This window comes from Halobacillus naozhouensis (assembly GCF_029714185.1).
GTDB lineage: Bacteria > Bacillota > Bacilli > Bacillales > Halobacillaceae > Halobacillus_A > Halobacillus_A naozhouensis.
In genome coordinates, this window is the sequence record NZ_CP121671.1 from 1730147 (window position 1) to 1786581 (window position 56435).

The following is a 56435-nucleotide window of genomic DNA, read 5'->3' on the forward strand; positions in this document are numbered from 1 at the left end:
TTTAGCTACACCAGGAGGTTAATCATGTTTAATCAACAGCAAAACCTATTAAAAAAGGGCTGGTTTTTCTTTACAGTAGCCGCAGTTTTACTGTGGGCCAAAACCTATTCCGCCCTTCAAATAGCATTTACACTAAATATTGAAAATGGAATTCAACAATTTATTATAATCATTACACCGATCAGCTCAATACTATTTTTCTTAGGGCTGTCTCTGTTCTTCAAACCTAAGCGTCGAAATAAAGCGTTCATGACGATTTATTTCTTAATGTCCTTGGCTCTTTATTCAAACGTAGTATATTACAGATTCTTTAATGACTACATTACGCTGCCCGTTCTTATGCAATATAAGAATTTCGGTGACTTAGGTGGAAGCGCCAAAGCTCTGATTCACCCAATGGACTTGCTTTATTGGATTGATATTGTCATTTTAATTACATGGTTGGTCGCTAAAAAAGTTCGTCCAACTATGGAATTCCGTAGAAGAACAGTAGCTATGCTTTTTGCTGCATCTCTAGGATTTGCAGTCGTAAACTTAAGCTTAGCTGAAATGGAACGTCCACAATTGCTTGTAAGAACGTTTGACCGTGCAAAACTTGTTAAATTGCTAGGAATCTATAATTATCATGTCTATGATACGGTCATGACTGCAAAAACTTCCTCCCACCGTGTCATGGCAGATAGTAATGAACTGTCTGAAGTCTTAAACTATGTTAACTCACAGCAAGGTAAAATGGGCGCCAAAGGGAAATACTTTGGAAAAGCGGAAGGAAAAAATGTTGTGCTTGTTTCCCTTGAGTCCACACAGAATTTTGTGATCGATCGTAAATTAAATGGGCAAGAAATCACACCATTCTTAAATGACTTGAAAGAGGATAGCTTTTACTTTAGCAATTTTTATCACAATACAGGCCAAGGAAAAACATCCGACTCAGAGTTTATTATTGATAACTCTATGTACGGACTTTCTCGAGGAGCCGTATTTACAACAAACGCAAATAATGAGTTTAATGCAACTCCTGAGATTTTGAAAAGTGAAGGGTACACACCTGTAAGCTTCCACGGCAACCATGCAAGTTTCTGGAACCGTGATGTGATGTACCAAAGCCTTGGTTATGAGCATTACTTCTCAAAAAAAGAGTATAATGTAACCGAGGAGAACTCCGTAAACTATGGATTAAAGGATATTCCTTTCTTCGAGCAATCCATGCCGATGCTGAAAGGTTTAGACAAGCCCTATTACGCGAAGTTCATAACGATGACTAACCATTACCCGTATATAGTAAACAATGAAAATATGGAAATGATTGACCCTGCCAATACAGGTGATGGTTCTGTCGACCGCTATTTCCAAACCGTTCGCTATATGGATGAATCTATCAAGAAGTTCTTCCAGATGATGAAGGAACAAGGTGAATATGAAGATACCATTTTTGTCCTTTACGGTGATCACTATGGCATCTCTGAAAACCATAACCGTGCAATGAGCGAGATTCTTGGGAAAGAAATCCGTCCATTCGAACACGTGCAATTACAGAAAGTGCCTTTGATCATTCACGTTCCAGGAATGGAAGGAAAAGAAATGGAGACCGTTGGTGGACAAATAGACTTGAAACCGACAATCTTAAACCTTCTAGGTGTTGAACAGAAAAATGATGTCCAGTTCGGTACGGATCTATTGAATAAAAACCGTGAGAGTGAAACAATCCTTCGTGACGGAAGTGTTGTAACTGACAAGTATGTATATGCTGCAGAACAAAACATCTGTTATGATAAAGAAACGGGAGAAGAAATCGATTCTAAATCTTGTGCACCATTAAAAGAAGAAGCCGAAACGGAACTTGGCTTTTCTGACAAAGTCGTTTACGGTGATTTGTTGAGATTCATGGATAGTGAAAAAGAGGAAATTAAGAGGAAGATAAAAGATAATGGGAATGGGTCCTAACTAACACCATTGTATAAACAAAAACAAGGTCAGAGTTTAGCTCTGATCTTGTTTTTTTATTATCTGAAAAAGCTGATCATTGTACTGGAGTAACCTTTAATTATGTCCATCAAGTGTGTTGTCATCCATTATATATAAACAATCAATTGCTTTCCACACTCGAATCCGATTTAAAATTGTCGAAGGTGACAAAGAAGGTGACGGTACACAAGTACATTCAAATTATGGTGGAGAAGGTGACGATCGAGTGTTTTTGGACTGATACAAATTGCTTGTTAAAGGAAAGGGCGCGTTTATCGAATAACGCGTCCTTCTGTATAGGGCCAAATGGAAGATCAATAAAGTGGTTTGGGAAATATATTAGTACTAAATTGAAATAAATTACCTTCCTTGACAGTAGCTCTCAGTGAAATTGTTTTATAATGAATGGTACAAGTATATACCAGTTTATAGCAATTTAATATTGGAGGGAACACTATGATTAACGTTTATAATTACGTGCTGGACTCACTATCAGATTGGGAGATTGGATATGTGACAGCAGAACTTAATTCGGGTCAATACTTTAAAAAGCAAAGTGATCATGTTTCCGTAAAGACCGTTGGTTCTACAAAAGACCCCATAATAACAAAGGGTGGTATGACAGTCATACCTGACATAACCTTTGACGAAATAATTTCTGATTCCTCCACAGTTTTGTTGTTACCTGGAGCAGACACATGGACAGACACTAAACACATACCGATTATCGAAAAGGCAACCGAATTGTTAGACTGCGGAGCAATGGTCGCGGCAATTTGTGGTGCAACCACTGTACTTGCAGAGGCTGGGGTGTTTGACAAACGTATACATACTAGCAACAGTCTCGAGTATCTCAAGATGGTATGTCCAAGCTATAAGGGAGAATCATATTATAGAGATGTTAAGGCAGTTGCGGACAGTAATTTGATAACAGCCAGTTCGGCGGGGGGGTTGCTATTCGCTCAAACTATATTAAAGAAGTTAGATGTTTTTTCTGAAAATACTCTTGAAGCATGGTATAACTACTTTAATACTGGTGACGCAAAATACTTCTACGCTTTGCTACAGACTCTATAGAATTAGACATTAAGTGGTATGAATAACTGCTCAACAATCGGGGCGCGTTTATCGAATAACACGCCCTTTTTACATTTTAGGACCATATAATGGAATAACTGCTTGTAGGGATTATGGGGAGTTGGAAAAATTGGTATTAAGTCAAAGGGTAGGTTAGTTATATACAAAAACTCGTAAATAGGGTTTTGTTTAACCCATCATTTCGAAGAGTGGATTTGATCTAAAAGAAAGCTCAGTTTTAAATCTGAGCTTTTCTAAAGCAAGGTAAGAACATCTTGAATAACAATATTTGGATGGCTTTCATTCACATTGTGGTAAGATCCTTCCGCCAAAGTGTATTTGCTATTTGGTGATAATTTTAGTTGATCCCTTATTAACCTTTGCCAGACCTCCTCGATTTTTTCTGTTGTTTCCCTATGCATTCATTGTAGAAAATGCTTGGGCAGGATTGATAATGTGGTATATTTTCCCCTTTATCTTCATAATCGGACTCGTTATGTTAATGGTTGGTATTTTCAAGAAAGAAGAAACAAAAATAGTTTGAGATCTTCAACTAAAGAGTGCTTTAGTTGAAGATCAACTCGAGAGTATCTCGGATTCAAGTCTTCACAAAATGGGCGCAATTCCTGTACAAGGAATTGTGTCCTTTTTAGTTTTCATCGTGAACTTAATAATAATAAATCCTTTTGTTTAGTAGAGCTTATTTGACCCAAAAGGTGAATTAGGCGAGATTCAGCATCAATAATCCTTTTGTATGTTACATAGTACCAATTAAAGAAATGGATACTAATCAGGAAGCAAAAAGGAGTGATACTGATGGCTATGTGTCCTATATGTAACTCGTTTAAAGAATTAGAAATATATTGTTCAGAATGCAATTCTCGATTAGAAGACTCAGGTAGGGTATCCGATTTTTTAGACCCTTACGGCCATTATAATGATGAAGAAACTGTAAAAATGGGTGATGGCTATCCTGATACAGCGAAGGATCAGATTTGTCCTCATTTAATGTATTGTAAGAATTGTGAACATAATGAGGTGAAGTTCGTTCAAGAAGAATAGCTGATCAAATGACTGGCTCTAAAATTTCTAACAGTTAGTAAGCAATTTGAAAACAATATGCAGTAGATTCTCAATAAAAGGGGCATTCTTCTTGAATAATTAACCGAACATTTTCATAATTGTTAGCAGAAATTCGTGGGATTAAAATGATATATTAAAGTTACGGTAGGGAGGGGTTATGATGCGTTTTGTTCGATTGGGTGGAGTTATTCTATTCGCTTACCTGGCTTATTTGCTTTATGAAAAAGGGGTTGAGCTTAAAGCAATGGGAACGAATGCAGACGGAGATGGTATAGGGATTAGCTTCCTAGGATTGCAGGTTGCTGAACGTGTTCCTGAAGAAAATATCCCTCAACACGCCAAGGGTTTTTTTGTGACGAGCGTTATATTTGTGGTGATCGGATTGACACTTCTATTTCAACCACTCATTAAAAAAGCAATACCATCCAAGATATCCAATTGGTTTCAACGACAGTTAGAAATAGAATAATGAAGGAAGAAACCAAGATTTTTAGGTAAGCAAACGGGGCGCTTATTCGGAGTTGAAGTAAGGATTTGCATCCTTTCTCATGAAGAGGGCCATATTGTTTAACAACTGTACACTTGAGTTTTGGAGGGGCGAATTGCTATTAAAATTCACATCATAGGTAGCGCCCCGACTCTGTTAGCAGTTTCCTTTGTTTTTAAGGAGTAGTCAAATTAGAATTGGAAATCACCATCTTTCATTAGTATGACTTCAGTTCCGCCTTCTTTAATACCCACTACTTTCATATCTTCGGTACCAAAGGTCACATTGACTAACAAGAGGGAAGTATTAAGTCCTGCTTCCTTCAACTCTTTCACCGATAGGTTGCTGCCATTTTGAAGGTTGGAAGGGGAGGCGTTTCCGATTCCAATATGGCAGGCCGTATTTTCATCAAACAAGGTGTTGTAAAAGAGAGTATCCAACTGAGAAAGAGGAGAATTGTTAGAGACCAAGGCAATTTCACCAAGATAATGTGAACCTTCGTCTGTTTCGATGAGACTTTGTAACGCTTCTTGCCCAGTGGCGGCATAATAGGCAGTAATCCTTCCATCTTTAAAGGTTAGGTAAAAATCATCGATGACACTTCCCTCATAGATAAGCGGTTTAGTGGCTACTAGTTTGCCATGTACCTCATTTTTATTGGGGGCGGAAAATATTTCCTCCGTGGGAATGTTCGGAAAGAACGGTATTCCCTTTTTATCTATAACACCCCCGCCGATAAAAAAGTGATTTTTAGGCATGCCGACTAATAAATCAGTTCCTTTGCTATTTGTAAAATGCAGGGCTTCAAACTGGCTGTCGTTTAGAAACCTTTTCCGGGACTCGAAGGCTCTGTTATGATTTTCCCAGTCTTTTATAGGGTTTTTTCCATCTGCCCGGGCTCCACGTAAGATTAACTGCCATAACGATTGCAGGGCTTCTTCTTTACTTAAGTGAGGAAATACTTTAGTTGCCCATGCGAAGTACGGGACAGCTAGAAGACACCAGCGAACCTCGTGGGATCTGATCTTTGCGTAATGATCCTTCAACTTGGTGCGAGAGGCCTTTTGGAAGCGGCTCATCCGTTCTGTGGAAACATCCTTAAAGGCATCTAAGTTTTCAGAAATAATATGGATGTAAGCAGCACCCGCATCGTCCCACTCCTTAAAGCGAGCATCCTGCCAGTTGGGAAAGTGATCGATGGCATCATCTGCTGCATTTAAATAAAATTCTTTGGTAGACTGTTCATCTGTCCAATCCATAACCACATTTGAAGCCCCCGCCTCATAGGCTGCCGTTTGGATTAGACGTGCGAATGTTACATTTTTTATGTCACTATGAATAATCACTAATTGATTCTTTTGCACATTTACACCAGCTTGTACAGCAAGCTCTGCATACTTTTTTAACTGTTCTTCGCTTATAAGCTCATATATTCCTTTAATCATCACACACTCAGCTCCTAACTTTTTATTCCTTTATAAACAGAAGTTAATGGGAATTGATTGTAAGTGGAGTATACAGCAATACCAGCTAATAGAAGGTCAATGGCTAAAGGTAAAAAAGATTAATTTGACATGGTAAAATAAAAAAGAACATACTAAATAAACTTCAATATTAATGGATTTGAAGTATTTTCTATAAAAGTATTTTATTGGTTCCTTTTAAACCACATAGGCCTTTTTACTTTTTAAGATGGCATAAATCCAGTGAATGAGCTTGTTTGCACAAGCAATGATCGCCACTTTATGTGGTTTGCCTTCTTCTCGCTTTTTATCGTAATATGCTCTTAATTTTGGGTTGCGATTCTTGGTTATTCCACATTGGACCGCGTTATATAGACTTTGTCGCAGGCGAGCCGATCCTCTTTTTGTAATTCGGTTAATGGTTGCTTTAAACTGTCCAGATTCATGGACGCTCGGGTCCATTCCTGCGTAGGCGACGAGTTTCTTAGGGTGGTTAAACTGGTCAATCTCCCCAATCTCGGAAAGGATTGTTGCCGCAATCTTTCCACCAATACCGGGAAGTGATCGGATAATTTCATACTCATCAAATTCTTCAGCCAAGGCATCTATCTCTTTCAGTAGCTTCGATAGGTGCCTTTGGTATTGAAGAAGAAGTTGAATAAACATCGTTAAACTCACCACATGGCTCGTATATAAATTACGTCTGAAAGGGTCTCGCTCAGCTGCCTCTTTTAGCTGATGGGCTTTATCTAATGCCCATCCATAGGAGCGTTTAACCCCTTGTTGGAGAATCACTTCAGCGATTTTTTCCTTCGTTTCCTCCTTAACACCTTGAGGTGTTTGATAGTGGAGTAACGTTCGTAAGGAGGTGGGTGAATAGAGTGCTCCAAAGACAGTTTTATATTCCGGAAAGACTTGATCCAATACGGTTTGGAACTGAAGTTTAACTTGTACATAAGTTCCTGTTAACGCGTCATGTTGGCGCGTTAGATTCCTCAAATTCATGATTTTGACGGTTTTCTTTTTGAAAGGTTGGAGGTCATCATATAGATAATACATCTCCCCTAAACGAAAGGCATCAATGGCGTCGGTTTTTACTTTCCTTAAGCTCATCTTCTTAGCTTCATGGGAAAGAACCGGATTCACCAAATAATAGACAATTTGATGGTCCTCTAAGAACTGCAAAACTGGTTCATGGTAATGGCCAGTAGATTCAAAAACGACGACCGGAGGTCGCCCTGTGATTTCTTCCACCTCTAACCAAAACTGATAAAAATCATGTAAGCCTAAAACGTTATGCTCGAAAACAAAGCTTTTCTTATAAGGATCTTTTTTCTGTAAAAAGGCTTGTACTTGGCTTTTTCCCTTCGCAATATCCAGGCCAATGACTGGATCCATTCATTATCACGTCTCCTTTTGTTAGTTTCGCCGGCAGCCCCTATATCTAGCTTGTAGTGTCATAGCTTCGCTTGTTATGCGGGATCTAGGTCCCAACCAGCCTCAATCATGTTTCTACAAGTAGGGGGTGGACAGTATTGCGGACGGGATCAGAGTCCCACGGGCGCGAGCGTCCTACCCCGGCTACCTAAAGAATAACCTATAAGAAATAGGTCAACCAGATAAACTGGTTAACCTTATAATACGATCGGGCGCGATTCTGTAATAAGGATCAGCGCTCATTTTTTATTTAAGTAACATATTCTGGTCTTCTTGATTTAGAGGAGGATATGGAAGTGGTCGGAAAAGCAAGAAACGGGGAAGAAGCGATTGCTTTGGTGAAGCAGCACCATCCTAATATTTGTATCATGGACATTGAAATGCGGGTGAAGAACGGGATAGATACAGCAGAAGAACTAAAGGATAATCCCTGTAAAATTATTATTTTGACTACATTCGCCCGAGCAGGGTATTTTGAACAAGCCCGTAAAGCGGAAGTGTTTGGCTATCTTCTTAAAGACAGCCCCAGTCAGGATCTAGTCAATTCCATTCGTATTATCATGGCCGGCCGTCGAATTTATGCCCCGGAATTGGTGGATATGGCCTACAGCGACCAGAATCCGTTGACCGAACGCGAAGATCAGGTAATCAAACTGGTGGCCGATGGCAAAAACACGAAGGAAATCGCCGGACAACTTGATATCACGACGGGAACCGTTCGAAACTATATTTCTGTCATCCTTGATAAGCTTGAAGTGAGCAATCGGGTCGAAGCAGTCTCCCGGATTAAGGAGAAGGGCTGGTTAAAATGAATTCGAAAAAAAGCCCTTCCCATTTTTTGAGAAGAGCTTCTTTGTTTGATACTTACGCTTTTACAACATTAGCAGCCTGGGGGCCGCGGTTACCTTGTTCTGTATCGAAAGTAATAACCTGACCTTCTTCTAATGTTTTAAAACCCTCGCCTTGAATTGCTGAAAAGTGAACGAATACGTCGTCTTCGCCTTCAACTTCAATAAATCCGAAGCCTTTGTCCGCGTTAAACCATTTTACTGTACCTTCATTCATGTTCATTCCTCCATGTGCTTTTTGCACAAAATATTACTATTCTTGCTCCGCACAATCATTCAAGACGATAAGCACTTTTGCAAGTTCTTACTTCCCTCATTAATCATATCCGAACAATAATAATTATTTTAAGTATAACATATTTGGGGCCCGGACAGCAAACGCGGAAAATGTACGCTAAGAGTTGTGTTGCATTAGATTACGCATTCTTAATTAAATCGTGTAGCATAAGGTCGTGTTTTAACAACTATAACAATCATTTACAATACAAATTTGGTTATGTTGTATTAAATGAACCGTTTGTATAACAGAAAAGCCTATGTGCTGAGGGCTCTAATTCTTAATGTACGCTATCCGCGTTTTGCTGGCGATACCCCAAGTAATAGAAGCTTGGTGATCATTCTTAGATAATTTATCTTGAAATTGAGTCTTTCGCAATCGGGGCGCAAATCTGGAATAAGAATTGCACTCTTTCTTTGTGTAAAGGGCCTTTGAATAAAGGAAAGTTTTTCAAGAATCGAAAAAAGCAAATAAATTTTCTGGATAGGATTCATCAATCTAGTAGGTACAATATTTTTTATCAAATATGATTTAAAAGTCATATTATACTGATTGAAATGTATTACTTACAATATAGGGAAAGAGACCATTAAAGGAAATGTAATGTCTATTGGTGTAGAGGAGGAGTAAATTCTATTGAATTTTCGAAAAGCAAATGAAGAAGATTTACAAGCAATTGTTCGCTTACTTGCCGATGATGAATTAGGTTCCCAACGTGAACGTTATGAAGAGCCATTACCGGATGATTACTATGAAGCATTTACAGCAATTAAAGCCCAAGTCGGAAATCAAATTATTTTAGCATTTGAAGGTCAAACGTTGATTGGCTGCCTCCAGTTAACAATCATTCCTGGTTTAGCAAGACAGGGTATGAAACGGGCACAAATCGAAGGGGTACGTGTTGATCGGCGTTATCGCGGAAGAGGAGTAGGAGAAGCTTTGTTTAAAGAAGCTATTGCAATCGCGAAGTCTGAGGAATGTGGTCTTGTGCAATTGACCACTGACAAGCAACGTGATGACGCCCATCGTTTTTATAATCGACTAGGATTCTTGGCGAGTCATGAGGGTATGAAACTAATATTTTAATTAAAAACTTTTCTCCATAAACGGGGCGCAAGAATTGAATAAGACTTGCGCTACTTTTGCTTTAATGCGATGGTCCAGATAATTGAATAACTCATTGCAAAAACAAAGCCAATTTGAAAAAACGGTATAATATTTTCATCTTGATTATACCTTACTGAGGTGTTGTTTATATGAATGAAATAATCAAGAGAAGGAAGTGATTGTTTTGAATAAACAGCAAGTGGCAGAAACAGCAAGGAAGTACGGTTTGGAAGTAAAAGAGGATTCGATCTCATTTAACGAGTCAGGTTTAGATTTTCTGGTTGCTTATGGAGAAGACGATAAGGAAGAAGAATGGGTGCTGAGGCTTCCAAGACGTGACGATGTGATGGTGAGGACAGTTGTTGAGAAGAAAGCACTGGATTTAATCAGTAAATATGTCACTTTTCAAGTCCCGGTTTGGTCGATTTATGAAGATAACCTTATTGCTTATAGAAAATTAACCGGCGTACCAGCCGGCACGATTGATCCAGAGATTCATAACTATGTGTGGGAGATGAATCATGAAAATGTGCCTGAACAATTTCATCAGACATTAGCCAAAGCTTTGGTCTCGCTCCACACCCTTCCGAAAGCAGAGGCTCTTAAAGCCGGCCTATCTGTTCAGACAGCAGAAGAAGCAAGATTATCAATGATTGAGCGTATGGAAAAGGTTAAAGCGAAGTTTGGTGTAGGCGAATCCTTATGGAACCGCTGGAAGTCATGGGTAAACAATAAGGAATTGTGGCCTCTGAGAACAGGTCTGACTCATGGGGATGTTCATGCTGGCCACACGATGATTGATAAAAATGCGAACGTAACCGGCTTGATCGACTGGACCGAGGCAAAAGTAACAGATGTATCAAATGATTTTGTTTTCCAATACCAAGCATTCGGCGAAACAGCTTTAGAGAAACTAATTAGCTATTACCAGCAAGCAGGAGGGATTTACTGGCCTGCCATGAAAGAGCATATCATTGAGCTTAATGCGGCCTACCCTGTTGCGATTGCTGAGTTTGCGATCACCTCAGGCTTGGAAGAGTATGAGCAGATGGCGAGAGAAACACTGGGAGTGAATGCACGCTAGCATTAAGTAAAAAAATAAAGTTCTTCACAGGGAGTTAATAACTCTTAAGATTTTTTTGCTGGGTTTACTTCAGAAGTGTAAATAAAGAATAGGGGATGAAGAAGGGGTTTAGGGTTTACTTCGAAGCTACCTTAAAATATTAGGACTGTGCCAAGCTGCTAATCAAAGCAACATCGATTATTATACCATTTAACTTAATAGTCATTTTTCAAGTAAAGGGGCGCGTTTATCGAATAACGCGGCCTTTTTACATTTAAGGGCAATTTAATAGAATAAGGGAAGGACTTTTAGAAAGTAAATAGAAATTTCATTAAGGATATGAATTTTGTTCTTCTATGAACGGGAAGAAGAAAACCTATTTTGATGAAGGGGTGAAAAAATGAGTACAGAAACTCTTCCAAGTTGGTTTTGGGTTGTGTATTACTTGCTTTTATTTATCACATTAAGCTTTGCAGTATTTAGTCTTATTCGAAAAAGAATTAAAGGATTGTCTATTATTGCTGTAGTCTTTGCTGTTACTGTTCCGATAATAAGTATGTTAAGTAGCATTGGAAGGGAAGAAGGACTAAATGAATTAGAGCATTTAGTTCATCAATTACAAGATGGTGAACTCTGGTCTATTTACGTGGTTATAGGTTACTTATATCTACTGGTCTGGTGGGTTTTTATTCTTAAGCAAAATAAAAAGATAAATAGAACATCTTTTTAAATTAGATTAACAATAAGATTTCCATAAACGGATGACTGATTGTGGTGTGAGATCCTTTGGCCATTGGTCAAGGTGGGGAAAGGATGATTTATATTTATTTAATTCAGCTTGTCATATTTGTTCTACCAGTTGTCTCTCTTATATTAGGGGGGATTGGGTATTTTATTTTTAAAAATATTTATATAATGCCTGTGATAGTTGCTATAGCTGCAATCATTTCAACATTTATTGTGTTTAACTCTTCATTTTGGATTTGGGTTGTCATTTACACATTGTTATCACTTTTATCTGGATTTGTTGTTAAGTTATTATCATCAAAACAGCAAGCTAAGCATTCTTAGTTCTTCTGTTATCGGACGCGTTTATCAAATAACGGTCCTACTGATTAGGGCCAGATAAATGGAGTAACTTCTTGTGACACATATGAAAATTTGAAATAATCCCGTCGTTGTCCATGAAATCATCGATATGGCAAAACAATCTTTATCAAAGGAAGATTGCTTTCTACAGTAACAATGGACAGCTTAATACCCTATTCAATAAGCCCTTGCCAGTCAAGGCTTATTTGTTTGTTGCAAACTTATATCAATTCCATTAAAAAAATTACGAAAAATTCACAAAAATATGTTTAATTACCATTAATATCCGGAACACAATTAATGTAACTACTTTAAGGAGGTTTTAATTTGTTGAAAAGATTTTCTGTAGTAGTAGTAGTAATGTTTTTGGTGGCGCTTACAGGGCTACATAATCCTGTCTTTGCGGACAATCACGGGGAGCCACCTGTCAAAGAGTTGGAGCAGCAGTTCAATGATTTGATTGATTTAGAGACTACTGAGGATGGCGAAGTAAAGAAATATGATTCCAGGGACAGGTTAGAAGAAGAAATGAAGAGTATCATGGTTTGGCCGCTGGCAGACCATTACTTGGATACCTATTTCGAAGAACGAGATGGAAAGTTATACCTGAAAGAAATGGACGGCCCTGTTCAGTTGAAAACGGATCAAGATTATACATTGGAAAAGGTCAGCGCTGATAAGTACAAACTGACCCAGCATGGAGAAAATCAACTGCGAGACGAATACACATTGACAATCACTTACAGCTATGAAGCTGGCAAATGGGTTTTCGGTGACCGTATGAACCATGTAGCTTCTTCCGAAACCGGTGGGGAGTTACCTGATACGGCTACTTCTTTTCCAATCGTAATGGTTTCTGGTGGTGCTGTTATGGCACTCGGCGCTCTTCTCCTTATCTTCAGAAGAAAACCCACTGTTTAAATATGGGTGGATGCACATGAAGAAAATCGGTATTTTGTTATTGCTCACAGGAATAATGATGATAGCTTGGAGCGGCTATTCCTGGTGGGAACAGACCAAGGCAGTCACCAGCAATGCGGAGGAACTTCACATGGTGTACGAGAATTGGGATGATACCGCATATCAGCAACAGCTAAAATCCATCGATGACAAGCAAAGGTCCCATACCAAGTCTTATCAGCACGGAGAAAGTGTCGGAGAGTTGGAGATTCCTCGTATAGGCAGCCAATATGATGTTTACTGGGGAACAGGTGCTGATACGCTTAAACAAGGAGTGGGTATGTATGACAGTAAATGGACTGTCAAACCGGACACCCCTGGCCATGTGGTTCTCTCTGGTCATCGCGACACGGTGTTCAGACAACTCGATAAAGTGAAAGTAGGGGACCATCTTTATGTAATTTATGAAGAGAAAACGTACGACTATCAGATTCGTAAAACGTGGATAACGGACGAAAAAGATCGTTCTGTCATCGTTGATAAAAACAAGCCGACACTTACCTTGACTACGTGTTATCCCTTCGATTTTGTCGGTTATGCACCTGATCGTTATATTGTCCAGGCAGAATTAGTCTCTGTGGACAAAAATGGCTAAGCACCAACAAGGCGCTGCTGTTGCAGCGCCTTTTTTTATTCATACCGTGAATTTATTAAATTGCTCAATCAAAGTTTTCTTGTCTATTTTCCCTACGTCTGTTTTCGGCAGCTCATCGATGATACAAAATTACATCGGCACCTTATAACCAGCCAGATGCTCCCCGCAAAAGGTTTTCAAACCAGAGGTTGTAAGCGTGACTTTTCTGTTTCAATGAAACAAAAGCAACCACGCTCCCCCCCATTTATCATTCGGAACTCCTACCATGCCGCTTCATTAACTTGTGGGTTTTCTCCAAGACGATGTTCAATTTCCAATGGATAGACATCTCTCCTCCAGCAGGGATTAGTCGAAATAATCGAAGTAATCAACATCCACCGACCTTGCTCGTTCACAAAGATCTCCATTTAGTTAAATTGCTGAGTTAGTCTTCAAGAAAAGGGCAGTGCGCGACAAGTTCTGCTATAAACGCCTTTCGCCGTGAAAAAGCAGGAAGTTTAAACAATTAAATTTCAACTTTACAACGGAGGATGGGAATGACGGATCCATGTTTCCTGAAACCATCCCGTCAATACTCCTGCATGCGTTATAATTGATAGGTTATAGGGTATGAAGCACAGGTAGATTAGGTAGAACGAAGGCTGTAGCCATTCAATAAGAAAAGGTATGCCAACGGATATGCCTCACGGCTGAAAAACTAGATACGGTGAGAATCGTTCCTTGAGATAGGAACTGACGAACCTCCGAAAGTAAGGGTCTAAATTTTCAACGTAGGGAAACTTACGTGTCATCTTACGATGACGTGAGTGGTGTGGAGTAAAACTGCGCCCTCTGAAATACGCTATACCGAACCATGGCGGTATCCAGCTCACAGGCTTAAAGGAAGCACCTATGTTTAGTATGGAAAGCTACGTTGTAAGGTACTTGGAAAGCAAGGGACGTTGAAACAAGGGCTGTCACCCGAAACGGTTGCTATAAAGCTCCATGCTGAAAAGTATTTGTCCTTGTGAGGGTAGGGGAGTGACTGGAATCTCCTGTAATGGGAGTGGAGGAACAGCCCCAAGTCTAATGAATGAAACGATTATTTTCCGTAAGTGAATGGCACCGATCGGGTAGGAACGTGGGAACATCACTCCATAAGGAGGGATGCCACAGTGCCAACGTTGCGAAACTGGGATTATTATCATATGACGGAGACGTTTACAGACCTACATGAAAAAGCGAGTCAAGGATACAAGTTTTCTCATCTTTATGACACGATCATTTCGAGAGAAAACATCCTGCTCGCTTTTCGCATGATTAAAACCAACAAAGGGTCCAAAACGCCAGGTACCGATGGAAAAACCATCGATGACATGAAAGAGCTATCGGAAAACAATCTCGTAAACGAAGTAAGAACCAAACTAAGAAACTATCACCCGAAGAAAGTTCGAAGAGAATGGATTGAAAAAGAGAACGGTAAATGGAGACCTCTTGGGATTCCATGTATCTTGGATAGAATCATCCAACAGAGCTTCAAACAAGTTCTCGAACCGATTGTTGAGTCTCAATTCTTCAAACATAGTTACGGGTTCAGACCTCTCCGGTCTGCTCATCATGCTATGGCAAGGATACAATACTTAATTAACCAAGCGCAATTTCATTTTGTCGTCGATGTAGATATTAAAAGTTTCTTTGATAATGTGAATCACTCATTACTAAATAAACAGCTTTGGAATATGGGTATTCGAGACCGAAAGGTTCTCGCTTGTATAGCTAAAATGATCAAGTCCGAAATCGATGGAGAAGGTGTGCCTGTGAAAGGATCACCACAAGGTGGTATTCTATCACCTTTACTCTCTAATGTGGTTCTAAATGACTTAGATCAATGGGTTGCAGGACAATGGGAGGTCTTTCCTCTTACAAAAACCTACAGTTCAGATGATGCTAAAAGGCGAGCTAGAAAACAAACAAACTTGAAGCAAGGATACTTGATTAGGTACGCCGATGATTTTAAAATTCTATGCCGAGATGGAAAGACAGCTCAACGGTGGTACCATGCGGTACGTCTTTACCTCAAAGAGCGTTTAAAGTTGGACATCTCTCCAGAGAAATCTCAAATTGTAAACTTGAGAAAACGAGAATCAGAGTTCTTAGGTTTCACCATTCGTGCGAATAAAAAGGGGAAGAAACGAGTGGCCCATACAGGGGTCATTTCCTCAAAAAGAAGGAAAATCAAACAGGAAGCTAAGAAGCTCATTCGAACAATAAAAGCTTCCCCTTCTGCTGGAAATATTCAACGTTATAATAGTTTCGTTTTGGGTATTCATCATTACTTCAAACGAGCGACTCATGTAAGCCTTGCGTTCTCACGTCTTGCTTTCGATCTTAAACCATTTCTAGTGAACCGTCTTCGACCGGTTGGAAAACTAGAACATCCTTTTCAGCCACCACCTTTTTATAAGAAGAACTTTAGCTTAGGAACGAAGACTATCAACATTAGAGGGATGTACCTTTTTCCTATTGGTAATGTTAAAACATTCCATAAGATGAACTTCAGTCCAAAGCTTTCGCTTTACACAAAGAGAGGTAGAGAACAAATTTATAAAAAGTTACGACCGGATATACAACAAGAAGTCGGTTATTTAATGAAAGCTTCTCTACCGAATCGGAGTATAGAATATCTTGATAATCGAATAAGTCGGTACAGTATGAAGATGGGTAAATGTGAAATTACAGGCGAGTATTTACATGCTTCAGATGTTCATTGTCATCATTATGTACCCAAGAGTTTTGGAGGAACGGATAAGTTTCAAAACCTCCGCATTCTCCATAAAGATGTCCACCGGCTCATACACATTAGAGATATCGAGCGAATCAATTTTTATCTTGAAAAGATTCCACAAAACCAACGAATTCTAGATAAAATTAACCAATACCGAAAGGTATGTGGGATGGAAGGGATCAAGCGATCCAGTCTCGAAGAGTAACAAGGAACTTATAATTTAGTACATATCATTAGATGGAACGCCGAATGCTGGGAAACTAGCACGTTCGGTGCGGAGCAGGGGAAAAGCCGGAGATAACTTCAAACGCTTACCTATTGCTAACTCTGTTGAATATAATTTGAGATAATAGAGTTTTATGGAACTATAAAATCACTGTTTCGTATATGTAGTATAAGATTTTTATTAGTTTCGGGGGATTTACATTAAGAGCTAGTTCTTGATATCAAATATTCTAAATAAGGGGACGATTACCTAGAAAGGTAGTCGTCCTTACTTAAAGGAGGAAGGTATGAGTAAGTCAAAATACATTAAATGGATAGGTTTAATTCTGATGATCGCGGGGGGATTGACTTATTGGTTATCGAAATTTAATGATTTAGGTCCTTTATGGACCAATGCATCTTTAATCTCTATAGCCTTGGGTGCTGTTATTATGGCTACGGGTGTTATTTTAGATAAACAAGTTAATAAAAGTAAATAAAGTTACTCAACAAAAATATAGGAAATAAATTAATAAATTCAGACTAGAGGCTTATCTGGAACGGAACATCGGAGAAGGCTGCACACCCTAAGACAGTCTTAAGCAAAAACGCTCCGTTTGATCATCCAGAGCTATTTTATAAGAGAGGACTTTAATATTTATGGGCGAGTTTGTTAAACAAGGCGTCTTTCTCAATTGGCGATTGATAAAAGGAAGGGATTTAAAAGAAACAAGTAGAAATACTGATGTATGTATACAACGAAATGAAAGTTTCAACATAAACTCAGGCTGATAGTTTGAGTTGTTTGAAATAAAAGGTATTTAAGGGGGATTACGATTTGGCTATTCTTGACGAGAAGCAAATTTATAACTTATGGGTAAAAGCTTGGAATGATGATGTTTCTGTACTTGATAATATAACAGATCCACATTGCCTGGTTCATCAAGTGAGAACTGACGGAAGGACTTCGGATGAACGGAAGGGTGCCCACGCCTTAAAGGGAATCATTACGGATGGTTGTGCATTTTTTAATAACGTTAAAATGACAATAGAAGTTGGTCCTATCGTAGACAGGCCGTACGTTTCAGCGCGTTGGAAGTTTACAGGAGTCTACAATGGAGGTATGCCAGGTGCTAAGGCAGAGATGGGGAAAAAGATAAGCTTTAACGGTACAGATATTTTTCTTGTACAAGAAGGTAAAATAAAAGACTATTGGGTATCCTCCGACGGCATATACCTTATGGAGCAACTAGGAGTGTTTTAAGAGAAACCAAGGAATTCTAAAAAAACTTTAATTTATAGAGGGAGGGAACTACAAAACTATGGATTTTGAAACAGTTATGCGGGAGCTTGAAGCCTTGGGCAAGGAAAGAACAAAAAAATGAACCTATCCAATGGAGCACACGACCCGCTTTTTGGCGTGGCTACAGGTGCTATGAAACCAATCGCAAAGAGAATAAATCAACGTTTAGCAGAAGAGCTTTATGCTATAGGTAACTATGATGCAATGTACTTTGCAGGGATTGTTGCAGACCCAAAAGCCATTACAGAGTCAGATTTTGATCGCTGGATGGATGCAGCATATTTTTATATGCTGTCCGATTATGTGGTCGCAGTAACATTATCTGAGTCAAGTATTGCACAAGACGTTGCCGATAAATGGCTAGGATTCAAACGCAAATATGTAAGATGTTAAAATTAGCTTCACATCGGAGTGTTGGTCCAAGGAGGATTGACGCTCTTTTTGTTGGAGTTACTGAACGAACGAAGCAGGTAAAAGTGATTAGGCTGTAACCCCATTTATACTTTGTTTGGATTAGTTCTAATAGGGATATATTTGATTTTACCAAACTGGATATTGTTATTGTGCATATTTGCCAGGGTTTTGGCTTTTTAATCGTCAGCTCCAACTGGAAGAAACATCCTTGAAAAAGAGATACGGTTTGTAGAAAAGAGACTGTCTTTCTCGTAATAAAAACTAAATGATTGAAATAGACGGATTCTGTTAGGAGTAGTATTGTTTCATAAGTGAAACCGATTTGAATTTCAACCGTATGTAAGTGGTAATAAGGGGGGCATTTTTATGGAAGATAAGAACTTTTTTTACATACTAGGTGGCGTTTCATACGTTTCTTGGCCGCTCTATTTCCTTCTTTACTCATCGGAATATACTACTCAAAAGATTATTGAAGGTATTACGTTTATCTCCGTGGTAATGATTATTTACTTTGCAATTACAGTATTCTACTTTCGCCAAAAAGACGAGGACTAATAGTTTTTCTGGTTTTAGTTCTTAATAAGAATAGGGCAGACTTTAATAATCAAAGTTATTGTGTTAAAGGGTGTGTTTATCGAATAACGTGTCCTTCTGTATAGGGCTATATTCTAGAATTGGTATTGTAGAAAAAGGTGTAATTTTGAAATGGTTGGTATTCAGCAATCGGGCGGAATTGCTAAAACAGCATGAAGAAAAATAAAATGGGGGGTTAAAAAATGATTGGTTTTGGTTGGCTTAATTCCGGCAGTCTCGTGCTTGGAATAATTGCTTGGATACTTCCTGTTGTTAGTCTAATAGGAGATAAAAAGCATATCCAAAAGAATTGGTTTACTCTTTCCATTATGAGCATCAGTGCTTGTGCTATTTCGCTATGTTTCCAGATTTTCTATATCTATCATAAAGTAAGTATTGAGGATTGGTCTGCTCTAATGGATACAATGGGTGCTGTGGCGTTCGTCTCAGCAGTCCTTCTCATCATTACCATCCTATTAAATGCAATTACTCTGATTGTATATCGTGACAGAACAGCAAAGTAGGATGTTAAGTTGCCGTTTCACATTATCATGTATGGAAAATTGTGAAGGGGTGTAAAATTAATAAAAAGCTAATACGCTCTGGAGGACATATATGGTTTGTAGTTGGAAAACTTGCTCTTCTGATATCAAAAATTTTGTTTTTCATCTATTGGATGAAATTAAGGGAGTTATAGATGACGATTTTATTGGATTTTATATTCATGGTTCCTTGGCAATGGGAGGATTTAATCCGAAAAGCAGTGATATAGATGTTTTGGTAGTTACGAATGAAACAATGATTATTGAAACCAAGGAAAGGCTAGTAAAGTTATTTTTAAATTGCTCCAATGATCCATTTCCGGTTGAGATAAGTTTTGTGAATAAAGAACAACTAAAAAATTGGGAGCATCCCTTCCCATTCGATTTTCACTTTAGTGAATTTTGGAGAAGACGGTATGAAAGGGATTTGTCACAGGAGAAATATCAATACATAAACGCCGGGAAGGGAAAAGATCCAGACCTAGCTGCTCACATCACTATAACAACACACCGAGGAATCTGTTTAGAGGGCCCGCCTATTCATACTATATTTCCGACAGTCCCACGTTCCCACTATATATCCTCCATTATAGGAGATTACCGAAGTTGTATTGAGGAAATTCAGAAGGACCCAATATATTGTGTATTAAATATAGTTAGGGTTTATTGGTATCTAAAAGATGGAAAAATATCATCAAAGCAAGAGGCAGGGAATTGGGGCAAAACGTCACTGTCTGAACAGGTTAACTTAACCGTTCACAAAGCAGTTCATAGTTATGTGGATGGCAAGGGAACTTACGAATTTGATAAGGATGAACTTTTGATTTTTAGAAATGTTATGAGCAGGAAAATACAAGAGCAAATCAATTTCACATGATAATATAGCTTTCTAGTTATTCAATACAAGGGTTCATTCCGGAATAAAGGGTCTGTGCCTCTCTTGCATAAAACGGAAAAAAGCTGAAAATTGATGAAATCGATTTTCAGCTTTTCCTTTATAAAAGAACAGAAAGATATACAAATGGTAATTGATCCGAAGGGGGCTAAAAAGAATATTATGAAGGATATAGAAAAAATACTGTTTGACATCACGCTATATATCAAAGAGAAATATGACTGCCATACGGTACTCTTATACGGTTCTTATGTAACAGGAGACTACACAAGTGAGAGTGACATTGATCTAATCGGTTTTACCAATTCAACGGAACAGTATAACGAAGTCGATCTTTTTAATGGAAAGCAGTTAGACGTTTGGATTCATCCGACCAATGATATGTAAAATCACGAGCAATTTTTGAAACTACATCAAGCAGAAATTTTGCTTGATGAAGAAGATAAGGCTAGTCCCTTTATGGAAAAATTCAGTATTTATTTGGAGAAGGACCTGAGGAACTATCCTCTAATGAGAAGGAATTTCTAAGGACCTGGCTTCAGAAGATGGAAAAGAGGTCTAGAAAAGGAGATCTTGAGGGGAATTACCGTTTCCACTGGATGTTAAAAGATAGCCTGGAAATTTATTTTGAACTTAAGGGTCATTGGTATTTAGGTCCTAAGAAGTCATTTCGTTGGCTCAAACAGAATGATCCTGAGGGTTATCACCTTATTCGAATGGTGTTGAATGAACCGAATGTAGGTGATCATGTAGCGAAATGGATCAACTACATAACAAGAAAGTAGCGTTATCAAATACTATATTTTTATCTTGATATGAATTTTGCCGGAAAAAGTGCGCGTTTATCGAATAACGTGCCCTTTTTATATTTAAGGGCACTATTCCTGAATAAGGGGTTGGAATAAATAGGAATGATTTAATATTATTGGACATCTTCTTATAAGGAGGTGGGTTTAAATGAAGAAAATTTTAGGAAGGTGGACTGTTGAATTAGCAAAAATTTATTATGAGGGTTTAAGGGAAAAGGATACAACTGTAAGACTCCATAGTAACGAATATGATGTACAAAATTTCCCAAAGTTACTGATTCACATAGATGTGATTTCGGATAGCCAAGAAGACAGTGAAGATATAGAGAAAACGGTTAAAGAAATTGGACAGTTAGCAAAAGTAAAATCACTGTTACAGAAGGATGAGTCTTGATGTTTGTAAGAGAATTTGGGGAGTGAGAGTAATTAGAACGATTATAGTAAAACCAAAAAAGGCATTTTTTGCAATTTTAGGATTAATATATATGATCTTTCTGGCAATATCATTCTTTTCCGAGGTAGGCAATTTTTCAAGGTTAAGGACCCCCTTTTTTTTAGGGGATGGGCCCAATAACAATTACATCCCCTTTAGCACCATATCAACCTATATCCTTAATTTTAATCATTATAATTTGAGTACGTGGCTTTTTAATATGTTTGGAAATGTATTGATATTTCTGCCTCTAGGAATTATAGCTCCAGTCCTTTTTAATAGTATGTATCGCTACAAACATATCATATATATTGCTGTATCAATAAGAGTTGTGATTGAGATATTACAATATCAAACTTCATTAGGTGTATTTGATATAGATGATCTAATTTTAAGTTTAACAGGGGGGATAATGGGGTTTTGTTTATATATGAAATTTCTTAAATAATTGAGCTTTGTTTATAAGGGTGAGAACTTGCAACGGTTTCACTGAATTCGCAGATTATTGTTTTAGAACTACAAATGATTTCTTTACCCAACAGGACCGACTAAACGGTCCTGTTAATTTTTTTAAAAAGATTGCAACTTTTTTAAATTATAATCGTCACTTTAATGCCGGAGATATTGTGGGGAGTTTAAAAATGCATAAGATCAATCCATTAGAACTCATTGAAGAAATTTATAAAAAGCATTATGTTTATTTAAGAAATTTCTTAATTGGATTAACGAAAAATGATGAGGTTGCGGATGACATTATTCAGGGCGGCAGGAAAGGGGAGAGTGAACATGAAAACCGTAAAAGTACCTGTTTTTTTTCATGAATTGTTTGGTAAGCGAATTGCTCTGTTGGATCTGTGGCTCACGATTTTGTTTTGTATAGGGATGACAGTTTTGCTATTAACTCTTACCTACTCCGATTGGCAGGATCTTGCCATTTGGCGAGTCGTTATACTTATCGTTTTCATTGTAGATATTACGGGCGGTGTGATTGCCAACTTTTCATTTTCGACCAATTTCCACTATAAAACAAATGCTCGAGGGCGGCTGGTTTTCATTGCGATTCATGTACAGCCCATTATTTTTGCCTGGTTGTTTGGTGGTTACTACGGGGCCAGCCTCATTGTATGGGGCTACACAATCATATCGGCACTTATTGTTAACGCCCTCATTCAATACCCAGGCCAACGTATGATTGGCGTGTTTTTAGCCGTTTCAGGTGTGAGTTTGCTTTTGTTGTTCGCGGATATCCCACAAATGTTAATGGCTATTTTTTCTTTATATATGTTTAAGGTCATTTTCGGTTTTGCTGTTGACCATGATCTCAATAGGGAAGGAGTAGTGAGACATCTCCGTTCTTAAACTATTGAAATTGAAACTATATTGGTGATATTTACGTAACCATAATGTGGGGATGAAAATTTTCTATCTATTAATTGAAGAGGTGAGTGAGTTGAATCGAAATTGTCCAAAGTGTGAGGGCCATATGGTTGAATGTTATGTAGATCAAGGGGCGAAGGGAATTTTAGTTAAGAACTCTATTGGGGATAAGATATTTGGAAACAAGAAAAATACTCGAGTGAACCCCAATATCTGTAGCAATTGTGGTTTTGTTGAATGGTATGCAGAGGAACCCCAAAAGTTAAGATAAAGCAAGTGATTGTAAGGGAGGTTGATTTCTTGAGTTCTGGAAACAGTCCAGGTATATATAGTTGCGGAGAATAAGCTTATCTGTAGATTTAGAGCAAAAGGAGAATTGGATGTTTTTAATCTTACTCATTATATTAGCTACTGTTCTAGGTTGCCTGATCATGATGGCTGGTCCCTATTTTGGAGGGATTATTGCATTTGGAATAATTGCTGGATGTCTAGTTAGGGCGTTGTATTATTTAAACGAGATCGCTACCAAATTAGGTAGCAATGAATGAAATACATACTGGAATATTGAGAGTCTAACTAACATTGAAACAAAGGAAAATTGTGATTGCGTGGTGATTTGATTGAGAAATTGGATGAATGGCTTGTATGCTGTTCTTTTAGGATTAGTGTCGATATTCACAGGGGAAATCGTTACATTTATTATGCTGGGGTTTATTTTGATAGCACTTCAAAACATCCATTCGACGTTAAAAGAACTGCTTCAAGTTAATAAACATAAAAGGAACAACGATACTATTGATAAATAAGGAACAAGGGGAGAGGTATGGTGGGTAAAAAAGGTTAAGTGACAATGATTTAGCTTGCCCTTTTATCTTTGCCATTCGGGTTTTTTGTCGCATTTTCTCTTGTGAATTTTTTTTGGACTTTGATCTCCCTGTATGGGTTCTTCTGTGGATTATTCCCATTGCATTAATTGCAGGTGTGGTTTTTAGACTTATAGAAGAAACCTTTAGAAAGTTGTTAGGCGAAAATAATAAAGACGTAAAGTTTAGCTATATATTTGTACTTGGGGTTGTTGTGGGGGGCGCAGTCTCATTCATTAGTATAGCTTAGTTTGTAGAGGGGTGAAAAAAAAGGAGAGTTTTTCATTGATTGTATTATGGCTGCTTTACTCTAATAAATACATTTAGACCTATGTTCATTTAAAGGGACACGGTTGCTGTTTGAGTGATCGGGTGCTTTCCTTGAATCAAAGTAAGCGTCAATTCTAATTAAATAGTCCAGATTGAAAAGAAGCAGCGGACCTTTTTACGGAAAAGGCGAGTTAGTGTAACTAGAAAAAAATCACCAAAATATTTTAATACTGGAGGTTTGAAATATGAAACGGATGCCATTTGAACCACCAACAGAGTACTACGATGAACGAATTGAAACTATCGATGAAAAAATATGTGATTTAATAGAGCAAAGGAAGGATCTTTCTAATAATAATCCAGGCTTTCCAAATAAGAAGCTCATCAATGCTTGGGCTAAAAGATATAACTTATTTGAAGATTTTTTAAATAGGTTATTTGTACATTTTTTAAACGAAGAGAATTTTAGACCTGTTATAGAACCTAAGGGATTTCTTAAAAATATCCCTATATTAAAATCATTTGAAAAAGATGATAGGTTTTACTCGGTAACATTTGTACGTCAATTCGAAAATGCCAGTGTCGTTCATTTTACCATTGATAGAGATGCTTCCGATGAAATGCCTGGAGGGCTTAGGGAACATACTTTTTTTGAACTTTCCATAGCTGGAACAGGGGAAGATTATGATTGTCGAAACGAAGGAGGAGGAGGTTCTAACGGACATACATCATTCACATTTATTGTATCGCCGTCTTTACCCGACGACATTTCTGAGATTGTATTCGTGTTTAAAGAGTATAAAGCTTCATTCAAAGCAAAACCAACGGGGGTTGAATTTTTCATAAAAGTGGAAAACTAATTACTTCTGCAGCAATAATATATTGCGTTATCCTGAAATCGATTGTCCTGCATAAGGGCGCATATCCGAAATAAGGATCTGCGCTTTTTTGCATGAAAAAGCCATATTATGAGTGAAAGGAAAAGGGAGGTTGATTTTCTAATTTAATCAGTTAAACTGATAATATAATTAACTGATAAAGGGGTGGTGACTATTCTGTTCCTTAAAAAGTCATATGGTTTTTTGCTTGCGAAGGTGGAAGAGGAGATGGAATCACGATTTATAGAGAAACTCTCACCTTTGAAATTGACTGCCAGACAATTTGGAGTTCTTCAATACCTGGAGGAGCACCCTCATTCTTCACAAAAACAAGTGGGTGAAGCTCTACAAATCGACCGTACAACAATGGTTTCACATATTGATTACCTTGAAGAAATACAATATGCTCAGCGAGTTAAGAATCCAAAGGATAGGAGATCCTTTGTGTTAAAGATCTCAAAACTAGGTCAAGAAAAGTTGAGATTAGGACGAAGCCATCTCGAAAACACTGAGATGGATGTCCTTTCAGGTCTTACTGATAAAGAACAAAAAGAGTTAAAATCTATTTTATTAAGAGTTTGGTCAACCATACAAGGGGAGGAAAAATGATGGAGCGCATTGAGTACTTTAAAGCAAGATTGGAAGCAAACATCAGTCCAATGGAATATCGCAGGGCAAAGGAAGAAAATCCAGAGGGTTATTTGTTGGTAGATGTGAGAGTAGGGCCGGAAGAAATCAAGAAAGAGAAGTTAGAGGGAGCAATGGTCATCCCATTGACTGAATTACAAGAAAGAATGTCGGAGCTACCTAAGAAAAAAACCATTATACTATATTGTTGGGACACCTGGTGCACACTTGCATCAAAAGCAGCTGTTCTGTTGCTGGAGAATGATTATGATGCAAAAGAACTTTATGGAGGATTAGCAGCGTGGAGAACGCTTGATTTTCCGACACTACCATTACCAGAAATAACCTCGTCATCCACTGAAAGAAGTTTAGATTGCGAATGTTAACTGTTTGTCAGCAATCAAACCAATTGATTATCCAAACAAAAAGAAAAATCCTTACAATAACGATATTGCTTAATAAGCTAAAGTGGCGCAATTCTTGATTAAGAATTGCGCTTTTTATTTTATCTTAAGATAAAATTAGCAACTATATTTATAAAGAGGGTGTTTTCCAAAAATAGGGTAGTACACCGGTCACATTTCCTATAATATGAAAATAAAGGGGAAAAGGAGAGATCATTTTGAGATGGAAATCCTATTTATTAAGTGAAACTTTGAAACCCTTCTTTTTAATAGTTGGCATATTTTTAATTAGTATTTCACCTCTATTTATGTCGGTAGAAGGATTTGAATGGCCTGGATTTGAAACAATTGGTAGCATCTTTGGGCAAATGATGCGCCCGGAGTCGCTAGTCTATATAAACCCAACCTCTGGGGTGGAAAGAAGTCTATTTACCATTATATTTAAGGCCTTTGCAAGTTCTTTGAGAGTATTGGGAATGGCTCTTATTGTTTCTTTCTTCTTTGCTCTTCTTGGAACGATTATTTTATGGCGTGCTCCGAAGAGGGTTTATAAAGTATGTTTATCATCATCTTCTTTCCTGCAAAGTATTCCAGATGTTGTTTTCGTCGTTGCCTCTCAGATGTTTCTTGTATGGTTATATTTTCGGACAGGGACGACCTTTATAAAGCTTGCAGGAGCCGGTGAAGAAGAAGCTATTTTAGCACCTGCATTAGTTTTAGCAATCCTTCCAACGATGTATTTTCTCCAATCCATGCTGGAACTTGTTGAAGAGGAGAGGAAAGAGCCCTACTATGAACTTGCTACAAGCAAAGGACTAACCAAATCATTTATTTTGCTTAAACATATTTTGCGGAACATGTTTGTTCGGCTTGCCTACCAAGCGAAATTCCTAATTAGCATTATGATAAGTAATTTACTCATCGTTGAATACCTTTTTGAGAATCTTGGGATGACTTCCTTTTTGCTTACTTATTCTCAACCACCTGTATTTTTTGTTACAGCTTTATTGTTCTTCGGACCTATCTATTTGTTTTTAAAAGTTATTGAACTGTCTTTGTACTTCTTCACAAGACAGGAGGTCTCTCTTTGATTAAAAAATTAGGTAAACAGCCTTTGTTCCTTTTGGGGATTGGTTTTTTATTTCTCATGTTAGCTGGTAGTTTTGTGCATGCAGTTTTTTTTGATTCCCATGTTCCTAAAACTCCATTTTTATATAACGATAATAATAAATTAGTGGGTGCACCATTTGCTCCTTTTGACCATTCCATATTAGGCACAGATATGAATGGTAATCACTTGATTTATTACATTTTACAGGGGGCAAAGTTTACGATCTTAGGAGCCTTTTCTATAGGGATCATTAGTTTTACTCTTGCTTTCCTAATTGGGATTCCCCTTGGGTTCAGGTTTAAAAGGAGGTCTAAAATTGTAGAAAACACAATTTCCGTTTTATATTTCGTTCCTGCTTCCTTGATTGCTTACAATTTTCTCAGACCATTGTTATGGGAACCTATGTCTGGATTTCCAACAAGCCTCGCTTTTCGATTAGGAGTAGAAATGTTGGTTCTCAGTATTTTATTGGTACCACCCGCAGCTATTCTCATAGCGAATGAGACAAGTGTTATTTTAAAGAGGGAATATGTCACAACCAGTAAGGTTCTAGGGGGAAGACCATACCACCTGTATCGTCGTCATCTTATCCCCCATATCAAAGGGAACCTAGTTACAATATTTAAGAGACAAACCATCCAAGCTATCCTTGTTATGAGCCACCTGGGTGTATTTGAACTCTTTTTTGGTGGAACTAATGTAGAGTACGGATTGGGCGCTGGTCCACCAACTCCAATCACTTTTGAATGGGCATCCATGGTAGGCATGTACTATGATACATTGCAAACAAACGTTCAATGGTTAGTAGGTGTACCATTAGCTTTTCTGGTGTTATTTATCATTGCCTTGATGGGTATGAGTCGTGGCGTTAAGAATGTTATGAAGCTTGATGAGCGATCCGTTTACTTAAAGGAAAAAAGAGAGGTGGAAGGAACTGAGAGGACTTCAACAAATTTAGGAACAACGGATTTTATAATGGATAAAGATTCATCTAAATAAAAGGATTTTAGTAAAAGTGTAAGTTTACTTTAAAAAGTAATCCATTTTGAGGTCACTCCGAGCTACGTGGAAAAATAGGACATAGATTTACATAATAAATGTCTGGAGTATCGCCAACGTTTTTAAGGAAACAGGCTCGATTGCTGAATAATCATATATGGAAAATATAGTTATTTATGTTAATGTTGAGGGAAGGAATCTTACGAAGATTAATGGGCTGTCGGATTTTTAGCTGGATTGTTTATCTATAAAAATTTTCACCCTAAACTTTTCCTTTTTATCTCTATCGTTGTCACGTGGGGTGCTATACCATATGGAGTAGAAATTGGGAAAAACCTAACTACATAATTATTCCTACACCATATAAAGGTAGTACCGATTTACTTTTTAGGTATAGCTTTAGAACCGTTTCAGACAGTCTTCCATCATCGGGATATAGAAAGGGCGGTATATATGAGGAAGATAAAAACAATTTTTTTGACTAACACTATTGTAACCGGGTTGGTCGCTATATTTATTTCTAATTTTATTTATTTCAATCGTTAACACATGGCTATCAATCCCAGTTGGGATACAGATTAGCTTTAACATAGCCACATAACTATTCCTATACCAATATAAAACGTATTTTCCATTATTCTTTGCGCAATTTTTATACGCATTTAATCATCAATTTAACGAGTTGTTCGAGAATAAATTCCTCTAGCATTTAAAGAGCCCAAGTTCTCGACTAGGACTCTGTTCTTGCCTTTACTTTTCATTTATTTTTAATATAAAAGCCTTTGAGATAGATCCAACAAATTCATCCCCATTATACCAAGTGGCAGACAATAAATAAAATTTTTTTGCGCCTCCTTCGTGGAGTGGGATTTTATTACCTTCGAGACTATGATCTTCTAGACTTGCACCTTGTAATTCCATTTCTTGAACAAAATAGCCCATTTTTGTTGGCTTTGGACCATCTACTTTAATTGATATATCTTTTCCTACTGTAACATTAGTGGGATGAAGATCATTTGTGATCTTAAGTAAATTAACGTCCCCAACCTTTGCCGACTGTTCAGTGCAATTTTCTACCCAACATTCTTTTACCACTTTGGCTGTAATCTCTTTATCTCCTTGACTCAAGGTAATGTCGGGTTTTTCCTCATACTTTTCTTTCTCTTCATTTGTATTGGAACCATTTGAAGCATTAGGATCACTGGATTGACAAGCAGTTAAAAACAGAATAAGTAATCCAAAGATCAGTTTTTTCATTATGTACTCTCCTCATTGTATTTTAGTCAATTTACATCATAATACTTAGTGTCACAAACTTAAAGTTACTAAGACTAAGTAAGTTGAACTGGAAACTAGTTAATGGTGAGGTTATCAATGGCGCCCACGGAGCGAGTATAAATAGAACCGATGTATTAGGTCAATAAAACTAAGTATATAAGGGATATGCTGATAATCGCAATAATGAAGTGGATGTATATGGGAAGTTAAAAAGTTGGGTTTGGATCAAATAAAATCAAAATATTGTTATTCAGTTAGAGTGAAATCTGAACTTTTGAGGTGAAATTCAATGGGATATATATTATTAACTGGTATTTTGGCAATTGCAGTATGCTTACTTACAATTAAGGGTTTCAAAAGAGAAAGCATTTTATTGAAAATATTCCACGTAGGGGCTTTAGTGGTGGGAGTTTTATTAGTAATATTAGCGATTATTGGAATAGTAGCCCTTGGGGAAAACATAACTTAACCAAAAAAAATCATATTACTTTTTCATTTGTAAACTTATGATAGCAGGTAATTAATTGAAACTAAAGTCAACAGGATAATGTTGGCTTTTTTATATTTTAAATATGGAATAGGAGTAAATATAACTCCATTCAAGTCTTCTACATTAGGGACAGTTTGTGGAATATGCATTTTAAAGAAAGAAGAATCCCTGGATTCCATTTTGTGTTAAAATAGAACTCATATAACAGCCAAAGGAGTGGTGGTATGACACTTTCATCTATATTGGGAGTATTTGTAGGGGTGATTGCACTCTTCATGTTTGTTATCCCAACCTTTCTAGTTGTTAAAAGAAACGGTAAGGGACCAACTCCCCTTAAAATTTCATATGGCATTTTGGGATTATTGGTAATTAATTGGCTCTTCTTTTTGACGGGCGCTTACTCGTTATTACCTGTGAACGTTGCAGACTTAATATTCGTTCCTGTATGGTTGGTGCTTTGTTTGATCGGGGTAATTGCTGCAGTTAATGAATTTAGAAATAACAAGGCTTTCGCAATACCAGTTGCAGGTTTAACAACAATTAGTTTCTTATTCAGTTTATTTGCTAGTGGCATCTCGCAAATGTAAACGTTACCTTTTTGATGGTAATTTGAATTTGTTGTAATAACACTTATTTTTAGAGAAAAATTTCACTTAACCAAGTATATATTCCACAACTTATTTGAAAGGTGGTTCTCTTACCATGAACGCGATAATTGCTATATTGATGATTGTAGCACCAGCCCTTTTCCTTATTAGCTGGGGCAAGTCAGGATATGATTGGGGTACAACTGAAGAAGATCGAAAAAATGGAGAAAAAGAACACACTTAGTTTATTGCTCCTAGCTTATTAAAGGATGGGTGCTAGAGTCAAACAATTAGGGATTGTTTCCTGCAGTCCATTTTTTTCTGGTCTTTAATTCACTATAGGGTAATGTTGATCAAGTTAAATTGGAAATATAATCGAATTCCTATTGAGCTAAGGCTTCTTCAAAAATAGGTTGGTGCTATAGCTTGCGAAACCATTGGAAGAACGATCCAGTTCCAATTCCACTTACAAATGCTTTATCGATATCATTAACTTCCACAAGCGCTTTATCTCTGAATTTTAATCAATCATTAATAAATAGCCCTCATCCCACAATCGTTTCTAAGCAGGTCAACACTTTGTTTTGTCGTCCTAGTGCGGGCGCAGACATCGTATTCCATGCATTCAGAATATATACGACAAATGCTCTGCGAAGTGCTCGGGCGTGGATCATCCCATGTTCTTTCCATTTATGCATAACAATTCTTCCCCTAAAACATCTACTATTAAAAACGTACATTAAAGGGGATGAACAGCTTGAACAATAAACTGGAAAAGTTTGTTGATGCCTTGCCAATACCTGAAACACTAAAACCGTCGCGAAAAAATAAGAACGAAGCATATTATGAAGTCCAGATGACAGAATTCCGCCAAAAGCTGCATCGTGATTTAAGGCCAACACGATTATGGGGCTACAACGGACAATTTCCTGGTCCCGTTATTGATGTTAATCGCGGGGAACCAATTCATGTAAAATGGAAAAATAAACTACCGGATAAACATTTTCTCCCTATTGATAAGTCCTTTCACGATCTTGCCAAACTTCCGGAAGTCCGCACCGTTACACATTTGCATGGAGGCGAATCACAACCAGAAAGTGATGGATATCCGGAAGCGTGGTATACAAGAAATTTCAGATACACAGGTCCGCAATTTAAAACCAAAGTCTATCATTATTCTAATCATCAGCAAGGCGCCACACTTTGGTACCATGACCATGCAATGGGAATAACAAGGCTTAACGTCTATGCCGGCCTGGCAGGTATATACATTATCAGGGATGAACAAGAGGAAAGGCTTAAGCTTCCCTCAGGAGAATATGAGATCCCGCTTATTATGATGGACCGATCATTCAACGACGATGGCGAACTGTTCTATCCGCCACAGCCGGATGATCCACAGGAAAACTGGCCAAACCCATCCATCAGACCTTTTTTTATTGGGGAAACAAATGTTGTTAACGGGAAAATATGGCCTTATGTAGAAGTCGAACCGCGAAAGTACCGGTTCCGTATCCTAAATGCTGCCAACACCCGTGCTTATCAGCTCTTTTTGGACTCCGGTCAGTCATTTTATCAAATCGGCTCTGACGGCGGTTTAATGCGGAGAACAGTCAAGCTGGACAATTTAGCGGTTGAACCGGCCGAACGCTTCGATGTCATCATTGATTTTTCCAAGCATGAAGGAGAAACCGTTACACTGAAAAATGACCTTGGCCAAGATGCTAACCCTGATGACCAAACAGATGATGTCATGCAATTCAAAGTGACTCTTCCTTTAACATCAATGGACAGGAGCAGGATCCCCCGGTATTTAAAACGGATTCCTTCACTCAGTGAAAACAAGGTAAAACGCATCCGGAATCTGAAACTGATTGGCTCTACCGACAAACTCGGCCGTCCACTATTATTGCTTGACAACAAAAAGTGGATGGACCCTGTCACAGAAACTCCCGAACTAGGCTCAACGGAAGTCTGGTCATTCGTTAACTGCACCAACTTTACTCATCCCATCCATATTCATTTGATTCAATTCCAAGTGGTCGACAGACAGCCATTTGACCTTGATCGATATAGTGAGGAAGGGTCAATTATCTTTACGGGATCCGCAAAACCACCTCATCCGAATGAAAAAAGCTGGAAAGACACAGTAGCAGCTCCAGCAGGAGAAATAACGCGCGTCATTGCCAGATTCGGTCCATTCTCCGGTGATTATGTATGGCACTGTCATATACTTGAGCATGAAGATTATGACATGATGCGGCCTATGAGGGTGATCGATACAGATAAGCGGGAATAGGGGAAGTGTAAACCAAACTGTGTAGTGAGGAAGTATATGATCGCAGGAGGTTTGCTTGGTTATCTAGTGTGGCAATTTAACAAAAAGCAATATCCCGATATGTAAATAACTAGCCATCTTCCTTTAAAGGGACGCGTTTATCGAATAACGCACCAGGGGGTGGTTTTATTTTTGATTTCAAAGTGGTTTTTGATTGGATGAATAGTTAATATAAAGTGATTTAATCTTCTAATCCATCTATCGACGTTCAAATATATAATGTTTTTAACATGTAGCCCTTCTTTCTTAATCTTCCTGCTTTCATTCTAAATAGGAGTAGCAGTTATTTGTCATTTCAACATGATAATTGAAATATTCATTAGATAAGGAAGGAGAGATTATATGTTTGTCTATGTAGTTAAACGTGGTGATTCCTTGTATTCCATTAGTCAAAAGTATGAGGTTTCAATTGACATGATAAGACTCGTTAACGGATTAATTACACCAAATATCATTCCCGGTCAGGCTTTACTGATCGATACTAATAGATATGTTGTTCAACTAGGGGACAGTTTGTATAAAATAGCAAAAATATCTTATGTTTCACTGGGTTTGTTAATGGATGCAAACCCGGAGTTAGCATCGACCAGTCTAGAACCCGGGATGGAAGTCGTCATTCCAGAGATGCCGGATTATACCGCCTCCACCCTAGGATATATTTATATTACAGGAACACAGGCTGATCAGGACCTCATTCAAAATTTTTCTCCATACGCTACTTATTTCTCATTTTTTGAATACCGTTTCCTGGATGATGGTTCTCTTAGTCAATTAAACGATCTGGAAGGAATAGAAACAGCATGGAGACGGGACACTGCGCCGCTTGTCACGATTACTAATTTAACAACATCGGGTTTCAGTTCCGAACTAACTCACCAAATGCTAAATAATCCTTCATCAAGGCAAACGCTAATTAAGAACATTTATAATATGGTGTCGACGAGAGGATATGCAGGGGTAAATATTGATTTTGAAAGAATACTTGCCGAGGATCGTGATCTGTTTTCAACCTTCTTAAGTGAACTTAAAGACCAACTGGACCGGCAAGAGTTATTGCTAACGATCGCCATTCCTCCGAAAACAAGCGAAGATATTTCATGGCTTAGAGGGTATGATTACGGGGCAATCGGATCAGTTGTCGATTTCATGTTAATCATGGCATATGATTGGCATCACATGGGGAGTGTCCCTGGTCCTGTGGCACCGATAGATCAAGTTAGGAAAACGATTGAATTTGCTTTAAAAAATGTAAAACGAAATAAAATTCTACTTGGCATTCCGTTATATGGATATGATTGGAAACTGCCGTATGACAAGGACATTTTAGCTTCCGCGATTTCTAACCAAAATGCGGTAGAACTCGCAATAAGCCACGGCGTACCTATACAATATTCTGAGGAATCACAGTCGCCGTTTTTTAATTACGTAGACCAAACGGGACAAAGCCATGTTGTATGGTTTGAGGATTCAAGAAGTATTGCAGAAAAGAACAAGTTAATAACAGAATATCGTCTGTTGGGGGTTGGAGCATGGCAGCTTAGTCTGGGATTCGCCCAAGGTCCATGGATATTGACCAAGTTCTTTAACGTGAGGAAAATTGTTTAAAGGCAGACCCCGAGAAGGATAACCTTATAATACGAACGGGCGCTTTCCTGGAATAAGAGGTAAGCGCCTATTTTGGATAGAGGCCAGATTATTGAGATGTATACAATAAAGGTGGAAGGGTGGGGATGCAAACATCTATATAAAGAGGTAGCGATGAGAATCTATTTTCAAAAATTACTTTTTAAAAAAGGGTGTGTTAGATTGAAAAAATTATTTAGTTTGCTGACATTGTTATTACTTTTAGTTAGTTGTTCCAAAAGTGAAAGCAACCATTATAAATACATATTTTTAGGGGAAAGTGAACATTGGAAGGCCAGATATACGGTGGAAGGAAAGGAAGTTTGGGAAGAAGGAGGCACAACATATTCCCATAATGAAAGTTACGAGTTTTTAATAGAATATAAAGGTACATTAGACAAATTAGCAACTTTTGATGAGCTTGAATATTCCTTTGAAACAACTGCAGGTGGAGGGGGAGGTACTAGAACATTGGATAATTTACTCCAGGATTTGCATTTTACGCATAGAGGTAGTTCAAACGGGGCCAAAGTAAGTAAAGACGAAACTATCGAAGTTACAGTAAAATGGGGCAATAACAAGGAAAAAATTAAATTAGTAAACAGGAACAAGAGTTGACTCTTCCCCAAACATCCGCTTCTTTAATGAAGATTAGCGTTTATTTTCATGTATAGAGGGATGTTCTGGATAAGGTTGTTAGAGAAAATAGGGACCGCATTCCCCTAAACTGAGAGGATTAGGGTTCAAAATAGAGGGCTTATCCGTTGAAAGGAAAGTGCCTTTTTATGTAATAAATTATTGAGTTTATTATATTAATTTGAAATAATTGGTATTAGGGAAGGTTTTTAACATTACGTTAAAGTATTGTTTTTCATGTCCTTACCTGTGAGTGTTTGCTACTTTGTAATCGATGAATTATTCCGATTTAACGCTATTCGAAATTAAAAGGGATTAAACTTAAATCAGGAGTTTTATGCATACATACAAGGAAAAGAAGTGGAAGGGACGTTTGAAAATAAGTCACAAGATGAACTGGAGGACTAAGTCATGAATCAGGAAGCTCGAGTCTACTGGAATGAGTATTGGAAAGGTCAAGATAAACCGCAGTTAGTTAGTGCATGGCAATTCGGAGCTGATCCAGATTATTTGGCTCAATTGGTGATAGAGGGGACCAAAACGGCAACATGTTCTGGGTATGTTTTTTATGAGTTGGAAAATGAACCTTTACCTACAACAGAAGATTACAGCATCATCTTAAACAGCGTCGACCAACCTGTGGCCATCATTAAAACGGTAGAAGTTTCGTTAACACCTATGAATGAAGTGACTGAAGAGTTTGCTATTGCGGAAGGTGAAGGAGACAGAACATACCAATATTGGTGGGATGCTCATGAGAAATTCTTTAAGGATGAGTTAAATGCGATAGGTCGCAAATTCTCGGAACAGATGCTGCTTGTTTGTGAACGGTTCAAGGTGATTGATGTAAATAATGGGGAATGATGGTTCGATTCTGCAATACATCTACCACTTCTTGTCGTACTAGTGTGTTGTTTTTAGTAGGCAGCAAAACCTGTTAATCATAGTCATGGGGATAATCAGTGAAAAATTTCAAGAAATTCTTATACGGTTTATTCTTTATAATTATCCCCTTTATTTATGTTGTTGGGTTTATAACATGGGGATATTTTATTTCCAATAATCCAATTGAGGAAAGTGTGCCAGAGATTCTTTCTATATTAGGTATTTCTTATTTTTTGGGAAGCATCTTTTGGTATTTTAATATGGATCGAGTCGAGAAAATTTCTAATCAAATTCAGAAATGAAAGGAGGAAAATGTGATAAAGTGTCCTGCCCCGGGTTTACGCAAGAATCGGGTAGTTTAATGGGAGAAATGAATCGTCTTAAGGGGTTATCAAAATACATCGATCGCTTGGAGCTATAATTAAAAGATGCATTATTCTAAAGGAATGTGGCTGCTGCACGAGTTATCAATCATTGTGGAAGGATAGAGTTTTAATGACCGGATTTCAGAAAAATTTATAAAACAGACGTGCAAATAGCTGGAGTATCGTTAAAATGGGGGATATAAAAAGTGAATAGGAAGTTGAATAAGTCCTTTAAGAGTAAGTCAATACACGGAGTTTGTGGTGGTATTGCAGAATATTTAGGGTTATATCCTTTTGGTGTCAGATTAGTATTTATTATAGCATTGCCATTTTCTATAGTGCTGTACATATTATTGGCTAACACGCTCGATGAAGAGGTTCCGTATCTGTAAGGTTACTACTAAATAATAGGGCTGTAAATTCTTTATAATACAATTATAGTCGACTAATCAGTCGTTGAGCCAAAGGGGGATTTAAGTATTCTGTTCTTTGAAATAAACTTTCCAAGTGCAAACATGATTCTAATTAAGGATAAGCTCCCTATTCTTATTGACACTGTAAGACAAATGGGTTTAAAAAAGGAGGAATAAAGTTGTCTTTAAAAGTGGGCGATATGATTACATTTGAACGAACTTTCACAGCAGGTATCGTGGAGTTGTTTACTAAAATTTCGGGTGATGAAGGGGTTCATCATTTAACCCCGGATGAACAGGGGAGACTTGTAGTTCAAGGACTACTAACCGCCACTCTGCCAACAAAAGTGGGGGGAGATCATAACGTACTGGCCCGTACTATGAATTTTGAATTTTTAAGACCAGTGTTTACGGGGGATACAATAATTTGTGAAGTAACAATCGAGAAGTATGAAAAGCAAGAAAATAATAGAATATCGATTATGGCATCATTCCTATGCACAAATCAGGATGAGAAACAAGTATTGAGAGGGAACTTTGCAGGTTTTATCCTTCATACTAAATAAGCTGATGAGTTTGCCTTTACAACTCATCAGCTTATATTTTAAAACCTATCGACTGTTATATCCATGTTTATGATAGAGGCAGCTTTAGTGCCATCGGCCGCAGCAATCATCAAAGATGAGGGTCCAGCCTTTTCTGTTTCACCTGCAATATATATCCCACGTACTGTTGTTCGTCCAGCACCGTCTGTAATAATTCCGCCGTTTTCATCAGATTGACAATTTAATTGTTCAGCAAATTGATTTGGTCGATAAAAACTTGGAACTACGAAACCGCCACTTCTTAAAATGCGTTCACCTGATTCTAGTTCAATACTTTCTAAGTGACCATGATCTCCATGCAAGTTTTTAATACCCGCTGTATAAACCTTGATCTCTTTACTTTCAAAGTCATTTCGCACTTTATCGGATAATTGATAGCCATTAGTAAAAACAATTAAATCCTTTGACCAATTAAAAACTAATTTTGTCAAATGAATAATATGTTCCTCATTTTCTGCCATTATACCCAAAGGCTTGTCTCTCAGCTCCCAACCATCACAATATGGACAACTGAATAAACTTTTACCGTAATATTGTTTAATCTGTGGTAAGGGAAAATCTTCTTGGATACAGTCGCTAACATTACTTTTTCCGCTGTATAAGATATATTATTCGATGTATTGATTAGAAAAAAATCTTTTTCATTATCTTTATTTATTTCAATAATTGTCTCATTTGAAACGGACACAGAAGGATAAGATTCTAGTTCTTTAATGGCTATATCTTTAAATTCCTGTAGTTTAATTCATCTCTTGTTAGAAATCCATGTGACTGCTGTGTTACACGATTTCTGTTTGTTCCATTATCAAAGATAGCAACCTTTCTACGCGCTCTCCCTAAAGTTAAGGCTGCACTTAATCCGGCAGGTCCTGCACCAATTACAATACAATCATATTTATTCATCAATGATTTGCCTCCATCCTTAAATATATATATTATAGAGTCTTAATATCTACAATTAGGGTAAAAGACATCCTGATTTATATAGATGTCTTATTCATTTTGTCAGCCAGGTCAACGATAAGTGTTTGATTCAATTCATCTAAGAGCTTTTCCTCAGCTGATTCGATCGACTTCTGAATTAAACAATTAGGGTTATGACTGTGACAGTAATCAAAAATAGGCGTCAATCCTTCAATAGCCTTTATAACATCAAGTATTGAAAGTTCTTCCCAGCCAGGTTTTAATTTATAGCCGCCATTTGCCCCTGAGACAGATTCAACCATACCCGACTTTACTAATTTTGTTAGTATTTTAGATAAATATGTCGTTGAAACTTCCTGGTGCTCAGCTAATTTTGCCACCCCAATATGCTCATCAGGGGGATTAACAGCTAAAAATAGCATGGTGTGGAGGGCATAGTTCGTTGCTTTGGTTAATTTCATATGATTACTCCTAATGTAGACTCAATGTGTCTATAATATCTACATAAATGTTTAATGTCAAATACAAAGTTTCTTTAAAAATAGGCAAACCAACTTATGTGGGATTTCATAATAATAGTCACCTACTTGATGGAGAGGTATAAAACAATCATCCACGTTTCAGGACTACTAGGGATGATTCCCTTCGATTCTATGTGAGCGGCCAGCCTTCCACTCTTCGCGGAGCACTCCCATGCGAATGGCGTCGTAATATCGTCCTTCATAAATACGACATTTTCGCATACGGCCTTCAAGCTTCATGCCAAGCTTTTCACCTACGCGCATCATGCGTTGATTTTTAGACCACGTCGTTAATCCAACACGTGCTAAAGGAAGTTTGGAAAATAAGTGGTCAATCCAGAGGTTTAGTGCTTCCGTTCCATAGCCTCCATTCCAATAATCCACGTTGTAAATGCCAATTCCCACTTCCAACCACAGGGAAGGTTTGTGTTCCCAATAGTATGTGACGGTCCCGATGATGGTATCGTCGACTTCTATAACCAAGCGGGAATCCGGTTCTTTCTGTTTTAACCGTTCTTGTCTGGCGTGTTCATGGCTGCGATAAGTTTCTAAGGTATGAGGTTCTAATGGATAGTAGGGAGCGTCCCATTTCTTCCACTCAGGTTCTTCCACACCGTATATTAATTCCCACAGAATGGGGATGTCTTGATCTGTTATGCTGCGTAATGTGACAAGTTCGCCTTCCATTTGAATAGTTTGAACACTCATGCAGATCAGTCACCTTTCCGAATTATGCTGATTCTATCGTACCACAGCTTTATAATGGATCGAAGGTTTTATCAGTAAAGCGAGGGGGAAGGCTACATACTAGTTGATGTCCAAGCTAGAGGGTGGTTATATGCTTAAGTTTTATGGTTATTCCAAAGCCCACGGGTGGAAGGAAGGAAATTTCTTAGATGAACTCGGTGAACTGGAGATGGAGTGGTATTGGGTCGATTTTGCGAGTCCTTCGGAACAGGAGATAAATCTGCTGCATTCGTTCTTTCATTTTCATCCACTGGCTATTGAAGATTGTATGCACGATTTGCAGCGGCCAAAACTCGATTATTATGACGATCACACTTTTTTTGTTTTCCATTCGTTAGCAACCAATACAGACAAACAAGAAATCGACGTGTTTCTCGGTGATCATTTTATTGTAACCTACCACAAAGACCACTCTGAAATCATTCAGTCGGTGGAAAGTATGCTGAAGCGAAGTCATGATCATCAAGATCAAGACGAGTATTATGTGCTGTATCAGCTGCTTGATAAGGTGGTCGATCATTACTTCCCGATCGTCTATGAAATTGAAGATCATATTAATGAAATAGAAGATAATACGCAAAAGCTATCCATGGAGCAATTGCTGGAACAGTTATTTGACCGCCGTGGAGAGTTGTTGAAGCTGCGGCAAACCGTTCATCCGATGCGCGACTTACTGTATCGCATGTTAAACACGCACCATTTGGAAAAAGTCCAGCAACGAAAAGAATATTTTACCGACATCTACGATCATTTGCTAAAAGTAGCTGAAATGATTGCGTCTAATCGCGAAATGACACAGGACATTCGTGACAGTTACTTATCGTTGAACTCACATCAGACGAATCGCACGATGCAGATTCTGACAGTGATTTCAGTGATCTTTATGCCCCTGACCTTTGTTGTGGGGGTGTACGGAATGAACTTTATGTTTATGCCGGAGCTTAACGAAAAATACGGTTATTTTGTCGTCTGGGGGATTATGATTACGATGGCTGCCGGGATGTTTATCTGGTTTAAGCGAAAAGGGTGGTTTGATTGATTCGTTCCCCACACGACGTGGGAGAGCTCTACGCCGAACTTCCTATGGACCCTACTCCCTAGATGGTTCTACAAGTAAGGTTTTCAGCCAAAAGACGTAGAGTTATTTCACTCTTCGGACCGTTATCGGGAGGCGCTTTGCTTATTATAATTGTGGTATCAACCATAAAGGGGTGGATACCACTGGTTAACGTGTTCGAAATTTCACTATTAATAGAAGAGCGCCGCCTTAAATAAATAACTCCCACCTATGAAACGGGGAGGAGTCTTTGAGTCAGAAGATAGAAAAAGGTGCCCGTAACAGGCACCTTCTTTCAAGTTTACTTCATCATGTCGTGATCTACATAACGCTCGCCATTTAATTCACTAATCACATTTATGGCAACTCGTGCACCGTCACCTGCTGTAACGATTGTATGTACACTGACACCTGCCACCGTCCCTGCGGCCCAAACTTTCGGTTTTTCTGTGCGGCCTCGTTCATTTACCTTGATTATTTTGGCTACTCGGGGTTCAGTCCCTTCTGTGATATCGAGCCCAAACTGTTCCGCAGCTTTAACAGACATGCCAGTAGCAAAAATGATATGGCTGGTGTCAAACGCGCCTTGGTCCGTCTGGATCGTATAAAGCTCGGCATCTTCTTTAATCTCCGATACTTCTGCTTTTACAAGTTCAGCCCCAAATTTTTCAGCCTGTTCCTGTCCACTCTGTAAGAGTTTAGGTCCTTCAATTTCGTTAATGCCATAATGATTTTCAATCCAGGCTTTGGCTGTGATACTTTTTCCACTATCAAACATAACTACATTTTTACCTGCTTTAGCCGCGAATATGGCGGCACTCGCTCCAGCCGGCCCGGATCCTATAATTGCGATATCGTACATGTTATGCACACTCCTTTATCCGTTCTGTATCTAGATTAGCAGTAATACCATTGTTTCAAATTCCGATCGCGAAGACCTGTGCTACACAGTGATGGAAGCACACTGATACATTTGAGCAGGAATGTATTGAGCTCTACAGCTGATGTCCTCAATAGCTCCCTGGAATTCGTTTAAAATAACCTCATAGGTTCCAGTTGCATTATCTCCATCAATAATAAGTAATAATGGTTCATCAATATCCATAAGCAGGAAAAAGGATAACAGTTTCGGTAAATGGCCTGCATCGGCTATAAGGTTATGTTGGTGAAAGTAAATGTTTGTATTATCCTTCGTTGAATGCTTATATATATTCATAATTTGATTTGTCTTGATCGGGTTTTTTAAATGGACTTGATATGAGGATAAATGAACCACTTCGTCACCTCCATGTAATCGCTTTGTTACAATAACATTACCCTGGCTTATATAGAGGTAAACCTTTATGACTTGAATTCTGCCCGGCATTCATAGATCATTTTACGAGTCATGCCTCCGCCTGCTACGAGACTTTCATCTGTTACAAAGTCGTTTTCTTTATCGGTTAAATAAAAACAGACTTCCGTAATATCTGCCGGCTTACTGACCTTTTTAGCCGATTTCCCCGATTAGTCCCAATTAGTTTTCAGCCATGCTCTTCATCACTATCACACCTGCCACAGTCGCTCCTTTGTCTGCATAGGATAAAGCTAAGCCTCTTCCAATTCCATTACTTATGAGCAGTACGGTTTCTTTTGTAAAATTCATGGGAATACCTCTTATATGGGGTAGTTTCCTTATTAGCGAATGTCGTAAACAGGAATTATTCCATTCGCCTCCTGTAAGACGTCATACTTGAGACAGTCCCTGGGGCATGCTATAGTCAACTATTAAAAAATGAGGAGGTGGGGGGATGAAACGTGTTACCCTAGTCGATATCTTTAATCAACGCATTACACAAAAATATTTACAGCGCTCTGGTATTAACCACGCTGTTACGGTGGCCGAAAATGCATTAGACATGGCCATAAAAGCCAATGTCTCACTGGATTTAGCCACAAAGTCCGCCTTGCTTCATGATATGGGGCATTACGAATGGTATAGAGATGGTAAATGGGATTATGAAGAGTACCGTCGTCATGATATCCATGCCATCAAGGGAGCGGAGCGCGCCCATAAGTTATTGATCAGGTTGGGAGAAGACCGTCTGGTTGCTAAAGAAGTTTCCTTGGCTGTACTGCTCCATACTGACAGCTATTTACCATTTGAAATATCAGATCAGCGAACGCCCATGCAACATGTGGTTGCGGAAGCGGATGCCCTGGATGAACAGCCGGGCGGTCAGCATCATTATAAGGAAATGGAGCCGAATGAAGCGGTCGAACGGCTCCATAAAATAGATAAAAAAATTGAAGAGATGCAGTCTCAAGAAAAAGGAAAATCAAATTAGTGTGACATTTTTCAGAAAAGTGCTTTACTTTTTACAGAACTTTCTATATAATTTCCGTTGTAGGTAAAATATTCTAATGAAAGCGAGGTCGATTAACATGAAAAACATGATGACAGCACCATTTCAAGCTAATTGTATAAGGTCGACCTGCGCAAACGAATCAATCTAGTTTTTTACGGGATAAATGTAATCATACTTGCTGCAGGTGGCGCATATTGTAACCCTGTGGCTTTTTTAATGGAAAAAATCCCTCTATGTAGGATGATTCCATATATGTTTTACCTCAAGCCACAGGACACCTGTGGTTATTTTTTTATGTAAAAAACTAATTGACAATTTAGGAGGTGATTTTCATGACCATACACTTTTTATTATTTTCCGTTCATATTCAAAGAAGGCCAAAAAAACGTAATAATGGGCAGCATTCTATCTACAGGGCAACGGCTTATGACAAGTTTCTTGACCGAAAAGCACGCATGACCAATTTTTACTAAAAATGGGGGTGTATAAAATGGCGATTATGAGAAGAATTGTATTTATGGCTTGGTTGAACGTAGAGAAGGATACGGCATAGTTACGAAAGCGAAAGAGGAGGATATCGATGAGAATCAATATGATTATTTTCACGATCAGCATTGAAAAACGGGTTGCTGATTGGCGTGACGACGTTGAACGCAACAAGTGTCAACGCATTCATAGGAAAATAGAAGAAAACAAACGTAAACACTTATATATATAAGAAGAAACCCGCTGGCTTCCCAGCGGGTTTTACCATTCCCATCTTAAAAGAAGCTTGGAATATCACTTTCTGCTGTTGGATAGCCCCAGAGCATATTTCGTAAATCAGATTTAGTCATTTTCTTTTCAATGGCAGCCGTAAACAGGTTAATCAGGTGGTCGCCATGACTGGATAAGACATGGGCCCCGATCAGTTCATCAGTAAATGGATTGATCATTAATTTAACATAAGCTCCCTCGTCGTTCATCCGTTTATAAGTGAAGAAGGAATGCACGGTTCGCGATTGCACTTCATAAGGGATTCGTTTTTCCTTAGCTTCCTGTTGAGTAATTCCGACAGACCCGAGAATCGGATACGTGAACACGACAGAAGGGATGGCTGAAGTAATCAAAGGCTGTTCTTCTGCATCGACTAAATGACGCATCAATCGTTCAGCTTCCTCTCCCGCTGGGGGGGTTAGGGCTTTTAATCCTGAATCGGCTGCATCCCCAGCAGCGTAGATATGCGGCTGAGAGAGCGATTGAAAGTTATGATTAACTTTAACTCCATCATCCGTTGCTTCTATCCCAGCCTCATCCAAGTTCAGCTCTTCAAGATTTGCCTGGCGTCCAGCACCATGAATGACCAAGTCTCCTTTTATTTCATGTTCATGGTCAAACTTCTTCACTCGTAAACTGTAGCCGCCGCTAGTGAGATGTTCAATTTCTTTCACTTCCGTACCTGTGTGGATATCAACGCCTAGATCCTTGGTATGTTCAATCAGCTTATTGGAAATTTCATGATCAACAAAATCCAGAACATGTTTGCCACGGTGAACAATCACTACATCCTTCCCGAGACGGGCACATAGATGAGCGAACTCAAAGGAAATGTAGCCGCCTCCGACAAAAACAACCCGATCGGGTATCTCTTCCAATTCAAAGAAATCATCACTGGTAATCATATGATCAAAGCCGTTAATCGGCAGTAGTGAAGGGCGAGCCCCTGTAGCAATCACAAATTTATCAGCGGTAATATTCTCCTCACCGATCTTTAGTGTATGAGGGTCCAGAAACGCAGCTGTTCCATGATAAGTGACAATCCCTTTTTCCTTTAAAGATTGTTCGACCGATTCGGCAACAGGCTCGGTAAACGAATCCTTGTACGCCTTTAAATCCTCCCAATTTAAGTTGAATTCTCCGGAAATTCCTTTTCCCTTTAAACGCTTCGCATCTTCATAAGCTTCCATGACTCCTGTCAGAACTCTCTTCGGATCACAGCCTCTTTGCGGACATGTCCCACCATAAGGTCTTGCATCCACGATAGCTGTTGAAAGTCCTCTTCTCTGTGAGATCGTAGCGGCTGTACTGCCTGCTACTCCTGATCCGATTACAATTACGTCATATGTAGTGTTCATGAGTATAGTTCCTCCTTTAAACCTTCTATATCCCTTCATACCCCCATATCGACACCCGAAAACCACTTAGAGAATAGTACATAAATTTTGAAATTATTGTTTAGTTTCGTTATGGTCAAAAAAAGACCATTTTTCAAACAGGTAAAGGATGAAAAAGATGAACTTACATAGACAACCAATTCCCGTAGAAGAAGCTGTTCAACGAGTCATGAAACACAGACCATCGCAAAAATTAGAGGAGGTTCGTTTGGAAGACAGTTATGGACGCATGCTTGCCGAAGATATTAAAGCAACCCATCCCGTCCCTCCTTTTAGTAAATCACCGTACGATGGATTTGCGCTCAGTGCAGCGGATACAGCACAGGCCAGTAAAGAATCTCCAGCAAGGTTTGTAGTGACGGAAACAGTGGCGGCCGGTCATCGAGCCAGCCGCCCGCTTGAAAGTGGTGAAGCAGTAAGGATTATGACCGGAGCGGAAATTCCTAAAGGAGCCACTGCTGTCGCCATGTTTGAGATTTGTCAAACAGATGAGCAGGCAAACACCACGTACATGACTATTAAGCGCAGTCTTGAAGATGGACAGAACATTATCGGCCAGGGGACTGAAACAGAAGAAGGCGAAGTTCTCGTCCATAAAGGGGAAACCATCAACCCTGGTATTCAAGCTGTTCTTGCTACCTTTGGCTACGCAAACGTGCGGGTCTATCAGCGTCCGCGTGTTGGTGTGTTTGCAACAGGAACAGAATTGCTTGATATCAACCAGCCGCTCGAACCCGGAAAGATCCGTAATTCCAATGCTTACATGATCTTGGCGCAAATTGAACGGAGCGGTGCAGAACCGATCTACCTTGGGAAGCTTGCTGACGATTTTGATACGTGTTTCGAAGCCGTTCAACAAGCTTTATCAAAAGTGGATTGTTTAATTACCACGGGAGGAGTTTCCGTTGGTGATTATGACCTAATGCCGGACATTTATGAAAAGCTGGGAGCTGACGTATTATTTAATAAAATCGCGATGAGACCAGGCAGCGTAACAACAGTTGCTGCGCTTGGCGGGCAGCTGCTGTTTGGATTGTCGGGAAACCCTTCCGCTTGTTACGTAGGGTACGAACTCTACACTCATCCGTTTATTCAAGGATATTTAGGGAATCAACGAGTATATCATAACGTGATCGATGCACAGCTGGGGGCGGATTTTTCGAAACCGAATCCATTTACCCGGTTTGTGCGTGGATTCGTACGCTATGAACAGGGAAAGGTTTGCGTCTATCCAGCTGGTATCGATAAATCCGCTGTCGTCACCTCTCTTGCGCATTCTAATGTGCTGATCGTGTTACGCGGGGGCACGAGAGGTTATCAACGAGGCGATGTGGTGCGTGCTATACTTTTAGAAGACCGCGAAGGGACAGAGACGTTTCAACTTTACAGCAGCTGAATGGAAGGAGCGGTTTAGAATGGTTCAATATGTGTTAGATAAATATGATCGCCCGATGAAAGATTTACGAATCTCCGTCATTGATCAATGTAACTTCAGGTGCACTTACTGTATGCCTGCTGAAATATTTGGTGATGATTACCGGTTCATGCCCCCGGAAGAATTGCTCAGCTTTGATGAAATCGTTCGGCTTGTTGAGATATTTGCGAAGTTTGGCACTGAAAAAGTCAGACTAACCGGCGGCGAGCCGTTAATGAGAAAAGATATGGATCAGCTAGTGGCACGATTGAAGCAAGTTGATGGGATCAAAGATATTGCGATTACGACGAATGCGATATTTTTAGTCAAGCAGGCACAGAAATTAAAGGAGGCAGGGCTTGACCGCGTCAATGTCAGTTTAGATGCGATTGAAGATGAAGTGTTTAAGCAAACCAATGGACGCGGGATTAAGACGAGTCCCGTGTTAAAAGGAATTGAAGCGGCCCGTCAAGCAGGACTTGAGATTAAGATAAATATGGTCGTGAAAAAAGGCATGAATGAGAGCCAAATTCTACCGATGGCGAAATATTTTAAAGACACCGGTGATACGTTACGGTTTATCGAGTTTATGGATGTGGGCAATCATAACGGATGGAATTTAGATACGGTCGTCTCCAAACAGGAGATTATTGAAGAAATTCACGCGGAAATGCCGCTTGAGCCACTGGATCCTAATTATTTTGGCGAAGTTGCGAACCGATACAAATATAAAGACCGCGATGCTGAAATTGGAGTGATCTCCTCGGTCACCGATGCCTTTTGCAGCAGTTGTACGCGAGTTAGGTTATCAGCAGACGGTCAATTGTACACTTGTTTATTTGCAAGTGAAGGCTATGATATCAGGCAGATGTTAAGAAACGACAGCAGTGATCAAGATATTATTTCAAAACTGATTAAGATTTGGACGAAGCGCGATGATCAATATTCTGTCGAAAGAGCTGAAGGCAAGCCAGCCAAGAAGAAAATTGAAATGTCCTATATTGGCGGCTAGTGTAGAAGTAGGCAGACAGAGTCATACTGCATCCCCCTTGATATCTTTCTCAGAAAAACGGCTACAAACTTATAAAGAATCATCATTACAATGAGGAATTTACCATAGTGGTCGCCCAAGGGGAAGCAGAGACGATTTCAGATATTGCGGGATCGATAGAAGCCAACTCAGAAATTTATCGTCATTAATCCTTTACACACAAACGTAAACGTGAGTTTACGTTTGTGTGCTTTTTTTACGAGTAAAATGAAGGACTGCTTTACTCCAATAAGCTTCGTACTCTATAATGATAAAGATAGAAAGACAACCTGGAGGTGCAATTTGTGAAAACATTTAAGCTTGTGTCGCTTGATATCGTAGAAGAGAAAAATGACGACCTGACACAAAGAAGAATCAAGTTGAATGATGGGTTGATCATTAACCGTGAAGACGACAAAGGGCGCTGGGTTGTGGAGGCGTACGTCGACCGTAGTTATGAAGATTACTTTCAAACGATCCAGGATCATGAGGAAGAACTGATGATTCAAGTTAAAATTACAAAAAGCAGCAACCGACCAGCTACCTTTCTCGTTAAAGTTATTGATAACAATATAATTGGAGACTATATGAATGTGATCTTCATGGGGAGTATTATCGATCGCCGGCGAGAGCACATTGAAAAGATGTTAAAGCTGCTTATGGATGAAGGCTTCCAGGGCGATGAATTACTTGAGGAATTTAAACGGCGCGGAGAGGAACAGAGAGGGTAATCCTCCGGGTCATACATAAATTATGGAGTGTAGTTATTAAAGGAGTACATGCTTAATGATGTGGGTGAGAAAACGAAGCCTTTGGTGGCTTAATAAGCTGTCACCGTTTCAATTGATTGCGTTATTTTATTTATCTGCTGTGACGATTTCTTCAATCTTAATAGCCCTGCCTGTAGCCCATCAGCCGGGTGTAGAACTTGCTTTTATCGATATTTTATTTACGGCTGTAAGTGCTGTGAGTGTAACCGGGCTGACCACTGTGTCTACTGTCGATACCTTTAGTACAACAGGGATCTTTATTATCGCTTTTGTTCTTCAGTTTGGCGGGATAGGGGTAATGACTCTGGGGACGATGGTCTGGCTCATTCTCGGTAAAAAAATTGGCTTGAAAGAACGACGGCTGATTATGGCTGACCAGAACCAAACCTCTTTCCAGGGGATGGTGCGTATGGTTAAAGAAATCGTTATCGTCGTTTTACTGATTGAGTTCATAGGGTTTCTAATATTAGGGACGTATTATCTGCAATACTACGAACCTGCACAAGCTTATCTACATGGTTTTTTTAGTTCGGTCAGTGCCACGACCAATGGAGGTTTTGACATAACGGGGCAATCTTTAATCCCTTTTAAAAATGATTATTTCGTGCAATTTATTCATATGGTATTGATTATTGCGGGGGCTATCGGGTTTCCTGTTTTAATTGAGGTCAAGCAGTATCTCTTAAAGCCCAGCCATAAAAAAATTCAATTCACGTTGTTTGCCAAATTAACGACATTTACCTTTCTGGTATTAGTGGTCGTAGGGGCATTGATTATCGCCGTCCTTGAGTCTAATCACTATTTTGCAGGCAAGGATTGGCACGAAATTTTATTTTTTTCGTTATTCCAATCTGTCACGACGAGGAGCGGGGGCTTGGCGACACTCCCTATCAGTGAGTTTACTGGCCAAACCCAGTTGTTTATGTCTGCCTTAATGTTTATCGGGGCTTCTCCGAGTAGTGTAGGAGGCGGGATTCGAACGACCACGTTTGCTCTCGTTATCATCTTTATTTTAACGTTTGCTCGCGGGGAGAGTAATATTAAGATCTTTAGAAGAGAAGTTCACAATGAAGACTTAAATCGTGCGGTTGCTGTGACGATGATGGCGGTAATTACGTGCTTTGTAGCAGTGCTCACTCTGACCATAACTGAACCTTACGATCTGAATAAGCTAATTTTTGAAGTCTGTTCGGCGTTTGGAACAACAGGGTTATCACTCGGCATAACGGCTGGCTTGTCCACCTTTGGAAAAGTCATCCTTATGCTGCTGATGTTTATCGGCCGGATCGGGATTCTTACCTTTTTGTTCACATGGAAAAAAGATCGGAAATCAAAAAGTTATCACTATCCGAAAGAGAGAATTATTATAGGGTAATAAAAGACTGTACACAGCGGAAGGCTGTGTACAGTCTGTCACATATATAAGACGGCACCTACAATAATTAAAAGGATGAAAAGGACTACAATAAGGACTAAGTCACTAACACGAATTCGGCCATCCAAGCTGTTGCACCCGCATCTGCATCCATAAAGGCTGCCTCCGTGCATAAGCTCACCTCCAGTAGGATCTACACAATAGCCTATGCGGAGGCAGCTACGCTGTATGGGTTCCTACCCATTTGCAGAGGAAAATTCGTCCATAAACGCGTCTTTGGGGACAGAAATAATCTTGGATTGTTGATTATTAAGGTCTTTCACATTGGAGAACGAATTTTCTTCATCGAGCTCATTACACCAGTGGTTTACATTATCGTTTTTCAATTCGTTAATGAGCAGCGGGGCAGTTAAGTTATTGGGACTTGATATACGCTGATTCGCATTCATATGAACGCCTCCTCTTACTTCATTATGCCCTGGACCCTTTTGTTCTATTTACGTTTTGTGATAAGCTTATACAAAATTCGTGAAAATGCTTTGTCAGCAAAAAAGGATGAGGCTTAAAAATTTCCCGGGGAATGAAGCAGACGAGTTGGTGCAAAATATTGTATAATAGGGGAGAACTAATCCTATTTTAATTTATAGAAGAAGAAGCAAGCATGTTGAACTTTTGCTACAATAGAAGCGATGAGGAGGTGCTGGTATGGAAGCCGTCATTATGTTTATTGTTTGTGTTGTCATCTTAGTTGGATTTATGGGATTCTGTATATTTGACCGTGGGTAAATCTGGCACATAAAGCAACATCCATTATACACAGTAAATCAAGAAGTAAACACCTGATAGCAGGGTGTTTGCTTTTTTTTTATGGCTTATTGACACCTGCCTGAGGGTCACCTTCGATTATAAGAGTGAAAGGAGGTGATCACCATGGCCGTAACAGCAGACAAAACGAACTCACAATTGCAACTCGTATTCGAAAACGGAACAGATGAGAAAGGAAATGTCAAGTACCGTACGAAATCGTTCAATAATGTAAAAATGGATGCAACAGCAGACCAGCTTTATAAAGTGGCCGTTGCCCTTGTGCCATTACAGCAGCGCTTGCTATCGACGATTGAACGTAATGATTCAGCTATTTTAACTAACCTATAATTCGTAAAAAGGAGGAACAAAGCAGATGAAGAAACTTGAACTTAAATTTCTGAATGAAGAAGGAAGTATTGTAACGATTTCCCTTGATGAGCCTGTGGAACCGGTAGATCTGGTTGCGATTCACGCAGCGATGGATGCAGTCATTGCTGAGAGTTGTTTCTATTCCAGTGGTGGGAATTTGGTGGAGAAGAAGCAGGCAAGAATAGTAGAACGCAACGTAGTTGATATTGAATTATAAAAACTAGTCCTACCAAATTGGCCATTATGAAGATAAGCTTCATAATGGCTTTTATAATGGAAGAAGGGAGTGTCAGAATTGGATACTTGGCTGCCATTCATAACAGATGTGGGGTTCCCCATTGCGGTCACGTTCTATTTATTGCACCGCGTGGAAGGAAAACTTGACGATCTGATTGAATCTATCCATCATCTTCCTGACAAAATGAAAGGATAGTAAAAAGCGCGCCATCTTCTGGAATAAGAGGCGCGCTTTCTTTATTGTGTTAAACTGATTTCATCAAATGGATAAATAATAAGTTCAGTTCGACCGATGATTTCTTCTTCTTTAATAAATCCCAGTCCATTACGACTGTCCTTACTGATTGCCCGATTATCTCCCATCACGAAGTATGTGTTATCAGGTACTTTAATCGGACCGAAATCTCTTGTTGCCATTATGGCTTCTTCACTTAAATAGTTCTGTTCTTGTTTCTGACCGTCAACATAAAGCTGATGATTTCGAACTTCTATTGTATCGTTAGGCTTTCCGATTACCCGTTTCACATAGTTTTTAACAGGACGGTCAATTATGACGATATCACCATAGGAAGGTTCATCAATATAGTAAATAATTTTATTAAACATGACACGTTCTCCGCTCTCAAGCGTAGGGTTCATGCTGGCCCCTTCGACGATTGAAGTGGCAAAGAAGAAAGTGCGCAGTATAAAGGCAAGAACGACGGCGATAGCAATCGCTTTAATCCATTCCAGCCACTCTTTCTTAGCTTGTTCAGACAATCTGAATCTTCCTCTCTTAATCATGCTCGAATATCTTTCATTTTATCACACGGGTAAAAAAATAAAACAATGTTGCGAACTGTAATCAAATTTTAACATCAATTTGATCGATATCTTGAAAATTCAGTGAATATCTCGAATTCTTGCTTTTAGTTCTTTGGGGTGATGAAAGAGTATGGTAAAATATAGTCTATATTCGCATACGCTAGGAGGTACGATGATGGGAAGCGGCCATGACCAGCAAGATCAACTCATTTATAAAATTGAAGAGCTACGCAGGCGTATGACAGAGACAGCGCTAGAAGAAGGATTCTCAAGTTCTAAATCGGTGCGAATGAGCCAGGAATTAGACTATTTATTGAATCAAATACAAGAGAAAAATGAAGCATAAAAGAAGAGCGAAATTCTTATTCGCTCTTCTTTTTTCTAAAAAAGCGTTCTAATCGGTCCAACCCTTCTTGTAAGGTATCCATTCCATAAGCATAAGATAGCCTCATGTAGCCATTTCCATACTGGGAAAAAGCATCTCCAGGAACTAAAGCCACTCCGGCTTCTTCTACGAGTTGAACTGCTTTATCAAATGAACTCATTCCCTCTAACGGAAACTCCGGGAACACATAAAATGCCCCATCAGGTACCTGATACCGCAGCCCCATCTGGTCGAGCCGGTCTAACACATAGGTTCTCCTTTTTTCATATTCCTTTTTCATATGCAGCGGATCGGACTGGCCGTTTTCGATCGCCTCAAGTGCAGCATACTGACTGATCGAAGTGGCACAAGATACATTGTACTGATGAACTTTAAGGATATGCTTAGCTAACCATGATGGAGCCAGCAAATAGCCGATTCTAAAGCCTGTCATTGAATGCGACTTCGACACCCCATTTACAACAATCACATGATCCCGTACAGAAGGAAGCGAGGCAATCGATGTATGTGGAGCTGAATACGTCAGCTCACTGTAAATCTCGTCGGCTATCATAAACAGGTTATGAGCTTTAAGTACATCTGCGATCGCTGTTAGTTCATCATTTGATAAGGAGACACCGGTCGGATTGGATGGATAAGGTAAAATCACACACTTCGTATTTGCTGTTACGGCCTGCTCGATTAAATCAGCGGTGAGCTTGAACCCGTTCTGGCTCGTATCGACATGCTTGGCCGTTGCTCCCGCAAGTTTGATGAGTGGCTCATATCCTGGGTAAACCGGCCCTGGCAGCAACACTTCATCCCCTGGTTGTAAAATGGTTCTCAACGTAATATCGATTGCCTGGGACGCTCCGACCGTTACAATCACTTCATTCTCAGCCCGGTACGATAAATCATACTTTTCGTTTACGTGATGGCTGATCGCTTTCCGCAGCTCCAGCAGACCGGCATTGTGCGTATAACTCGTATGATTGGTATGTATTGCCTCGATAGCTGCCTCTTTGACATGATCAGGTGTTGGAAAATCCGGCTGCCCAATCGTTAAAGAAACAACATCCTCATACTGACTGACCATATTAAAAAATTGGCGAATCCCTGATATTTGTATAGATGATAGTTGTGGATTAATAAAACGTTCCATATTGTCGCCCCCATTTAAATGTTAACAAAATGTTCAAACAATTTAGATTTATTGCTTTCTTTATTTGTTATAATGAAATTGTACAAATTGAGAAAGGAGTTTGAGCAATGAGACCAAATCGAACCTCTTTTGAAGAGCTAGTCAACCAAAATAAAGAACAGCTCATGAATGATCAGCAAGCCTTAGAACAAATCGACAAGCAAATCGATGAGAAAAGAACAAAAACTACTGATAAATCTAAATTTGTAAATTGATCATATCATAGTGAGAAAGCAGCCGCATAGCGTGGCTGCTTTTTCTATTTGCTATGGATCGGACATGACTTTAGCCGAATATACAACTATACATAAAGTTGGTGCAATTATCGCTACTTTGCAAATCTCCACCTTCATAATCTTCAGAAAAGATTGAAGATAAAAGAGGTTGTGGTACTATTTAAGAATACAATCCAAATTTATTCCATAAGTAGGCAATAAAGGATAGGAGCGTGACATAGAACTATGATCAATGTATATGAACAGGAGGGCGTAACCTGTATAGAGGGGGAAGTGGTTAAGTCCGGACGCAAAGCGGGTAGGATTTATTCCTTTCTAACAGACGGTATGTTAGTCGATACTGGACCGCAAATTCTAGAGTCTGAGTTGATTCCCATTTACGAAGACGTATCGATGGACCTCGTCATCTTAACGCATAGCCATGAAGATCATACAGGCACAGCTGCATGGCTTCAAGAAGATCGGGATCTTCCCATTTATATTCATGAAAAAGGTATAAGTACATGTGCTGAACTCTGCGCATATCCAAAGTATCGTCAACATACCTGGGGAATCCGTGAACCATTTAAGGCGTTGCCGCTTGGGGATACAGTTCAATCACGACAGCAAGACTGGCATGTGATTTATACACCAGGTCACGCCAATGACCACATCGCACTGTTCCATGAAAGCACAGGCAGGATGTTCACAGGCGATTTATACGTAACGCCGAAAACAAAGGTTATCATGCAAAGTGAATCAATCCCCGTCATCATGAATTCCATTCAGAAGCTTCTCACCTATGAGTTTGAAGCGATATTTTGCTGTCATGCCGGCTACATCAAAAATGGAAAAGACATGATGAAGCAGAAGCTGAATAATCTAGAGCATCTGTGTGATGAAGTGAAACGCCTTCATCAAAAAGGGTTCACCATTGCTGAAATCGATCAACAGCTTTTCCCAAAATCTTATCCAATCGTCGAAATCTCAGAAGGGGAATGGGATTCACGACATATCGTTTCTTCCATTCTTTCTGATGAACAACAAAATAGAGATTTAATTCAGCGACAGGGGTGTTGATTTGCAAAATGGAGACTTACATTTTCACCGAATAGAAGCACACATCAATCTGGATAACCCACCATCTATCTGGCTGGCTGAAAGTGTCGGCATGGAGTTCGATTGTGTCAGGAAAGGCTTTATTTACGAGTTCGGGGAGTGGACAGGTCACCTCCTTTATATGTCTAATTCTAAATAAAGAATGAAATCTCATATCTTAAAATACAGTAAAAAGTGAGAGTAATTGAAACTTTTATTATTAGGCTTTCAAAGAAAAGCAAACATAAAAAATTAAAGTGAAAAGGGGTTATCTTATTGAAGCAAGCTTTGTTAGTGATTGATGCCCAGCAGGAATTAATCGAGGGGAATGAAGATGAAAAATGTGTATTTCAAAAGGAGAAGCTAGTCAAACAAATTAATTTGGTAATCGATAAGGCGATAGAATCTGATTCATTCATTGTTTTTATCCGAGATAAAGATGTTGCAGAAGGCAAGGGAGAAGGATTTCAGACCCATCGAGACATAACCATCCCTGCTGATGCAAAGGTTTTTGATAAAGAAGCGACAAACTCTTTCCATGGAACCCCGTTGTTGAACTATTTAACAGAAAAAAAGGTAGAACACCTCGTAATCATGGGCTGTAAGACAGAACATTGCGTGGATACAGCCGTAAGAACAGCCACTGTTAATCATTTCGATGTCACGCTAGTTCAGGATGGGCATTCAACGACTGATTCAGCAACGTTATCTGCTGAACAAATTATCATGCATCATAATGAAATTCTTGATGGTCATTATAATGTGGAACATTTTTCTGATGTTAGAGGTGCACAGGAGGATTTATTTCAGCCGCGGCACAATGATTACCGGTAAATAAGCAATAAGTTTAGGAAGTGTTTGATCATGTTTGATGAATTAAAATCAGATTGCAAGAATTGCTTCGGATTGTGTTGTGTGGCATTGCCTTATGCGGAATCAGCCGATTTTCCGGTCAACAAGGACCGCGGACAACCCTGCCAGCATTTATGTGCAAACCACTTATGTTCCATACATGACCAATTAAGAGAGAAAGGATTTCGAGGTTGTGTGACATATGAGTGTTTTGGTGCTGGGCAGCATGTTTCACAGAATATTTTTAATGGGAATAACTGGCGAAAAGAATCTGATCGTGCTAAAGAAATGTTTGCTATATTCCCTATTGTACAACAGTTGCATGAGATGCTTTGGTATCTTATGCAAGCTCTGGGTCTAAAGGAAACTCAATCAATTCAAGCTAGTTTGCAAAAAATTTATGAAGAAACGGTTGAACTATCCACAAAAACACCTGAGGAGATACTAGAACTCGATATTGATGTACATCGAAGTGAAGTGAACGCTTTATTGATCGAGACCAGCAAATTGTATCGCGCCAAATATACTAGTAAAAATAAAAAGAAAAGATTAGATTACGTAGAAGCAAACCTAAAAGGGCTGGATTTACAAGGCGATGATTTTAGAGGGAAACTAATGATTGCAGCTAATTTGAGCCATAGTGATTTGAGAAAGGCAGACTTTATTGGTGCTGATCTTAGAGACGCAAATCTAAGCGGCACTAACTTGAAAGAAACTCTTTTTCTAACACAGTCACAACTTAATTCCGCAAGGGGAGATCATCATACTCAAATTCCCGACTATTTGGAAAAACCAAGCCATTGGTTGGAATAGAACGTTTCCGCATTTAGGTCTTCCTCAATTGAGCGGGTTGGAAGGGATAAGGAACTTCGACAACTAGGAAGTTCCTATTTTTATTTCTAAAATTAAAACGTATTCTATTAGTATCGAGTAAATTTTGAAACCTGATGAATATGAATGCGGAAGATAGATAACAAAAAATGAAGTGGAGGGACCACAAATGATGGGACGA

General features: G+C 38.9%; 69 protein-coding genes and 4 pseudogenes. 56 read left to right on the plus strand and 17 right to left on the minus strand.

Annotated features, from left to right (window positions below; genetic code table 11):
• Positions 1 to 24: 24 nt before the first annotated feature.
• The 4 genes from P9989_RS09070 (at position 25) to P9989_RS09085 (ending at position 4594) form a co-directional block, all read left to right on the plus strand.
• Positions 25 to 1944 carry an LTA synthase family protein gene (locus P9989_RS09070; protein WP_283078445.1) on the plus strand — a complete coding sequence of 640 codons (1920 nt, stop codon included), beginning with the start codon at positions 25 to 27 and terminating at the stop codon, positions 1942 to 1944.
• A gap of 477 nt (positions 1945 to 2421) precedes the next feature.
• Entirely contained in the window at positions 2422 to 3042 is a 621-nt protein-coding gene (locus tag P9989_RS09075) for a DJ-1/PfpI family protein (protein WP_283078446.1), read from the plus strand.
• Between the two features lie 816 nt (positions 3043 to 3858).
• Positions 3859 to 4104: a hypothetical protein gene (locus tag P9989_RS09080; RefSeq protein ID WP_283078447.1), complete on the plus strand. Its 246-nt coding sequence runs from the start codon at positions 3859 to 3861 to the stop codon at positions 4102 to 4104.
• Between the two features lie 178 nt (positions 4105 to 4282).
• Entirely contained in the window at positions 4283 to 4594 is a 312-nt protein-coding gene (locus P9989_RS09085; RefSeq protein ID WP_283078448.1) for a hypothetical protein, read from the plus strand.
• 209 nt (positions 4595 to 4803) lie between these two features.
• On the opposite strand, the gene P9989_RS09090 is transcribed toward P9989_RS09085, so the two are convergent.
• Positions 4804 to 6057 carry an aminopeptidase gene (locus tag P9989_RS09090; protein ID WP_283078872.1) on the minus strand — a complete coding sequence of 418 codons (1254 nt, stop codon included), beginning with the start codon at positions 6055 to 6057 and terminating at the stop codon, positions 4804 to 4806.
• 216 nt (positions 6058 to 6273) lie between these two features.
• Positions 6274 to 7473 (minus strand): IS110 family RNA-guided transposase, encoded by a 1200-nt coding sequence (locus tag P9989_RS09095; RefSeq protein WP_283076175.1) that lies wholly within the window; start codon positions 7471 to 7473, stop codon positions 6274 to 6276.
• A 302-nt stretch (positions 7474 to 7775) separates the two neighbouring features.
• Between P9989_RS09095 and P9989_RS09100 the strand changes: the two are divergent.
• Positions 7776 to 8324, plus strand: a pseudogene (locus P9989_RS09100) (response regulator transcription factor); the annotation flags it as partial.
• 52 nt (positions 8325 to 8376) lie between these two features.
• On the opposite strand, the gene P9989_RS09105 reads toward P9989_RS09100, so the two are convergent.
• Positions 8377 to 8577: a cold-shock protein gene (locus P9989_RS09105; protein WP_283078450.1), complete on the minus strand. Its 201-nt coding sequence runs from the start codon at positions 8575 to 8577 to the stop codon at positions 8377 to 8379.
• 696 nt (positions 8578 to 9273) lie between these two features.
• Here P9989_RS09105 and P9989_RS09110 point away from each other — a divergent pair.
• The 6 genes from P9989_RS09110 to P9989_RS09135 all read left to right on the plus strand — a co-directional run bounded on the left by P9989_RS09110 (position 9274) and on the right by P9989_RS09135 (position 13451).
• On the plus strand, positions 9274 to 9723 hold the full coding sequence (locus P9989_RS09110; RefSeq protein ID WP_283078451.1) for a GNAT family N-acetyltransferase: 450 nt from the start codon (positions 9274 to 9276) through the stop codon (positions 9721 to 9723).
• Between the two features lie 205 nt (positions 9724 to 9928).
• Positions 9929 to 10828, plus strand: a complete 900-nt coding sequence (locus P9989_RS09115; protein WP_283078452.1) for a macrolide 2'-phosphotransferase — start codon at positions 9929 to 9931, stop codon at positions 10826 to 10828.
• Positions 10829 to 11207: 379 nt separating this feature from the next.
• Positions 11208 to 11537, plus strand: a complete 330-nt coding sequence (locus P9989_RS09120) for a hypothetical protein (protein WP_283078453.1) — start codon at positions 11208 to 11210, stop codon at positions 11535 to 11537.
• Positions 11538 to 11593: 56 nt separating this feature from the next.
• Positions 11594 to 11878, plus strand: a complete 285-nt coding sequence (locus P9989_RS09125) for a DUF2651 family protein (protein ID WP_283078454.1) — start codon at positions 11594 to 11596, stop codon at positions 11876 to 11878.
• Between the two features lie 345 nt (positions 11879 to 12223).
• Positions 12224 to 12817 (plus strand): LPXTG cell wall anchor domain-containing protein, encoded by a 594-nt coding sequence (locus P9989_RS09130; protein ID WP_283078455.1) that lies wholly within the window; start codon positions 12224 to 12226, stop codon positions 12815 to 12817.
• Between the two features lie 16 nt (positions 12818 to 12833).
• A complete protein-coding gene (locus P9989_RS09135) occupies positions 12834 to 13451 on the plus strand; it encodes a class D sortase (protein WP_283078456.1) in 618 nt (205 codons plus the stop codon).
• Between the two features lie 260 nt (positions 13452 to 13711).
• On the opposite strand, the gene P9989_RS09140 is transcribed toward P9989_RS09135, so the two are convergent.
• Positions 13712 to 13858, minus strand: coding sequence for a hypothetical protein (locus P9989_RS09140; protein ID WP_283078457.1), 147 nt, complete (start codon positions 13856 to 13858; stop codon positions 13712 to 13714).
• A 747-nt stretch (positions 13859 to 14605) separates the two neighbouring features.
• Here P9989_RS09140 and ltrA point away from each other — a divergent pair.
• From ltrA to P9989_RS09230, 19 genes and pseudogenes are all read left to right on the plus strand, one after another.
• Positions 14606 to 16420: a group II intron reverse transcriptase/maturase gene (gene ltrA, locus P9989_RS09145; protein WP_283075615.1), complete on the plus strand. Its 1815-nt coding sequence runs from the start codon at positions 14606 to 14608 to the stop codon at positions 16418 to 16420.
• Positions 16421 to 16727: 307 nt separating this feature from the next.
• The gene (locus P9989_RS09150; RefSeq protein ID WP_283078458.1) at positions 16728 to 16919 is read left to right on the plus strand and encodes a hypothetical protein; all 192 of its coding nucleotides are present in this window, start codon (positions 16728 to 16730) and stop codon (positions 16917 to 16919) included.
• 338 nt (positions 16920 to 17257) lie between these two features.
• On the plus strand, positions 17258 to 17683 hold the full coding sequence (locus P9989_RS09155; RefSeq protein WP_283078459.1) for an ester cyclase: 426 nt from the start codon (positions 17258 to 17260) through the stop codon (positions 17681 to 17683).
• Positions 17684 to 17741: 58 nt separating this feature from the next.
• Positions 17742 to 18085 (plus strand): annotated as a pseudogene (locus P9989_RS09160) (DNA alkylation repair protein); the annotation flags it as partial.
• A 417-nt stretch (positions 18086 to 18502) separates the two neighbouring features.
• Positions 18503 to 18691 (plus strand): hypothetical protein, encoded by a 189-nt coding sequence (locus tag P9989_RS09165; protein ID WP_283078460.1) that lies wholly within the window; start codon positions 18503 to 18505, stop codon positions 18689 to 18691.
• 221 nt (positions 18692 to 18912) lie between these two features.
• Positions 18913 to 19233: a hypothetical protein gene (locus P9989_RS09170; RefSeq protein ID WP_283078461.1), complete on the plus strand. Its 321-nt coding sequence runs from the start codon at positions 18913 to 18915 to the stop codon at positions 19231 to 19233.
• A 148-nt stretch (positions 19234 to 19381) separates the two neighbouring features.
• Positions 19382 to 20128 (plus strand): aminoglycoside adenylyltransferase domain-containing protein, encoded by a 747-nt coding sequence (locus tag P9989_RS09175; protein WP_283078462.1) that lies wholly within the window; start codon positions 19382 to 19384, stop codon positions 20126 to 20128.
• A gap of 93 nt (positions 20129 to 20221) precedes the next feature.
• On the plus strand, positions 20222 to 20533 hold the full coding sequence (locus tag P9989_RS09180) for a nucleotidyltransferase family protein (RefSeq protein ID WP_283078463.1): 312 nt from the start codon (positions 20222 to 20224) through the stop codon (positions 20531 to 20533).
• A 158-nt stretch (positions 20534 to 20691) separates the two neighbouring features.
• Entirely contained in the window at positions 20692 to 20931 is a 240-nt protein-coding gene (locus P9989_RS09185) for a hypothetical protein (RefSeq protein WP_283078464.1), read from the plus strand.
• Positions 20932 to 21103: 172 nt separating this feature from the next.
• On the plus strand, positions 21104 to 21349 hold the full coding sequence (locus P9989_RS09190; RefSeq protein WP_283078465.1) for a hypothetical protein: 246 nt from the start codon (positions 21104 to 21106) through the stop codon (positions 21347 to 21349).
• Between the two features lie 91 nt (positions 21350 to 21440).
• Positions 21441 to 21836, plus strand: a complete 396-nt coding sequence (locus tag P9989_RS21675) for a VanZ family protein (protein WP_428841954.1) — start codon at positions 21441 to 21443, stop codon at positions 21834 to 21836.
• A 193-nt stretch (positions 21837 to 22029) separates the two neighbouring features.
• On the plus strand, positions 22030 to 22209 hold the full coding sequence (locus P9989_RS09195) for a hypothetical protein (protein ID WP_283078466.1): 180 nt from the start codon (positions 22030 to 22032) through the stop codon (positions 22207 to 22209).
• A complete protein-coding gene (locus P9989_RS09200; protein ID WP_283078467.1) occupies positions 22175 to 22747 on the plus strand; it encodes a hypothetical protein in 573 nt (190 codons plus the stop codon). Before P9989_RS09195 ends, P9989_RS09200 begins: the two co-directional genes overlap by 35 nt.
• Before the next feature lie 638 nt (positions 22748 to 23385).
• Complete coding sequence (locus P9989_RS09205; RefSeq protein ID WP_283079023.1) at positions 23386 to 23571, plus strand: hypothetical protein; 186 nt, start codon at positions 23386 to 23388, stop codon at positions 23569 to 23571.
• A 572-nt stretch (positions 23572 to 24143) separates the two neighbouring features.
• On the plus strand, positions 24144 to 24758 hold the full coding sequence (locus P9989_RS09210) for a hypothetical protein (protein ID WP_283078468.1): 615 nt from the start codon (positions 24144 to 24146) through the stop codon (positions 24756 to 24758).
• 246 nt (positions 24759 to 25004) lie between these two features.
• Entirely contained in the window at positions 25005 to 25385 is a 381-nt protein-coding gene (locus P9989_RS09215; RefSeq protein WP_283078469.1) for a MarR family winged helix-turn-helix transcriptional regulator, read from the plus strand.
• On the plus strand, positions 25382 to 25789 hold the full coding sequence (locus P9989_RS09220; protein ID WP_283078470.1) for a rhodanese-like domain-containing protein: 408 nt from the start codon (positions 25382 to 25384) through the stop codon (positions 25787 to 25789). The genes P9989_RS09215 and P9989_RS09220 overlap by 4 nt, the downstream gene beginning before the upstream one ends.
• A gap of 236 nt (positions 25790 to 26025) precedes the next feature.
• The gene (locus P9989_RS09225; protein ID WP_283078471.1) at positions 26026 to 26898 is read left to right on the plus strand and encodes an ABC transporter permease subunit; all 873 of its coding nucleotides are present in this window, start codon (positions 26026 to 26028) and stop codon (positions 26896 to 26898) included.
• Complete coding sequence (locus tag P9989_RS09230; RefSeq protein ID WP_283078472.1) at positions 26895 to 27917, plus strand: ABC transporter permease subunit; 1023 nt, start codon at positions 26895 to 26897, stop codon at positions 27915 to 27917. The genes P9989_RS09225 and P9989_RS09230 overlap by 4 nt, the downstream gene beginning before the upstream one ends.
• Before the next feature lie 750 nt (positions 27918 to 28667).
• On the opposite strand, the gene P9989_RS09235 is transcribed toward P9989_RS09230, so the two are convergent.
• The gene (locus P9989_RS09235; protein ID WP_283078473.1) at positions 28668 to 29174 is read right to left on the minus strand and encodes a hypothetical protein; all 507 of its coding nucleotides are present in this window, start codon (positions 29172 to 29174) and stop codon (positions 28668 to 28670) included.
• A 310-nt stretch (positions 29175 to 29484) separates the two neighbouring features.
• Here P9989_RS09235 and P9989_RS09240 point away from each other — a divergent pair, with 310 nt between their 5' ends.
• The 3 genes from P9989_RS09240 to P9989_RS09250 all read left to right on the plus strand — a co-directional run bounded on the left by P9989_RS09240 (position 29485) and on the right by P9989_RS09250 (position 30516).
• A complete protein-coding gene (locus tag P9989_RS09240; protein ID WP_283078474.1) occupies positions 29485 to 29664 on the plus strand; it encodes a hypothetical protein in 180 nt (59 codons plus the stop codon).
• Positions 29665 to 29909: 245 nt separating this feature from the next.
• On the plus strand, positions 29910 to 30272 hold the full coding sequence (locus P9989_RS09245) for a hypothetical protein (RefSeq protein ID WP_283078475.1): 363 nt from the start codon (positions 29910 to 29912) through the stop codon (positions 30270 to 30272).
• Between the two features lie 115 nt (positions 30273 to 30387).
• On the plus strand, positions 30388 to 30516 hold the full coding sequence (locus P9989_RS09250; protein WP_283078476.1) for a hypothetical protein: 129 nt from the start codon (positions 30388 to 30390) through the stop codon (positions 30514 to 30516).
• Between the two features lie 301 nt (positions 30517 to 30817).
• Here P9989_RS09250 and P9989_RS09255 read toward each other — a convergent pair whose 3' ends face one another.
• On the minus strand, positions 30818 to 30970 hold the full coding sequence (locus P9989_RS09255; RefSeq protein WP_283078477.1) for a hypothetical protein: 153 nt from the start codon (positions 30968 to 30970) through the stop codon (positions 30818 to 30820).
• Positions 30971 to 31029: 59 nt separating this feature from the next.
• On the opposite strand from P9989_RS09255, the gene P9989_RS09260 reads away from it, so the two are divergent.
• The 6 genes from P9989_RS09260 to P9989_RS09285 all read left to right on the plus strand — a co-directional run bounded on the left by P9989_RS09260 (position 31030) and on the right by P9989_RS09285 (position 37098).
• Complete coding sequence (locus P9989_RS09260; protein WP_283078478.1) at positions 31030 to 32571, plus strand: multicopper oxidase family protein; 1542 nt, start codon at positions 31030 to 31032, stop codon at positions 32569 to 32571.
• Between the two features lie 381 nt (positions 32572 to 32952).
• On the plus strand, positions 32953 to 34215 hold the full coding sequence (locus P9989_RS09265; RefSeq protein WP_283078479.1) for a glycosyl hydrolase family 18 protein: 1263 nt from the start codon (positions 32953 to 32955) through the stop codon (positions 34213 to 34215).
• Positions 34216 to 34287: 72 nt separating this feature from the next.
• On the plus strand, positions 34288 to 34851 hold the full coding sequence (locus tag P9989_RS09270) for a hypothetical protein (RefSeq protein ID WP_283078480.1): 564 nt from the start codon (positions 34288 to 34290) through the stop codon (positions 34849 to 34851).
• A gap of 429 nt (positions 34852 to 35280) precedes the next feature.
• Entirely contained in the window at positions 35281 to 35733 is a 453-nt protein-coding gene (locus P9989_RS09275; protein WP_283078481.1) for an ASCH domain-containing protein, read from the plus strand.
• Positions 35734 to 36325: 592 nt separating this feature from the next.
• The gene (locus P9989_RS09280) at positions 36326 to 36511 is read left to right on the plus strand and encodes a PspC domain-containing protein (protein WP_283078482.1); all 186 of its coding nucleotides are present in this window, start codon (positions 36326 to 36328) and stop codon (positions 36509 to 36511) included.
• Positions 36512 to 36711: 200 nt separating this feature from the next.
• Entirely contained in the window at positions 36712 to 37098 is a 387-nt protein-coding gene (locus P9989_RS09285; protein ID WP_283078483.1) for an FAS1-like dehydratase domain-containing protein, read from the plus strand.
• Between the two features lie 38 nt (positions 37099 to 37136).
• Here the strand turns inward: P9989_RS09285 and P9989_RS09290 are convergent.
• The 3 genes and pseudogenes from P9989_RS09290 to P9989_RS09300 form a co-directional block, all read right to left on the minus strand.
• A pseudogene (locus P9989_RS09290) lies at positions 37137 to 38040 on the minus strand (NAD(P)/FAD-dependent oxidoreductase).
• A 77-nt stretch (positions 38041 to 38117) separates the two neighbouring features.
• Positions 38118 to 38522 (minus strand): RrF2 family transcriptional regulator, encoded by a 405-nt coding sequence (locus tag P9989_RS09295; RefSeq protein ID WP_283078484.1) that lies wholly within the window; start codon positions 38520 to 38522, stop codon positions 38118 to 38120.
• A 168-nt stretch (positions 38523 to 38690) separates the two neighbouring features.
• Positions 38691 to 39290, minus strand: coding sequence for a GNAT family N-acetyltransferase (locus P9989_RS09300; protein ID WP_283078485.1), 600 nt, complete (start codon positions 39288 to 39290; stop codon positions 38691 to 38693).
• Between the two features lie 130 nt (positions 39291 to 39420).
• On the opposite strand from P9989_RS09300, the gene corA reads away from it, so the two are divergent.
• Positions 39421 to 40368, plus strand: a complete 948-nt coding sequence (gene corA, locus P9989_RS09305; RefSeq protein WP_283078486.1) for a magnesium/cobalt transporter CorA — start codon at positions 39421 to 39423, stop codon at positions 40366 to 40368.
• Positions 40369 to 40687: 319 nt separating this feature from the next.
• On the opposite strand, the gene P9989_RS09310 is transcribed toward corA, so the two are convergent.
• The 3 genes from P9989_RS09310 to P9989_RS09320 all read right to left on the minus strand — a co-directional run bounded on the left by P9989_RS09310 (position 40688) and on the right by P9989_RS09320 (position 42031).
• Positions 40688 to 41248: an FAD-dependent oxidoreductase gene (locus P9989_RS09310; RefSeq protein ID WP_283078487.1), complete on the minus strand. Its 561-nt coding sequence runs from the start codon at positions 41246 to 41248 to the stop codon at positions 40688 to 40690.
• An 81-nt stretch (positions 41249 to 41329) separates the two neighbouring features.
• Positions 41330 to 41662 carry a hypothetical protein gene (locus P9989_RS09315; protein WP_283078488.1) on the minus strand — a complete coding sequence of 111 codons (333 nt, stop codon included), beginning with the start codon at positions 41660 to 41662 and terminating at the stop codon, positions 41330 to 41332.
• 240 nt (positions 41663 to 41902) lie between these two features.
• The gene (locus P9989_RS09320) at positions 41903 to 42031 is read right to left on the minus strand and encodes a hypothetical protein (protein ID WP_283078489.1); all 129 of its coding nucleotides are present in this window, start codon (positions 42029 to 42031) and stop codon (positions 41903 to 41905) included.
• A gap of 145 nt (positions 42032 to 42176) precedes the next feature.
• Here P9989_RS09320 and P9989_RS09325 point away from each other — a divergent pair, with 145 nt between their 5' ends.
• The 3 genes from P9989_RS09325 (at position 42177) to P9989_RS09335 (ending at position 43452) form a co-directional block, all read left to right on the plus strand.
• Complete coding sequence (locus P9989_RS09325; RefSeq protein WP_283078490.1) at positions 42177 to 42713, plus strand: HD domain-containing protein; 537 nt, start codon at positions 42177 to 42179, stop codon at positions 42711 to 42713.
• 353 nt (positions 42714 to 43066) lie between these two features.
• Positions 43067 to 43207: a YrzI family small protein gene (locus tag P9989_RS09330; RefSeq protein WP_283078491.1), complete on the plus strand. Its 141-nt coding sequence runs from the start codon at positions 43067 to 43069 to the stop codon at positions 43205 to 43207.
• A 107-nt stretch (positions 43208 to 43314) separates the two neighbouring features.
• Positions 43315 to 43452, plus strand: coding sequence for a hypothetical protein (locus tag P9989_RS09335; protein WP_283078492.1), 138 nt, complete (start codon positions 43315 to 43317; stop codon positions 43450 to 43452).
• Positions 43453 to 43495: 43 nt separating this feature from the next.
• On the opposite strand, the gene P9989_RS09340 is transcribed toward P9989_RS09335, so the two are convergent.
• Complete coding sequence (locus tag P9989_RS09340; RefSeq protein WP_283078493.1) at positions 43496 to 44848, minus strand: dihydrolipoyl dehydrogenase family protein; 1353 nt, start codon at positions 44846 to 44848, stop codon at positions 43496 to 43498.
• A 157-nt stretch (positions 44849 to 45005) separates the two neighbouring features.
• Between P9989_RS09340 and P9989_RS09345 the strand changes: the two genes are divergently transcribed.
• The 4 genes from P9989_RS09345 to P9989_RS09360 all read left to right on the plus strand — a co-directional run bounded on the left by P9989_RS09345 (position 45006) and on the right by P9989_RS09360 (position 49476).
• Positions 45006 to 46283 (plus strand): molybdopterin molybdotransferase MoeA, encoded by a 1278-nt coding sequence (locus P9989_RS09345; protein ID WP_283078494.1) that lies wholly within the window; start codon positions 45006 to 45008, stop codon positions 46281 to 46283.
• A 19-nt stretch (positions 46284 to 46302) separates the two neighbouring features.
• On the plus strand, positions 46303 to 47313 hold the full coding sequence (gene moaA, locus P9989_RS09350; RefSeq protein ID WP_283078495.1) for a GTP 3',8-cyclase MoaA: 1011 nt from the start codon (positions 46303 to 46305) through the stop codon (positions 47311 to 47313).
• A gap of 323 nt (positions 47314 to 47636) precedes the next feature.
• Complete coding sequence (locus P9989_RS09355) at positions 47637 to 48062, plus strand: YwpF-like family protein (protein ID WP_283078496.1); 426 nt, start codon at positions 47637 to 47639, stop codon at positions 48060 to 48062.
• Between the two features lie 58 nt (positions 48063 to 48120).
• Complete coding sequence (locus P9989_RS09360) at positions 48121 to 49476, plus strand: TrkH family potassium uptake protein (protein WP_283078873.1); 1356 nt, start codon at positions 48121 to 48123, stop codon at positions 49474 to 49476.
• A 38-nt stretch (positions 49477 to 49514) separates the two neighbouring features.
• On the opposite strand, the gene P9989_RS21680 is transcribed toward P9989_RS09360, so the two are convergent.
• Positions 49515 to 49649, minus strand: coding sequence for a YjcZ family sporulation protein (locus P9989_RS21680; protein WP_390306739.1), 135 nt, complete (start codon positions 49647 to 49649; stop codon positions 49515 to 49517).
• 63 nt (positions 49650 to 49712) lie between these two features.
• Complete coding sequence (locus tag P9989_RS09365) at positions 49713 to 49925, minus strand: hypothetical protein (RefSeq protein WP_283078497.1); 213 nt, start codon at positions 49923 to 49925, stop codon at positions 49713 to 49715.
• 481 nt (positions 49926 to 50406) lie between these two features.
• On the opposite strand from P9989_RS09365, the gene P9989_RS09370 reads away from it, so the two are divergent.
• The 3 genes from P9989_RS09370 to P9989_RS09380 all read left to right on the plus strand — a co-directional run bounded on the left by P9989_RS09370 (position 50407) and on the right by P9989_RS09380 (position 51085).
• Positions 50407 to 50631 (plus strand): DUF1659 domain-containing protein, encoded by a 225-nt coding sequence (locus P9989_RS09370; protein WP_283078498.1) that lies wholly within the window; start codon positions 50407 to 50409, stop codon positions 50629 to 50631.
• Positions 50632 to 50656: 25 nt separating this feature from the next.
• Complete coding sequence (locus P9989_RS09375; protein ID WP_283078499.1) at positions 50657 to 50869, plus strand: DUF2922 domain-containing protein; 213 nt, start codon at positions 50657 to 50659, stop codon at positions 50867 to 50869.
• Between the two features lie 78 nt (positions 50870 to 50947).
• Positions 50948 to 51085 carry a YvrJ family protein gene (locus tag P9989_RS09380; RefSeq protein WP_163530218.1) on the plus strand — a complete coding sequence of 46 codons (138 nt, stop codon included), beginning with the start codon at positions 50948 to 50950 and terminating at the stop codon, positions 51083 to 51085.
• A gap of 41 nt (positions 51086 to 51126) precedes the next feature.
• Here the strand turns inward: P9989_RS09380 and lepB are convergent, their stop codons facing one another.
• Entirely contained in the window at positions 51127 to 51648 is a 522-nt protein-coding gene (lepB, locus tag P9989_RS09385) for a signal peptidase I (protein ID WP_283078500.1), read from the minus strand.
• Positions 51649 to 51823: 175 nt separating this feature from the next.
• Here lepB and P9989_RS09390 point away from each other — a divergent pair, with 175 nt between their 5' ends.
• Positions 51824 to 52039, plus strand: a complete 216-nt coding sequence (locus P9989_RS09390) for a Spo0E family sporulation regulatory protein-aspartic acid phosphatase (protein WP_346274898.1) — start codon at positions 51824 to 51826, stop codon at positions 52037 to 52039.
• Positions 52040 to 52055: 16 nt separating this feature from the next.
• Here P9989_RS09390 and P9989_RS09395 read toward each other — a convergent pair whose 3' ends face one another.
• Complete coding sequence (locus P9989_RS09395) at positions 52056 to 53219, minus strand: aminotransferase A (RefSeq protein WP_283078501.1); 1164 nt, start codon at positions 53217 to 53219, stop codon at positions 52056 to 52058.
• 107 nt (positions 53220 to 53326) lie between these two features.
• Between P9989_RS09395 and P9989_RS09400 the strand changes: the two genes are divergently transcribed.
• The 5 genes and pseudogenes from P9989_RS09400 to P9989_RS09420 all read left to right on the plus strand — a co-directional run bounded on the left by P9989_RS09400 (position 53327) and on the right by P9989_RS09420 (position 56236).
• The gene (locus tag P9989_RS09400; RefSeq protein WP_283078502.1) at positions 53327 to 53473 is read left to right on the plus strand and encodes an FbpB family small basic protein; all 147 of its coding nucleotides are present in this window, start codon (positions 53327 to 53329) and stop codon (positions 53471 to 53473) included.
• 246 nt (positions 53474 to 53719) lie between these two features.
• Positions 53720 to 54553 carry an MBL fold metallo-hydrolase gene (locus P9989_RS09405; protein ID WP_283078503.1) on the plus strand — a complete coding sequence of 278 codons (834 nt, stop codon included), beginning with the start codon at positions 53720 to 53722 and terminating at the stop codon, positions 54551 to 54553.
• Between the two features lie 16 nt (positions 54554 to 54569).
• A pseudogene (locus tag P9989_RS21685) lies at positions 54570 to 54731 on the plus strand (GNAT family N-acetyltransferase); the annotation flags it as partial.
• A 116-nt stretch (positions 54732 to 54847) separates the two neighbouring features.
• Positions 54848 to 55405 (plus strand): isochorismatase family protein, encoded by a 558-nt coding sequence (locus P9989_RS09415; protein ID WP_283078504.1) that lies wholly within the window; start codon positions 54848 to 54850, stop codon positions 55403 to 55405.
• 30 nt (positions 55406 to 55435) lie between these two features.
• Positions 55436 to 56236 carry a pentapeptide repeat-containing protein gene (locus P9989_RS09420; protein ID WP_283078505.1) on the plus strand — a complete coding sequence of 267 codons (801 nt, stop codon included), beginning with the start codon at positions 55436 to 55438 and terminating at the stop codon, positions 56234 to 56236.
• Positions 56237 to 56435: the final 199 nt, after the last annotated feature.

Coding starts and splice junctions, on each gene's coding strand:
- P9989_RS09405 (WP_283078503.1), top strand. CDS start 53,720: ATGATCAATGTATATGAACAGGAGGGCGTAACCTGTATAGAGGGGGAA.
- P9989_RS09165 (WP_283078460.1), top strand. CDS start 18,503: ATGGAAGATAAGAACTTTTTTTACATACTAGGTGGCGTTTCATACGTT.
- P9989_RS09220 (WP_283078470.1), top strand. CDS start 25,382: ATGATGGAGCGCATTGAGTACTTTAAAGCAAGATTGGAAGCAAACATC.
- P9989_RS09295 (WP_283078484.1), bottom strand. CDS start 38,522: ATGAAATTAACCAAAGCAACGAACTATGCCCTCCACACCATGCTATTT.
- P9989_RS09215 (WP_283078469.1), top strand. CDS start 25,005: ATGGAATCACGATTTATAGAGAAACTCTCACCTTTGAAATTGACTGCC.
- P9989_RS09070 (WP_283078445.1), top strand. CDS start 25: ATGTTTAATCAACAGCAAAACCTATTAAAAAAGGGCTGGTTTTTCTTT.
- P9989_RS09245 (WP_283078475.1), top strand. CDS start 29,910: ATGACACTTTCATCTATATTGGGAGTATTTGTAGGGGTGATTGCACTC.
- P9989_RS09120 (WP_283078453.1), top strand. CDS start 11,208: ATGAGTACAGAAACTCTTCCAAGTTGGTTTTGGGTTGTGTATTACTTG.
- P9989_RS09370 (WP_283078498.1), top strand. CDS start 50,407: ATGGCCGTAACAGCAGACAAAACGAACTCACAATTGCAACTCGTATTC.
- P9989_RS09275 (WP_283078481.1), top strand. CDS start 35,281: ATGAATCAGGAAGCTCGAGTCTACTGGAATGAGTATTGGAAAGGTCAA.
- P9989_RS09420 (WP_283078505.1), top strand. CDS start 55,436: ATGTTTGATGAATTAAAATCAGATTGCAAGAATTGCTTCGGATTGTGT.
- P9989_RS09085 (WP_283078448.1), top strand. CDS start 4,283: ATGATGCGTTTTGTTCGATTGGGTGGAGTTATTCTATTCGCTTACCTG.
- P9989_RS21675 (WP_428841954.1), top strand. CDS start 21,441: ATGATCTTTCTGGCAATATCATTCTTTTCCGAGGTAGGCAATTTTTCA.
- P9989_RS21680 (WP_390306739.1), bottom strand. CDS start 49,649: ATGCACGGAGGCAGCCTTTATGGATGCAGATGCGGGTGCAACAGCTTG.
- P9989_RS09210 (WP_283078468.1), top strand. CDS start 24,144: ATGAAACGGATGCCATTTGAACCACCAACAGAGTACTACGATGAACGA.
- P9989_RS09150 (WP_283078458.1), top strand. CDS start 16,728: ATGAGTAAGTCAAAATACATTAAATGGATAGGTTTAATTCTGATGATC.
- P9989_RS09335 (WP_283078492.1), top strand. CDS start 43,315: ATGAGAATCAATATGATTATTTTCACGATCAGCATTGAAAAACGGGTT.
- P9989_RS09255 (WP_283078477.1), bottom strand. CDS start 30,970: ATGCATAAATGGAAAGAACATGGGATGATCCACGCCCGAGCACTTCGC.
- P9989_RS09375 (WP_283078499.1), top strand. CDS start 50,657: ATGAAGAAACTTGAACTTAAATTTCTGAATGAAGAAGGAAGTATTGTA.
- P9989_RS09185 (WP_283078464.1), top strand. CDS start 20,692: ATGGAAAAGAGGTCTAGAAAAGGAGATCTTGAGGGGAATTACCGTTTC.
- P9989_RS09135 (WP_283078456.1), top strand. CDS start 12,834: ATGAAGAAAATCGGTATTTTGTTATTGCTCACAGGAATAATGATGATA.
- P9989_RS09075 (WP_283078446.1), top strand. CDS start 2,422: ATGATTAACGTTTATAATTACGTGCTGGACTCACTATCAGATTGGGAG.
- P9989_RS09345 (WP_283078494.1), top strand. CDS start 45,006: ATGAACTTACATAGACAACCAATTCCCGTAGAAGAAGCTGTTCAACGA.
- P9989_RS09190 (WP_283078465.1), top strand. CDS start 21,104: ATGAAGAAAATTTTAGGAAGGTGGACTGTTGAATTAGCAAAAATTTAT.
- P9989_RS09310 (WP_283078487.1), bottom strand. CDS start 41,248: ATGTACGATATCGCAATTATAGGATCCGGGCCGGCTGGAGCGAGTGCC.
- P9989_RS09400 (WP_283078502.1), top strand. CDS start 53,327: ATGAGACCAAATCGAACCTCTTTTGAAGAGCTAGTCAACCAAAATAAA.
- P9989_RS09095 (WP_283076175.1), bottom strand. CDS start 7,473: ATGGATCCAGTCATTGGCCTGGATATTGCGAAGGGAAAAAGCCAAGTA.
- P9989_RS09330 (WP_283078491.1), top strand. CDS start 43,067: ATGACCATACACTTTTTATTATTTTCCGTTCATATTCAAAGAAGGCCA.
- P9989_RS09235 (WP_283078473.1), bottom strand. CDS start 29,174: ATGAAAAAACTGATCTTTGGATTACTTATTCTGTTTTTAACTGCTTGT.
- P9989_RS09170 (WP_283078461.1), top strand. CDS start 18,913: ATGATTGGTTTTGGTTGGCTTAATTCCGGCAGTCTCGTGCTTGGAATA.
- P9989_RS09360 (WP_283078873.1), top strand. CDS start 48,121: ATGTGGGTGAGAAAACGAAGCCTTTGGTGGCTTAATAAGCTGTCACCG.
- P9989_RS09320 (WP_283078489.1), bottom strand. CDS start 42,031: ATGAATTTTACAAAAGAAACCGTACTGCTCATAAGTAATGGAATTGGA.
- corA (WP_283078486.1), top strand. CDS start 39,421: ATGCTTAAGTTTTATGGTTATTCCAAAGCCCACGGGTGGAAGGAAGGA.
- P9989_RS09340 (WP_283078493.1), bottom strand. CDS start 44,848: ATGAACACTACATATGACGTAATTGTAATCGGATCAGGAGTAGCAGGC.
- P9989_RS09105 (WP_283078450.1), bottom strand. CDS start 8,577: ATGAATGAAGGTACAGTAAAATGGTTTAACGCGGACAAAGGCTTCGGA.
- P9989_RS09395 (WP_283078501.1), bottom strand. CDS start 53,219: ATGGAACGTTTTATTAATCCACAACTATCATCTATACAAATATCAGGG.
- P9989_RS09300 (WP_283078485.1), bottom strand. CDS start 39,290: ATGAGTGTTCAAACTATTCAAATGGAAGGCGAACTTGTCACATTACGC.
- P9989_RS09390 (WP_346274898.1), top strand. CDS start 51,824: ATGGTAAAATATAGTCTATATTCGCATACGCTAGGAGGTACGATGATG.
- P9989_RS09265 (WP_283078479.1), top strand. CDS start 32,953: ATGTTTGTCTATGTAGTTAAACGTGGTGATTCCTTGTATTCCATTAGT.
- P9989_RS09090 (WP_283078872.1), bottom strand. CDS start 6,057: ATGATTAAAGGAATATATGAGCTTATAAGCGAAGAACAGTTAAAAAAG.
- P9989_RS09325 (WP_283078490.1), top strand. CDS start 42,177: ATGAAACGTGTTACCCTAGTCGATATCTTTAATCAACGCATTACACAA.
- P9989_RS09200 (WP_283078467.1), top strand. CDS start 22,175: ATGAAAACCGTAAAAGTACCTGTTTTTTTTCATGAATTGTTTGGTAAG.
- moaA (WP_283078495.1), top strand. CDS start 46,303: ATGGTTCAATATGTGTTAGATAAATATGATCGCCCGATGAAAGATTTA.
- P9989_RS09365 (WP_283078497.1), bottom strand. CDS start 49,925: ATGAATGCGAATCAGCGTATATCAAGTCCCAATAACTTAACTGCCCCG.
- P9989_RS09195 (WP_283078466.1), top strand. CDS start 22,030: ATGCATAAGATCAATCCATTAGAACTCATTGAAGAAATTTATAAAAAG.
- P9989_RS09240 (WP_283078474.1), top strand. CDS start 29,485: ATGGGATATATATTATTAACTGGTATTTTGGCAATTGCAGTATGCTTA.
- P9989_RS09080 (WP_283078447.1), top strand. CDS start 3,859: ATGGCTATGTGTCCTATATGTAACTCGTTTAAAGAATTAGAAATATAT.
- P9989_RS09180 (WP_283078463.1), top strand. CDS start 20,222: ATGAAATCGATTTTCAGCTTTTCCTTTATAAAAGAACAGAAAGATATA.
- P9989_RS09140 (WP_283078457.1), bottom strand. CDS start 13,858: ATGGAGATCTTTGTGAACGAGCAAGGTCGGTGGATGTTGATTACTTCG.
- P9989_RS09250 (WP_283078476.1), top strand. CDS start 30,388: ATGAACGCGATAATTGCTATATTGATGATTGTAGCACCAGCCCTTTTC.